Origin of the sequence: Roseivivax isoporae LMG 25204 (genome assembly GCF_000521865.1) — a bacterium.
Lineage (GTDB): Bacteria > Pseudomonadota > Alphaproteobacteria > Rhodobacterales > Rhodobacteraceae > Roseivivax > Roseivivax isoporae.
Map to the genome: position 1 here is coordinate 1 of NZ_JAME01000034.1, position 52,041 is coordinate 52,041.

53 protein-coding genes are annotated in these 52,041 nt (G+C 70.5%); 32 read left to right on the forward strand and 21 right to left on the reverse strand.

The window, feature by feature from the left end:
• Positions 1 to 160: 160 nt before the first annotated feature.
• The 4 genes from RISW2_RS18225 (at position 161) to aat (ending at position 3,161) form a co-directional block, all read left to right on the forward strand.
• Positions 161 to 487, forward strand: a complete 327-nt coding sequence (locus RISW2_RS18225) for a hypothetical protein (RefSeq protein ID WP_043773824.1) — start codon at positions 161 to 163, stop codon at positions 485 to 487.
• 187 nt (positions 488 to 674) lie between these two features.
• A complete protein-coding gene (accB, locus tag RISW2_RS18230) occupies positions 675 to 1,166 on the forward strand; it encodes an acetyl-CoA carboxylase biotin carboxyl carrier protein (RefSeq protein ID WP_043773827.1) in 492 nt (163 codons plus the stop codon).
• Between the two features lie 4 nt (positions 1,167 to 1,170).
• The gene (accC, locus tag RISW2_RS18235) at positions 1,171 to 2,523 is read left to right on the forward strand and encodes an acetyl-CoA carboxylase biotin carboxylase subunit (RefSeq protein ID WP_043773829.1); all 1,353 of its coding nucleotides are present in this window, start codon (positions 1,171 to 1,173) and stop codon (positions 2,521 to 2,523) included.
• A gap of 2 nt (positions 2,524 to 2,525) precedes the next feature.
• Positions 2,526 to 3,161, forward strand: coding sequence for a leucyl/phenylalanyl-tRNA--protein transferase (aat, locus tag RISW2_RS18240; RefSeq protein ID WP_043773831.1), 636 nt, complete (start codon positions 2,526 to 2,528; stop codon positions 3,159 to 3,161).
• On the opposite strand, the gene RISW2_RS18245 is transcribed toward aat, so the two are convergent.
• From RISW2_RS18245 to RISW2_RS18270, 6 genes are all read right to left on the reverse strand, one after another.
• The gene (locus RISW2_RS18245; protein WP_244437641.1) at positions 3,125 to 3,505 is read right to left on the reverse strand and encodes a DUF2155 domain-containing protein; all 381 of its coding nucleotides are present in this window, start codon (positions 3,503 to 3,505) and stop codon (positions 3,125 to 3,127) included. The two genes, aat and RISW2_RS18245, sit on opposite strands and share 37 nt — an antisense overlap.
• Complete coding sequence (locus RISW2_RS18250; protein ID WP_043773834.1) at positions 3,502 to 3,885, reverse strand: NADH:ubiquinone oxidoreductase subunit NDUFA12; 384 nt, start codon at positions 3,883 to 3,885, stop codon at positions 3,502 to 3,504. Before RISW2_RS18250 ends, RISW2_RS18245 begins: the two co-directional genes overlap by 4 nt.
• 73 nt (positions 3,886 to 3,958) lie before the next feature.
• On the reverse strand, positions 3,959 to 5,089 hold the full coding sequence (gene nagA / locus RISW2_RS18255) for an N-acetylglucosamine-6-phosphate deacetylase (protein ID WP_043773835.1): 1,131 nt from the start codon (positions 5,087 to 5,089) through the stop codon (positions 3,959 to 3,961).
• Positions 5,086 to 6,114, reverse strand: a complete 1,029-nt coding sequence (locus RISW2_RS18260; protein ID WP_043773837.1) for an SIS domain-containing protein — start codon at positions 6,112 to 6,114, stop codon at positions 5,086 to 5,088. The genes nagA and RISW2_RS18260 overlap by 4 nt, the downstream gene beginning before the upstream one ends.
• 19 nt (positions 6,115 to 6,133) lie before the next feature.
• The gene (locus RISW2_RS18265; RefSeq protein WP_043773839.1) at positions 6,134 to 6,883 is read right to left on the reverse strand and encodes a GntR family transcriptional regulator; all 750 of its coding nucleotides are present in this window, start codon (positions 6,881 to 6,883) and stop codon (positions 6,134 to 6,136) included.
• Positions 6,870 to 7,757, reverse strand: a complete 888-nt coding sequence (locus RISW2_RS18270) for a glucosamine kinase nucleotide-binding domain-containing protein (RefSeq protein ID WP_043773841.1) — start codon at positions 7,755 to 7,757, stop codon at positions 6,870 to 6,872. Before RISW2_RS18270 ends, RISW2_RS18265 begins: the two co-directional genes overlap by 14 nt.
• A gap of 190 nt (positions 7,758 to 7,947) precedes the next feature.
• Between RISW2_RS18270 and RISW2_RS18275 the strand changes: the two genes are divergently transcribed.
• The 6 genes from RISW2_RS18275 (at position 7,948) to RISW2_RS18300 (ending at position 14,234) form a co-directional block, all read left to right on the forward strand.
• Complete coding sequence (locus tag RISW2_RS18275) at positions 7,948 to 8,832, forward strand: N-acetylmuramic acid 6-phosphate etherase (RefSeq protein ID WP_084615461.1); 885 nt, start codon at positions 7,948 to 7,950, stop codon at positions 8,830 to 8,832.
• Between the two features lie 36 nt (positions 8,833 to 8,868).
• Positions 8,869 to 10,122 (forward strand): ABC transporter substrate-binding protein, encoded by a 1,254-nt coding sequence (locus RISW2_RS18280; protein ID WP_043773843.1) that lies wholly within the window; start codon positions 8,869 to 8,871, stop codon positions 10,120 to 10,122.
• Between the two features lie 330 nt (positions 10,123 to 10,452).
• Positions 10,453 to 11,361: a carbohydrate ABC transporter permease gene (locus RISW2_RS18285; RefSeq protein WP_043773844.1), complete on the forward strand. Its 909-nt coding sequence runs from the start codon at positions 10,453 to 10,455 to the stop codon at positions 11,359 to 11,361.
• A 10-nt stretch (positions 11,362 to 11,371) separates the two neighbouring features.
• A complete protein-coding gene (locus tag RISW2_RS18290; RefSeq protein WP_043773845.1) occupies positions 11,372 to 12,211 on the forward strand; it encodes a carbohydrate ABC transporter permease in 840 nt (279 codons plus the stop codon).
• Positions 12,208 to 13,242 carry a Gfo/Idh/MocA family protein gene (locus RISW2_RS18295; RefSeq protein ID WP_043773846.1) on the forward strand — a complete coding sequence of 345 codons (1,035 nt, stop codon included), beginning with the start codon at positions 12,208 to 12,210 and terminating at the stop codon, positions 13,240 to 13,242. Before RISW2_RS18290 ends, RISW2_RS18295 begins: the two co-directional genes overlap by 4 nt.
• Positions 13,239 to 14,234 carry an ABC transporter ATP-binding protein gene (locus RISW2_RS18300; RefSeq protein WP_043773847.1) on the forward strand — a complete coding sequence of 332 codons (996 nt, stop codon included), beginning with the start codon at positions 13,239 to 13,241 and terminating at the stop codon, positions 14,232 to 14,234. The genes RISW2_RS18295 and RISW2_RS18300 overlap by 4 nt, the downstream gene beginning before the upstream one ends.
• A gap of 73 nt (positions 14,235 to 14,307) precedes the next feature.
• Here RISW2_RS18300 and clpX read toward each other — a convergent pair whose 3' ends face one another.
• Complete coding sequence (clpX, locus tag RISW2_RS18305; RefSeq protein WP_043773850.1) at positions 14,308 to 15,573, reverse strand: ATP-dependent Clp protease ATP-binding subunit ClpX; 1,266 nt, start codon at positions 15,571 to 15,573, stop codon at positions 14,308 to 14,310.
• A 173-nt stretch (positions 15,574 to 15,746) separates the two neighbouring features.
• Positions 15,747 to 16,379: an ATP-dependent Clp protease proteolytic subunit gene (locus RISW2_RS18310; protein WP_043773852.1), complete on the reverse strand. Its 633-nt coding sequence runs from the start codon at positions 16,377 to 16,379 to the stop codon at positions 15,747 to 15,749.
• Between the two features lie 176 nt (positions 16,380 to 16,555).
• Here RISW2_RS18310 and RISW2_RS18315 point away from each other — a divergent pair, with 176 nt between their 5' ends.
• A complete protein-coding gene (locus RISW2_RS18315) occupies positions 16,556 to 17,767 on the forward strand; it encodes an FAD-binding domain-containing protein (protein WP_043773854.1) in 1,212 nt (403 codons plus the stop codon).
• 79 nt (positions 17,768 to 17,846) lie between these two features.
• Positions 17,847 to 19,019: an MFS transporter gene (locus RISW2_RS18320; protein WP_043773856.1), complete on the forward strand. Its 1,173-nt coding sequence runs from the start codon at positions 17,847 to 17,849 to the stop codon at positions 19,017 to 19,019.
• On the opposite strand, the gene RISW2_RS18325 is transcribed toward RISW2_RS18320, so the two are convergent.
• Positions 18,989 to 19,576, reverse strand: a complete 588-nt coding sequence (locus RISW2_RS18325) for a riboflavin synthase (RefSeq protein WP_043773932.1) — start codon at positions 19,574 to 19,576, stop codon at positions 18,989 to 18,991. The genes RISW2_RS18320 and RISW2_RS18325 overlap by 31 nt on opposite strands.
• A gap of 157 nt (positions 19,577 to 19,733) precedes the next feature.
• Between RISW2_RS18325 and RISW2_RS18330 the strand changes: the two genes are divergently transcribed.
• The 3 genes from RISW2_RS18330 (at position 19,734) to RISW2_RS18340 (ending at position 24,438) form a co-directional block, all read left to right on the forward strand.
• Positions 19,734 to 21,026, forward strand: coding sequence for a capsule biosynthesis protein (locus RISW2_RS18330; protein WP_043773858.1), 1,293 nt, complete (start codon positions 19,734 to 19,736; stop codon positions 21,024 to 21,026).
• 194 nt (positions 21,027 to 21,220) lie between these two features.
• Positions 21,221 to 22,372: a polysaccharide biosynthesis/export family protein gene (locus RISW2_RS18335; protein WP_043773859.1), complete on the forward strand. Its 1,152-nt coding sequence runs from the start codon at positions 21,221 to 21,223 to the stop codon at positions 22,370 to 22,372.
• Between the two features lie 5 nt (positions 22,373 to 22,377).
• Positions 22,378 to 24,438, forward strand: coding sequence for a capsular polysaccharide biosynthesis protein (locus tag RISW2_RS18340; RefSeq protein ID WP_043773861.1), 2,061 nt, complete (start codon positions 22,378 to 22,380; stop codon positions 24,436 to 24,438).
• Here RISW2_RS18340 and ribD read toward each other — a convergent pair.
• From ribD to RISW2_RS18355, 3 genes are all read right to left on the reverse strand, one after another.
• Positions 24,435 to 25,529, reverse strand: coding sequence for a bifunctional diaminohydroxyphosphoribosylaminopyrimidine deaminase/5-amino-6-(5-phosphoribosylamino)uracil reductase RibD (gene ribD / locus RISW2_RS18345; RefSeq protein ID WP_280113178.1), 1,095 nt, complete (start codon positions 25,527 to 25,529; stop codon positions 24,435 to 24,437). The two genes, RISW2_RS18340 and ribD, sit on opposite strands and share 4 nt — an antisense overlap.
• Positions 25,526 to 25,993, reverse strand: a complete 468-nt coding sequence (gene nrdR, locus RISW2_RS18350; RefSeq protein WP_043773866.1) for a transcriptional regulator NrdR — start codon at positions 25,991 to 25,993, stop codon at positions 25,526 to 25,528. Before nrdR ends, ribD begins: the two co-directional genes overlap by 4 nt.
• Positions 25,994 to 26,150: 157 nt before the next feature.
• A complete protein-coding gene (locus tag RISW2_RS18355) occupies positions 26,151 to 26,570 on the reverse strand; it encodes a secondary thiamine-phosphate synthase enzyme YjbQ (protein WP_043773869.1) in 420 nt (139 codons plus the stop codon).
• 162 nt (positions 26,571 to 26,732) lie between these two features.
• Here RISW2_RS18355 and yghX point away from each other — a divergent pair, with 162 nt between their 5' ends.
• Complete coding sequence (yghX, locus tag RISW2_RS18360; RefSeq protein WP_043773934.1) at positions 26,733 to 27,629, forward strand: YghX family hydrolase; 897 nt, start codon at positions 26,733 to 26,735, stop codon at positions 27,627 to 27,629.
• 12 nt (positions 27,630 to 27,641) lie between these two features.
• Here yghX and RISW2_RS18365 read toward each other — a convergent pair whose 3' ends face one another.
• Complete coding sequence (locus tag RISW2_RS18365) at positions 27,642 to 27,917, reverse strand: hypothetical protein (RefSeq protein ID WP_051492142.1); 276 nt, start codon at positions 27,915 to 27,917, stop codon at positions 27,642 to 27,644.
• 157 nt (positions 27,918 to 28,074) lie between these two features.
• Here RISW2_RS18365 and RISW2_RS18370 point away from each other — a divergent pair, with 157 nt between their 5' ends.
• Entirely contained in the window at positions 28,075 to 28,749 is a 675-nt protein-coding gene (locus tag RISW2_RS18370; protein ID WP_043773871.1) for an SDR family oxidoreductase, read from the forward strand.
• Positions 28,750 to 28,842: 93 nt separating this feature from the next.
• On the opposite strand, the gene RISW2_RS18375 is transcribed toward RISW2_RS18370, so the two are convergent.
• The 5 genes from RISW2_RS18375 to RISW2_RS18395 form a co-directional block, all read right to left on the reverse strand.
• Positions 28,843 to 29,130, reverse strand: coding sequence for an HlyU family transcriptional regulator (locus tag RISW2_RS18375; RefSeq protein ID WP_043773873.1), 288 nt, complete (start codon positions 29,128 to 29,130; stop codon positions 28,843 to 28,845).
• An 11-nt stretch (positions 29,131 to 29,141) separates the two neighbouring features.
• The gene (rpoD, locus tag RISW2_RS18380) at positions 29,142 to 31,121 is read right to left on the reverse strand and encodes an RNA polymerase sigma factor RpoD (protein WP_043773876.1); all 1,980 of its coding nucleotides are present in this window, start codon (positions 31,119 to 31,121) and stop codon (positions 29,142 to 29,144) included.
• A 131-nt stretch (positions 31,122 to 31,252) separates the two neighbouring features.
• Positions 31,253 to 33,223: a DNA primase gene (dnaG, locus tag RISW2_RS18385; protein ID WP_043773878.1), complete on the reverse strand. Its 1,971-nt coding sequence runs from the start codon at positions 33,221 to 33,223 to the stop codon at positions 31,253 to 31,255.
• Positions 33,224 to 33,374: 151 nt separating this feature from the next.
• On the reverse strand, positions 33,375 to 33,683 hold the full coding sequence (locus RISW2_RS18390; RefSeq protein WP_043773883.1) for a hypothetical protein: 309 nt from the start codon (positions 33,681 to 33,683) through the stop codon (positions 33,375 to 33,377).
• 133 nt (positions 33,684 to 33,816) lie between these two features.
• The gene (locus tag RISW2_RS18395) at positions 33,817 to 35,253 is read right to left on the reverse strand and encodes a Glu/Leu/Phe/Val family dehydrogenase (protein WP_043773889.1); all 1,437 of its coding nucleotides are present in this window, start codon (positions 35,251 to 35,253) and stop codon (positions 33,817 to 33,819) included.
• A 520-nt stretch (positions 35,254 to 35,773) separates the two neighbouring features.
• Here RISW2_RS18395 and RISW2_RS18400 point away from each other — a divergent pair.
• The 3 genes from RISW2_RS18400 to RISW2_RS18410 are packed head-to-tail and all read left to right on the forward strand — an operon-like array spanning position 35,774 to position 38,390.
• Positions 35,774 to 37,099, forward strand: a complete 1,326-nt coding sequence (locus tag RISW2_RS18400; RefSeq protein ID WP_244437642.1) for a pilus assembly protein TadG-related protein — start codon at positions 35,774 to 35,776, stop codon at positions 37,097 to 37,099.
• Positions 37,096 to 37,632: a TadE/TadG family type IV pilus assembly protein gene (locus RISW2_RS18405; protein WP_043773892.1), complete on the forward strand. Its 537-nt coding sequence runs from the start codon at positions 37,096 to 37,098 to the stop codon at positions 37,630 to 37,632. The genes RISW2_RS18400 and RISW2_RS18405 overlap by 4 nt, the downstream gene beginning before the upstream one ends.
• Positions 37,633 to 37,646: 14 nt before the next feature.
• On the forward strand, positions 37,647 to 38,390 hold the full coding sequence (locus RISW2_RS18410) for a TadE/TadG family type IV pilus assembly protein (RefSeq protein WP_043773894.1): 744 nt from the start codon (positions 37,647 to 37,649) through the stop codon (positions 38,388 to 38,390).
• A gap of 74 nt (positions 38,391 to 38,464) precedes the next feature.
• Here RISW2_RS18410 and RISW2_RS18415 read toward each other — a convergent pair whose 3' ends face one another.
• Entirely contained in the window at positions 38,465 to 38,968 is a 504-nt protein-coding gene (locus RISW2_RS18415; protein WP_043773896.1) for a hypothetical protein, read from the reverse strand.
• A gap of 146 nt (positions 38,969 to 39,114) precedes the next feature.
• Here RISW2_RS18415 and RISW2_RS18420 point away from each other — a divergent pair, with 146 nt between their 5' ends.
• From RISW2_RS18420 to RISW2_RS18430, 3 genes are read left to right on the forward strand one after another with little or no spacing between them, the layout of a single operon-like run.
• Positions 39,115 to 39,798 carry a haloacid dehalogenase type II gene (locus RISW2_RS18420; RefSeq protein WP_043773898.1) on the forward strand — a complete coding sequence of 228 codons (684 nt, stop codon included), beginning with the start codon at positions 39,115 to 39,117 and terminating at the stop codon, positions 39,796 to 39,798.
• Positions 39,798 to 40,619: an alpha/beta fold hydrolase gene (locus RISW2_RS18425; protein ID WP_043773901.1), complete on the forward strand. Its 822-nt coding sequence runs from the start codon at positions 39,798 to 39,800 to the stop codon at positions 40,617 to 40,619. The genes RISW2_RS18420 and RISW2_RS18425 overlap by 1 nt, the downstream gene beginning before the upstream one ends.
• Positions 40,620 to 40,629: 10 nt before the next feature.
• On the forward strand, positions 40,630 to 41,604 hold the full coding sequence (locus RISW2_RS18430) for a threonine ammonia-lyase (protein WP_043773903.1): 975 nt from the start codon (positions 40,630 to 40,632) through the stop codon (positions 41,602 to 41,604).
• Positions 41,605 to 41,611: 7 nt separating this feature from the next.
• Here RISW2_RS18430 and RISW2_RS18435 read toward each other — a convergent pair whose 3' ends face one another.
• Positions 41,612 to 41,983: a MerR family transcriptional regulator gene (locus tag RISW2_RS18435; protein ID WP_043773905.1), complete on the reverse strand. Its 372-nt coding sequence runs from the start codon at positions 41,981 to 41,983 to the stop codon at positions 41,612 to 41,614.
• Between the two features lie 142 nt (positions 41,984 to 42,125).
• Between RISW2_RS18435 and RISW2_RS18440 the strand changes: the two genes are divergently transcribed.
• The 9 genes from RISW2_RS18440 (at position 42,126) to RISW2_RS18480 (ending at position 51,556) form a co-directional block, all read left to right on the forward strand.
• Positions 42,126 to 42,551, forward strand: a complete 426-nt coding sequence (locus RISW2_RS18440; protein ID WP_043773906.1) for a PaaI family thioesterase — start codon at positions 42,126 to 42,128, stop codon at positions 42,549 to 42,551.
• Positions 42,548 to 43,057, forward strand: coding sequence for a PaaI family thioesterase (locus RISW2_RS18445; RefSeq protein ID WP_043773909.1), 510 nt, complete (start codon positions 42,548 to 42,550; stop codon positions 43,055 to 43,057). Before RISW2_RS18440 ends, RISW2_RS18445 begins: the two co-directional genes overlap by 4 nt.
• On the forward strand, positions 43,050 to 44,384 hold the full coding sequence (locus tag RISW2_RS18450; RefSeq protein WP_043773911.1) for an MATE family efflux transporter: 1,335 nt from the start codon (positions 43,050 to 43,052) through the stop codon (positions 44,382 to 44,384). The genes RISW2_RS18445 and RISW2_RS18450 overlap by 8 nt, the downstream gene beginning before the upstream one ends.
• Before the next feature lie 211 nt (positions 44,385 to 44,595).
• Positions 44,596 to 45,000, forward strand: coding sequence for a MerR family transcriptional regulator (locus RISW2_RS18455; protein ID WP_043773913.1), 405 nt, complete (start codon positions 44,596 to 44,598; stop codon positions 44,998 to 45,000).
• A gap of 39 nt (positions 45,001 to 45,039) precedes the next feature.
• A complete protein-coding gene (locus RISW2_RS18460; RefSeq protein ID WP_043773915.1) occupies positions 45,040 to 46,821 on the forward strand; it encodes an acyl-CoA dehydrogenase C-terminal domain-containing protein in 1,782 nt (593 codons plus the stop codon).
• A 60-nt stretch (positions 46,822 to 46,881) separates the two neighbouring features.
• Entirely contained in the window at positions 46,882 to 47,094 is a 213-nt protein-coding gene (locus RISW2_RS18465; RefSeq protein ID WP_043773917.1) for a hypothetical protein, read from the forward strand.
• A 369-nt stretch (positions 47,095 to 47,463) separates the two neighbouring features.
• Complete coding sequence (locus RISW2_RS18470; RefSeq protein ID WP_043773919.1) at positions 47,464 to 48,105, forward strand: glutathione S-transferase family protein; 642 nt, start codon at positions 47,464 to 47,466, stop codon at positions 48,103 to 48,105.
• A 15-nt stretch (positions 48,106 to 48,120) separates the two neighbouring features.
• On the forward strand, positions 48,121 to 49,332 hold the full coding sequence (locus tag RISW2_RS18475) for an acetyl-CoA C-acetyltransferase (protein ID WP_043773921.1): 1,212 nt from the start codon (positions 48,121 to 48,123) through the stop codon (positions 49,330 to 49,332).
• Positions 49,333 to 49,360: 28 nt separating this feature from the next.
• Positions 49,361 to 51,556: a 3-hydroxyacyl-CoA dehydrogenase NAD-binding domain-containing protein gene (locus RISW2_RS18480; RefSeq protein ID WP_043773924.1), complete on the forward strand. Its 2,196-nt coding sequence runs from the start codon at positions 49,361 to 49,363 to the stop codon at positions 51,554 to 51,556.
• A 99-nt stretch (positions 51,557 to 51,655) separates the two neighbouring features.
• On the opposite strand, the gene RISW2_RS18485 is transcribed toward RISW2_RS18480, so the two are convergent.
• Positions 51,656 to 52,041 (reverse strand): exodeoxyribonuclease VII large subunit (locus tag RISW2_RS18485; protein ID WP_043773926.1); only part of this gene is annotated, 386 nt, incomplete at its 5' end.

Here is a 52,041-nt window from a genome sequence, read left to right on the forward strand (position 1 = left end):
AAAACCGCATGAACAAGGGGTGATCGCCCCGGCGCCCGGCCCGTCACGGCCGGACGCCCGTGCACCGGGCGCGCGTTAACCATCGCGCCCGAATCCGCTCCGGGACCCCGCGCGCGACATGCTATCGTGAACGGGTCGATTCCAGCCATGGAGCCACGCGATGCAGATCACCCTGCCTGCGCATCCGGCTGCGCCGCTCGTCACGGGTCATCCGATGGGTCTGCCCGCAAGTCCCGGCGCACCGGACCCGCGACGTGTCGCCTCCGCCGCGCCGAGCCAGAATGGCGATCACGCCCCCGGCCGCCGCGCCGCGGCCGACGCGCACGCGGATCTCGAGCGCGCGCTCGAGAATCCGGACGACCATGTCGCCCCACCGTCGATCATGCAGCTGCGCATCGCCGCGCTGCGCGACACCTCCCCGACGCCGCGCGCGGACCTCGCTACCTCGGCCGCGGAAGGGTACGGACAGGCGATCCGCTCCGACTGAGACGCGATGCGCCCGACCGGCCGGGTCCGCGCCCCGCCCGGCCGGGCGCAGCCTCCCTTGTCATCCCCGCGCAAACGCGGCATGTCCGGTCTGGGCGCCGCGCTTTTCATGCGCCGGACCATCGCCTATAAGCCGCGAAACACGCGACACGCCCCGGAAGGAACGGGCCGACCTGGTCGAGGATGACATGGCAGACAAGACACACGATGGCGACGTGGCGTTCATTCGGGCGCTGGCCGAATTGCTGCGCGAGAACGACCTGACCGAACTGCAGGTCAAGCGCGAATACGCCGACAACGACAGCCTGAACGTCCGTGTCAGCCGGATGCAGCCGCAGGCGGCCCAGCCGGTGTCGGTGTCGGTGCCGCAGGCGGCCCCGCAGGCCGCGTCCGGCCACGCGGCCCCGGCCGCCGCGGCAGAGCCGAGCGACGATCCCGCGAGCCATCCGGGCGCGGTGACCTCGCCGATGGTCGGCACGGTCTACCTGCAGCCCGAACCGGGAGCCGGGGCGTTCATCAAGGTGGGCGCGCAGGTCGCCGAGGGCGACACGCTGCTGATCGTCGAGGCGATGAAGACCATGAACCACATCCCCGCCCCGCGCGCCGGGACGGTGACGCGCATCCTCGTCGACGACGGGACGCCGGTGGAATACGGCGCCCCGCTCGTGATCCTCGAGTGAGGCCATGTTCGACAAGCTCCTGATCGCCAACCGGGGCGAGATCGCCCTCCGCGTCATCCGCGCCTGCCGCGAGATGGGCATCGCCTCCGTCGCGGTGCACTCGACCGCCGACGCCGACGCCATGCACGTGCGCATGGCCGACGAGACCATCTGCATCGGCCCCGCCTCGTCGGCGCAGTCCTACCTGTCGATCCCGGCCATCATCTCGGCCTGCGAGGTGACGGGCGCGCAGGCGATCCACCCGGGCTACGGCTTCCTGTCCGAGAATGCGCGCTTCGTGCAGATCGTCGAGGATCACGGCCTGACCTTCATCGGCCCCTCCGCGGAGCATATCCGCGTCATGGGCGACAAGATCACCGCCAAGGAGACGATGAAGGCGCTGGGCGTGCCCTGCGTTCCAGGCTCCGAGGGCGGAGTACCCGACGTCGAGACCGCCAGGACGCTTGCGGGCGAGATGGGCTACCCGGTCATCGTCAAGGCCACCGCCGGCGGCGGCGGGCGCGGCATGAAGGTCGCGCACAGCGAGGACGCGCTCGAGCGCGCCTTCCAGACCGCGCGGTCAGAGGCCAAGGCGGCCTTCGGCAACGACGAGGTCTACATCGAGAAGTACCTCACGACCCCGCGCCACATCGAGATCCAGATCTTCGGCGACGGCAAGGGCGGCGCGGTGCATCTCGGGGAACGCGACTGCTCGCTGCAGCGCCGGCACCAGAAGGTGCTGGAAGAGGCGCCGGGCCCGGCGATCAACGCCGAGGAACGCGCGCGGATCGGCAAGATCTGCGCCGACGCGGTGGCCGAGATCGGCTATTCCGGCGCGGGCACGATCGAGTTCCTCTACGAGGACGGCGCGTTCTACTTCATCGAGATGAACACGCGCCTGCAGGTCGAGCACCCGGTGACCGAGGCGATCTTCGGCGTCGACCTCGTGCGAGAACAGATCCGCGTGGCGGCAGGCCTGCCCATGTCGTTCGGCCAGGACGACCTCAGGATCAACGGCCACGCCATCGAGGCGCGGATCAACGCCGAGAAGCTGCCGAGCTTCGCGCCCTCCCCGGGCCGGATCACGCAGTACCACGCGCCGGGCGGGCTCGGTGTCCGGATCGACAGCGCGCTCTACGACGGCTACCGGATCCCGCCCTATTACGACAGCCTGATCGGCAAGCTGATCGTGCACGGCCGCGACCGCGAGGAAGCGCTCGCGCGCATGAACCGCGCGCTGGGCGAGCTGATCGTGGACGGCGTGGACACGACGATCCCGCTCTTCCGCGCGCTGCTCGAGGAGCCCGACATCCGCGCGGGCGCCTACAACATCCACTGGCTCGAACACTGGCTGTCACGGGCGCTCGAGGCGGACTAGGCGTGAGCGTCTCGCCCGAGCTTCTCCTGCAGGCCTATCGGGTGGGCGTCTTTCCCATGGCGGAACACCGCGACGACCCGGAGATCTTCTGGGTCGACCCGCGGTTCCGCGGCATCATCCCGCTCGACGGATTCCACGTGTCGCGGAGCCTTGCCCGCCGGCTCAGGCGCGACGATTACCGCGTGACGCTGGACCGCGCCTTCCACGCGGTGATGCTGGGCTGTGCCGACCGCGCTGAGACCTGGATCAACGACGAGATCCTCGCGCTCTATGCCGCGCTGCACGAGTCGGGCGATGCCCATTCGCTGGAGGTCTGGCGCGGCGAGGATCTGGTGGGCGGCGTGTACGGCGTCGCGCTCGGCGCGGCCTTCTGCGGCGAGAGCATGTTCTCGCGCATGCGCGACGCGTCGAAGATCGCGCTCGCCTGGCTTGTGCACCACCTGCGCGATACGGGCTTCACGCTTTTCGACACGCAGTTCCTGACCCCGCACCTGGCCTCGCTCGGCGGGGTCGAGATCCCGCGGTCGGAATACCAGGCGCTGCTGCGGCGGGCGCTCGGGCAGCAGGCGCGCTTTGGTGCGACGCCCCTGCCCGCACACGGTCACGAGGTCGTGCAGCGCAGCACCCACACGTCGTAGCGCGGGTGGTCCATGGGGTTGAGGGCGGGCGCCGTGGCGATCATCCAGCCGCGAAAGACGGGGTCCGCCACGCCGGTCTCGCGCACCGTGAGGAAGGCGTAGGCGTCGCCGGCCGGGTCGTCCTGCGGATAGCGGCATTCGTTCACGGCAACCTCGATCCGGCCCACGCGCTCGGACCCGCGGGCGGGCACGCTCAGGTCGGTCACCCGGCCGGTGAGCTTGTCGAGGGCGCGCAGTTCGGCGCCAGCGCCGTTCGCCGTCGCTTCCTGCGAGGCGGCGGGGCCTGCGGCGCAGGAAAGGCAGAGCGCGAGGACCGCGCCGGCCCGTGCGGTCACGGGGCTCACTCGGGGCTCCATGCCTCGTAGTCGCTGCGCTCGGCGGGCTTCGACTGGCGGATCGAGCCTTTCGGCGCATAGGCGAGCGCGGTGCCCGTCAGGTTCTCGATGTGCGGCTTTTCCCATGCGCGGTGCCGCAGCGGGCGCTCGGTCGGGGGCTCCTTCCAGGTGTGGTGCAACCAGCCGTGCCAGTCCGCGTCCACGCGCGACGCCTCGGCCTCGCCGTTGAAGATCACCCAGCGCCGCTTGCCGTCCTTCGTCTGGTAGAAGGTGTTGCCCTGCGCGTCTTCGCCCACCTTCTGGCCGTTGCGCCAGGTGTGGATCATCGTGTTCAGCGTACCGCCGTTCCACCAGGTCACGGCTTGCAGGACGCGGTTGAGGATGCCCATGGACGACTCCTGTCTCGGTTGGACCCGTGTATGCCGCAGAGCGGCGGACGCGTCCAGTGCGCGCCCCGCCCTGTCACGCCGCCGCGATGGCAGGGCGCACCGCATCGATCCCCGGCGCGATCCGGATGGCGGTGTCGAGCCGCAGCGGGTGGTCGCGCCCGATCAGCGTGGCGGGCCGCGTCGTCGCCGCGCGCAGCGCCTCGGCGAGCGGCAGGCCCGCCTGCCCGACGCAGGTCCGGATCGCGGTCGTGAGGTCGAGGTCGGCGCCCGCGAGCGTGCCGTCGGCAAGGGTCAGCCGCCCGTCCGCGCGCGTGATCGGCCGGCCGTTCAGGGTGAACGCGGCGAGGTCGGTGCCGGCGGGCGCCATGGCGTCGCTCACCAAGAAGATGCCGCCCGGGCCCGTCTTCGCGTCCCACGCCGCGCGCAGGGTCGCGGGGTGGACGTGGATGCCGTCGGCGATCAGCCCCGCCGACAGCGCGCCCGATGCGAGCGCCGCGCCGACAAGGCCCGGCGCGCGGTTGCCGAGCTGGCTCATCGCGTTGAAGAGGTGCGTGACGGCGCGCGCCCCGGCCGCCGCGTGGGCCATGCAGGTTTCGTACGCCGCGTCGCTGTGCCCGAGCGAGACGACAACGCCGGCCCCGGCCAGCGTCGCCACCTGCGCGGGTGTCACGGATTCGGGGGCCACCGTCACCAGGAGCGCCGGCAGCCGCCCCGCCGCGTCGCAGAGCGCCGCGAGGTCGTCCCCGGTCATGGGCCGGATCAGGGCGGGATCGTGCGCGCCCTTGCGCGCCACCGACAGATGCGGCCCCTCGAGATGCAGCCCGGCGATGCCCGGCACGCCCTCATCCACCGCGCGGACGGCGGCGGCGATCGCCGCGCGCGTGATCTCGGGCGTGTCGGTGATGAGCGTCGGCAGGATCCCCGCGACCCCGAGCCCGCGATGGGCCTCGGCGATACGCCGCAGCGTCGCGGGTTCGGGCGCGTCGTTGAACATCACGCCGCCGCCGCCGTTCACCTGCAGGTCGATGTAGCCGGGCGACAGGATGTCGCCGCCGAGATCCAGCGCCACGCCCTCGTCCGGCAGGTCCGCTTCGGGCGCGAGCGCGGCGAGGCGGCCGTGCTCGAACCGCGCGGCCACCCCGTCCCTCAGGTCGGTGCCATCGAAGATGCGGCCGTTCCGCGCGGTCAGCAGGTCGGGGATCATACCGTCTCCGTCACCTTGTTGAGGTGGCGCGGCGTGTCGGGATCGATGCCGCGGCGGACCGCGACCGCCTCGACCATGCCGTAGAACGACACGATGACGGCGATCGGGTCGGTCAGCCAGTGGTCGGTGCGCACATGCGGCAGGCTCTGCGCCTGCACCACGCGGTCCGTCGTCGCGAAGACCCGCGCGCCCTTGGCCGCGAGCGCGTCGGCGGTGCCCGCGGCGCTGTCCTCGGCGGCGTCGGCGGCGGCGAAGACGATCACCGGGAAATCCCGCTCGACGATCGAGACCGGACCGTGCAGCACCTCGGCCGAGGAATAGCTTTCGGCGTGGATCAGGCACGTCTCCTTGAACTTGAGCGCCGCCTCGTTCGACATGGCCCAGGACGGCCCGCGCCCGAGGGTGAAGAGCGACCGCCCGTCGATCGCATCCGCCGCGGCCTGCCAGTCGCTGCGCGTCGCGGCCTCGAGATGTGCGGGCAGCGCGCGGATCGCGGCGACCAGATCCGCATCGCCCTTCATCTCGGCGAGGAACCAGAGGCCCGCCACCAGCGAGGTGACGAAGGTCTTGGTCGCCGCGACGCTGAGCTCGGGCCCCGCGTGGATCGGCAGCGTCGCCCCCGCGACGCGCGCCAGCCGCGAGGCGGGATCGTTGGTGATGGCGATGGTCAGCGCCCCCGAGGCCGCGAGCCCCTCGGTCATGCGCACGATGTCAGGGCTCTGCCCCGATTGCGACACCGCGAGGCAGAGCGCGCCGCGCGCCTCGAGATCGACCCCGTAGATCGACGCGACCGAGGGGCCGACCGACGCCATCGGGCGGCGCAGGATGAGCTCGCTCGCGTATTTGAGGTAGCTGCAGGCATGGTCGGACGACCCGCGCGCCACCGACATCAGGAACCGGGGATCGGCCTCGCGCGCGGCCGAGGCGGCGGCCGCGACGGCCGGGCCGCCCTCGGTCAGCAGGCGGTCGACGGCGGCGGGGATCTCGAGGATCTCCTGCCGCATCCTTGTAGGCTCGGTCGGCATCGGGGCGGTCCTTTCGGGGTCAGAGACGCAGTTCGGCGACGAAGTCGTAGGCATCGCCGCGGTAGAGCGAGCGGGTCAGTTCGGCCACGCGGCCGGAGGGCAGGAACGAGGTGCGCTCGATCCGGAGACCCGCCGCGCCTTCGGCCACGCCGAGAAGGTCGGCCTCGGGCGCAGCGACGTTGATGGCCGAGATCTTCTGGATCGCGCGCACGGGACGGTGCCCGGCGCGGTCGAGCACGGCGTAGAGCGAGGTCACGACCTCGATCGGGTTCGGCAGGATGTCGAGCGGCAGGGTGGCGCGTTCGAGCGCCATGGGCCGCCCGCCCGCCTCGCGCAGGCGGTGGATGCGGGCGACCTGGTCGCCATCGGCGAGCCCCAGGGCGGCCACCTCCTCCGGCGCCGCGAGGAACACGCCGCGTTCGAGCCAGCGCGACGTGGTTTCCATCCCGCGGCTCGCCATGTCCTCGGTGAACGAGGTCAGCCGCGACAGCGACTGCTCGACCCGCGTGACCGGGTCGCGCACGAAGGATCCCGAGCCCTGCCGCTGCTCCACCAGCCCGTCGCGGACGAGTTCCTGGATGGCGCGGCGCACCGTGACCCGCGAGAGGTCGGTGATTTCGGCGATCTCGCGTTCGGGCGGCAGCGAGGATTCGGGCGGCAGCAGGCCTGCCGCGATGCCTTCCTCGAGCCGGCGGCGCAGCTGCACGTAGCGCGGGCCGCCCCCCTCGCCGAGCCAGCCCTCGGGGCGCAGGAAGTCAGTCACGCTCATGGGCGATCTCCCGGGCGAAGTCGCGCGCGAGGGACAGCGCGCCGTCGAGCGGCTGGCCCTCCGGCGGCACGATGGCGGCCTCCATGTCGGCCGGCAGGAACGGCGCGAAATGGGGCCCGATGCCGCCGGTCAGGCAGAGCGCACGGCCGGGCGTCCACCCGAGCGTGGCAAGCGTCTCGGCGACGTGCCGGGCGCCCGCCTGCATGACGGCGCGGGCGAGCGCGTCGCCCTGCCCCGCGCGGTCGGTGACGCGGGGCGCGAGCGCGCCGAAGGCGGCAGGCGTCGCGGTGGCCGCGAAGGCCACGATGCCGGCGGTGCCGCCGAACTCCGACAGGAGCGCATCGGAGAGCGGCGACGGCGCGGCCAGCCCGTCGGCGCGGTCGAGCGCCCCGGCGAGCGCGCGCCGGCCGATCCACTGCGCCGACGCCTCGTCGCCGAGCACCGAGCCCCAGCCGCCGACGATGCGCATGCCGCCCCCCGCCTGCAGGGCAAAGAACGAGCCGGTGCCGCAATGGGCAAGCGCGCCGTCGCGCCGCCCGAGCACGCCGCGCAGCGCCGCGGGGCGGTCGTCGTCGATGCGCGCGTGAACGAGCGGCAGCGCGGCGCGCAGCGCCTCGGCGATGGCGGGCCCGGTGACGCCCGCAAGCCCGACGAAGGCCGGCAGCCGCACCAGGTCGTCCACGGCCCATCCGGCCGCCTGGCCGAGCGCGGCCAGTCCTTCCGCCACCTGCCGTACCGTGCCCGCGAGGTCGGTCGAGGCATTGGCAGACCCGGTCTCGACCACGTGGCGCCCGCGCCCGTCGTCGAGCGCCACCCGGCAGCGCGTGCCGCCGCCGTCGATGCCGATCACCGGGATATGTCGCGAGTCATCCATGACAATACCTTTACAATACCTCTTGTCACTCAGGAAGCACAAAAACAGACCAAATGGATGGAATCTCCGCCATTGGTCCACATGACCCTCGAAATTCTGCGGGTTCTGAGCGAAACACGCCGCGGAGAAACTTCAGGATGGACAAATGGTATCTAAAAGGTATTGTGGCTGAAAGCAGAGGGGGAATCACGTGGACAGGACGACGGAACGGCTGCACCCGGACGCCGCGAATCTCGACCGCCGGCCGCCCCGCGAGGCGGCGGCGCTCCTGGCCGAGGGGCAGATCGCCGCCGCGACGGCGCTGCGCGGCGCGCTCGACGCCTTCCCGCCGGCCGCCGCCGCCATGGCCGCGACGATCCGCGCGGGCGGCGTCCTGCACTACGTGGCGGCCGGATCGTCCGGGCTGATGGCCGCGGCCGACGCGCAGGAACTGGGCGGCACGTTCTCGATCCCCGCCGCGCAGCTGCGCATCCACATGGCGGGCGGACTGCCCCGGGGCGTCGAGATGCCGGGCGGCACCGAGGACGACACCGGGGGGCTCGCCGACGCGCTCGCCACGCTCGGCCCAGAGGACACCGTGATCGCCGTGTCGGCCAGCGGGACCACGCCCTACACGCTCGCCGCCGCCGACATCGCCCGCGCCCGCGGCGCCACGATCATCGCCATCGCCAACAACCCGGGCGCACCGCTCCTCGCCGGCGCGGACCACGCGATCCTGCTCGAGACGCCGCCCGAGGTCCTGTCGGGATCGACCCGCATGGGCGCGGGCACGGCGCAGAAGATCGCCCTCAACATGCTGTCCACGCTGATGGCGCTCGATCTCGGTCACGTGCACGACGGCATGATGGTCAACCTGCGCGCCGACAACACCAAGCTGCGCGCCCGCGCCGCCGGCATCGTGGCACGCGTGGCCGCGGTGGACGAGGCCGCCGCGCGCCGCGCGCTCGAGGCCACCCGCGGCGAGGTGAAGGCCGCGGTGCTCGTCGCCGCGCGGGGACTGGCCCCGGCCGAGGCGCGCGCGGCACTCGACGCGGCGGACGGACACCTGCGCGCGGCGCTCGCGCGCCCCCGCTGACCACACGACGACAACCACCAAAGGGGAGGAAACCCGATGACACGACGGACCCTGAAACTGGCGCTCCTGAGCACCGCGCTCGTCGCCACGGGCGCGCAGGCGCAGGACGTGACGCTGACCATCGAAAGCTGGCGCAACGACGACCTCGCGCTCTGGCAGGACCAGATCATCCCCGCCTTCGAGGCCGAGCATCCCGGGATCAAGCTGCGCTTCTCGCCCTCCGCGCCCCCGGAATACAACGCCGTCCTGAACTCCAAGCTCGACGCGGGCTCGGCCGGCGACCTCATCACCTGCCGGCCCTTCGACGCCTCGCTCGCGCTCTACGAGGCCGGGCACCTGACCGACCTCTCCGACCTCGACGCGATGGACAACTTCTCGGACGTGGCGAAATCCGCATGGCAGACAGATGACGGGTCGGCCACGTTCTGCGTGCCGATGGCGAGCGTGATCCACGGCTTCATCTACAACAAGGAAGCGTTCGCGGAGCTCGGCCTCGAGGTGCCTGAGACGGAGGAGGAGTTCTTCGCGGTGCTCGAGGCGTTCAAGGAGGACGGCACCTACATCCCGATGGCCATGGGCACCAACGACCAGTGGGAAGCCGCGACCATGGGCTACAACAACATCGGCCCGACCTACTGGAAGGGCGAGGAAGGCCGCCAGGCGCTGATCGCGGGCGAGCAGAAGCTGACCGATCCGCAATGGACCGCGCCCTTCGCAACGCTTGCGCGCTGGGCGGAGTACCTCGGCGACGGCTACGAGGCGCAGACCTATCCCGACAGCCAGAACCTGTTCACGCTGGGCCGTGCGGCCATCTATCCCGCCGGATCGTGGGAGATCGCGGGCTTCAACACGCAGGCGATCTTCGAGATGGGCGCGTTCAAGCCGCCGGTGCAGGCCGAGGGCGACACCTGCTACATCTCGGACCACACCGACATCGGCATCGGGATGAACGCCGCCACCGAGCACCCCGAGGCCGCGCGCGCCTTCCTCGCATGGGTGGCGAGCCCGGAATTTGCCGAGATCTTCGGCAACGCCCTGCCCGGCTTCTTCCCGCTCTCGGACACGCCGGTGACGCTCGAGGATCCGCTGGCGCAGGAGTTCGCAAGCTGGCGCGAGGAATGCGAGTCGACCATCCGCTCGACCTACCAGATCCTGTCGCGCGGCACGCCGAACCTCGAGAACGAGACCTGGGGCGCGTCGGTCGCGGCCATCAAGGGCACCTCGACCCCCGAGGAGCTGGGCCAGGAGCTGCAGGACGGCCTCGCGAGCTGGTACGAACCCCAGCAATGACCCCGGACGGGCGGCGCGCGCCGCGGCTCGCGCGCGCCGCCCGCCCTTCATGCCGGATGTCTCCGGCGGGGACCTGATCCGACCGACAACGCGGGGGCCTTCCGCCCCGTTCCCTGCCGCGCCCGCCCGGCGCGACGCGTGGCGCGTCCTTGGTCCGCGACCTTCCCCGCCGAAGGCGGCGCACCCCTCAACCGGAGCGGCGTTCATGATTTCTCATCCAAGACTGCGCCTCGATCGCACTACGGTACTGGCGGGCAAGCCAAGGACCGGGGCCCACGCCGGCTCTCGCCCGCGGACCCCTGGACGCGGCCGTGCCGGAGGGATCGGCCAATGACCCGCATCCGCTGGCACATCGTGGTGTTCCTGGCGCCCGCCGTGATCGTCTACACGGCCGTCATGGTTTTTCCGCTCTTCAACACGTTGCGGCTCGCGCTCTACGCGCGAGCCGAGGAAGGCCGCGTGTTCGTCGGGCTCGACAACTTCCGCACGCTGTTCTTCGATCCCGTCTGGGCCGACCAGTTCTGGAACGCGCTCGGCAACAACTTCTGGTTCTTCCTGGTGCACATGCTGGTGCAGAACCCCATCGGCATCGCGCTCGCGGCGCTTCTCAGCCATCCGCGCCTGCGCTTCGCCGCGCTCTACCGCTCGGCGATCTTCATCCCGACGATCCTGAGCTTCGTGATCGTGGGCTTCGCGTGGAAGCTCATCCTGTCGCCGATCTGGGGCATCGCGCCGTCCATGCTGGACGCGGTCGGCCTGAAGGCGCTCTTCGCGCCGTGGCTCGGACGCGAGGAATACGCCCTGACGACGCTCGCGCTGATCTCGGTCTGGCAGTTCGTCGGCATCCCGATGATGCTGATCTATGCCGCGCTCCTGTCGATTCCCGACGAGATCCTCGAGGCCGGAGAGGTCGACGGCATCACCGGCCTGGCCGCCTTCTGGAAGATCAAGCTCCCGCTGATCCTGCCCTCGATCGGGATCATCTCGATCCTGACCTTCGTGGGCAACTTCAACGCCTTCGACCTGATCTACGCGGCGCAGGGCGCTCTGGCGGGGCCGGATTTCTCGACCGACATCCTCGGCACCTTCATGTACCGCACCTTCTTCGGCTTCCAGCTGCAGCTCGGCGATCCGCACATGGGGTCGGCCATCGCGGGGGCCATGTTCGCGATCATCCTCGTGGGCGTCTGCCTCTACCTCTTCGGCATCCAGTCCCGGATGCGCCGCTACCAGCTGTGAGGACCCGGCCATGAGCTCCGCCCGCCGCAACCCGCTGAATGCCGCCGCCATGCACGGCGCGCTGATCCTCTACACGCTGATCGCGCTGTTCCCGGTCTTCGTGATCCTCATCAACAGCTTCAAGGAACGGCGCGCGATCTTCCGCGAACCGCTGGCGCTGCCCGACGGCGAGAGCTTCTCGCTCATCGGCTACCAGACGGTGCTGAAGCAGGGCGATTTCCTGCTCTACTTCCAGAACTCGATGATCGTGACCGTGGGATCGCTGTTCTTCATCCTGCTCTTCGGGGCGATGGCAGCCTACGCGCTGTCGGAATACCGCTTCCGCGGCAGCCTGCTCATGGGGCTCTACCTGGCGCTCGGGATCATGATCCCGATCCGCATCGGCACGGTCGCGATCCTCGAGATGATGGTGGCGACGGGGCTCGTGAACACGCTCTGGGCGCTGATCCTCGTCTACACCGCGCAGGGCCTGCCGCTCGCCGTGTTCATCCTGTCGGAGTTCATGCGCCAGGTGTCGGACGACCTGAAGAATGCGGGCCGCATCGACGGGCTGTCGGAATACACGATCTTCTTCCGGCTGGTGCTGCCGCTGGTGCGCCCCGCCATGGCGACGGTCGCGGTCTTCAACATGATCCCGATCTGGAACGACCTCTGGTTCCCGCTGATCCTCGCCCCCTCGGAAGAGACGAAGACGCTGACGCTCGGCAGCCAGGTGTTCATCGGCCAGTTCGTCACCGACTGGAACGCGGTCCTGTCGGCGCTCAGCATGGCGATCCTGCCGGTCCTCGTGCTCTACGTCATCTTCTCGCGCCAGCTCATCCGCGGGATCACGTCGGGAGCGGTGAAATGACCCGGGTGCTTATCGCCGGCCTCGGCACCATGGGGCAAAGCCACGCGCTGGCCCACCACGTCCACCCGGACGCCGAGATCGTGGGGCTCGTCAACCGCTCGGCGGTCGACCTGCCGGAGGCGCTGTCGGACTATCCGCTCTACGACGATTTCGGCGCGGCGCTAGAGGCGACGGCGCCCGACCTCGTGGTGGTCGCCACCTATTCCGACAGCCATGCCGACTATGCCTGCGCGGCGATGGAACGCGGCGCGCACGTCTTCGTCGAGAAGCCGCTCGCCACGAACGTCGCCGATGCCGCGCGCGTGGTCGAGACGGCGCGCGCCACGGGCCGCAAGCTGGTCGTGGGCTACATCCTGCGCCATCACCCGAGCTGGCAGCGCCTCATCGCCGAGGCCCGCGCGCTGGGCGGTCCCTACGTGTTCCGGCTGAACCTCAACCAGCAATCGTCGGGCGCGGAATGGGAGACGCACAAGGCGCTCATGCGCACGACCTCACCCATTGTCGATTGCGGCGTGCACTATGTGGACGTGATGTGCCAGATCACCGATGCCGAGCCGCTGCGCGTGCACGGCATCGGGCTCAGGCTCTCGGACGAGATCGCGCCCGACATGTACAATTACGGGCAATTCCAGGTCGTCTTTTCGGACGGGTCGGTCGGCTGGTACGAGGCCGGCTGGGGTCCGATGATGTCCGAGACCGCGTTCTTCGTGAAGGACGTGGTCAGCCCGAACGGCGCGGTGTCGATCTCGGACGGGAACAAGGGCGCGTCGGCCGATGTCGACGGCCACACCCGGGTGGGCGCGCTGAAGGTGCACCGCCCGGACGGCGACACCGACATCGCCCTGCCCGACGAACCCGGCCACCAGGCGCTCTGCGACGCCGAGCAGGCCTATGTCCTGCGCGCCATCGCCGAGGACATCGACCTGTCCCGCCACATGACCGACGCGGTGCAATCGCTCGCCATCTGCCTTGCGGCGGACCAAAGCATCCGCACCGGCGCCCCCGTATCGCTCAAGGAGACCTCCGCATGACCGCCCTGACGCTCGCCTCCGTGAACAAGAGCTTCGGCAAGACACATGTGCTCAAGGACATCGACCTCGAGGTGCAGGACGGCGAGTTCGTCGTCTTCGTGGGCCCCTCGGGCTGCGGCAAGTCCACGCTGCTGCGGGTCATCGCGGGGCTCGAGGACGCGAGTTCGGGCGACATCGTGATCGGCGGCGCGCGGGTGAACGAGACGCCGCCGTCGAAGCGCGGCATCGCCATGGTGTTCCAGTCCTACGCGCTCTACCCGCACCTGAACGTGCGCGGCAACATGGCGCTGGCGCTGCGGCAGGAGGGGCGGCCCAAGGCCGAGATCGCCCAGCGGATCGACCGCGCCGCGGGCATGCTGAACCTCAAGGCCTATCTCGACCGCTACCCGTCGGAACTGTCGGGCGGCCAGCGCCAGCGGGTGGCGATCGGGCGCGCCATCGTGCGCGAGCCCAAGCTCTTCCTTTTCGACGAGCCCTTGTCGAACCTCGACGCGGCGCTCCGGATGAACACGCGGCTCGAGATCGCCAACCTGCACCGGCAGCTCGGGGCGTCGATGGTCTATGTCACCCACGACCAGACCGAGGCGATGACCCTCGCCGACAAGATCGTGGTGCTGCGCGACGGGCGCGTGGAGCAGATCGGCAGCCCGATGGCGCTCTACAACGACCCCGCGAACCGTTTCGTCGCGGGCTTCCTCGGTGCGCCCTCCATGAACTTCTTCCCCGAGGATCTCGTGGCGGGCGGCACGCACCGGACGCTCGGCGTGCGGCCCGAGGACCTGTTCCTGTCGGAGGACGGCGCGCTCGCCGCGCGGGTACGCCACGTGGAGCAGCTTGGCGGTGACACCAACGTGATCGCGGACGTGAGCGGGCACCAGATCACCGCGCGGCTGTTCGGCCAGCACGCGATCGACCCGGGCCAGGAGGTGCGCTTCGGCTTCGAGCCGCGCAGGGTCTACCGCTTCGACGCCGAGGGCGCTCGCCTGCACTGACGCCCCCTCCGAAACGCGAAAGGGGCGCGGTCCTCGACCACGCCCCTTCGGACGTTCCTGCAGGCGCTGCGGATCAGCCCGCGGTCGCCGGTTCCTTCTTCTGGTCGGCGTAGATCATCAGCGGCTTGGCGTCGGAGGTCACGGCCTCCTCGTTCACCACCACCTCGACCACGTCGTCCATGCCCGGCAGCTCGAACATGGTGTCGAGCAGGATGTCCTCGAGGATCGACCGCAGGCCGCGCGCGCCGGTCTTGCGCGCGATCGCGCGCTTGGCGATCGCGGTCAGCGCGTCGTCGGTGAAGGTCAGCGTCGTGTCCTCGAGCTCGAACAGGCGCTGGTACTGCTTGACCAGCGCGTTCTTCGGCTGGGTCAGGATGGTGACCAGCGCGTCCTCGTCGAGATCCTCGAGCGTCGCCAGAACCGGCAGACGGCCGACGAATTCCGGGATGAGGCCGAACTTCAGCAGGTCCTCGGGCTCGAGGTCCTTGAAGATCTCGCCCACGCCGCGGTCGTCGATGTTGCGCACGTCGGCCCCGAAGCCCATGGCGGACCCCTTGCCGCGCGCCGCGATGATCCGGTCGAGGCCCGCGAAGGCGCCGCCGCAGATGAACAGGATGTTCGTCGTGTCCACCTGCAGGAATTCCTGCTGCGGATGCTTGCGCCCGCCCTGCGGCGGCACCGACGCGACGGTGCCCTCCATCAGCTTCAGCAGCGCCTGCTGCACGCCCTCGCCCGACACGTCGCGCGTGATCGACGGGTTCTCGGACTTGCGGGTGATCTTGTCGACCTCGTCGATGTAGACGATGCCGCGCTGCGCCCGCTCGACGTTGTACTCGGACGATTGCAGGAGCTTGAGGATGATGTTCTCGACATCCTCGCCCACATACCCCGCCTCGGTCAGGGTGGTCGCGTCGGCCATGGTGAACGGCACATCGAGGATGCGCGCCAGCGTCTGCGCGAGCAGCGTCTTGCCGCACCCCGTGGGACCGATCAGCAGGATGTTCGACTTGGACAGCTCGATGTCCGAGGATTTCTGCGAGTGGTTCAGCCGCTTGTAGTGGTTGTGCACCGCGACCGACAGCACGCGCTTGGCCGTGATCTGGCCGATCACGTAATCGTCGAGCACCTTGCAGATTTCCTGCGGCGTCGGGACGCCGTCGTGGCTTTTCAGCCCCGAGCCCTTCGTTTCCTCGCGGATGATGTCCATGCACAGCTCGACGCACTCGTCGCAGATGAACACCGTCGGGCCGGCGATCAGCTTACGAACCTCGTGCTGGCTCTTGCCGCAGAAGCTGCAATAGAGCGTGTTCTTGCTGTCGCCGCCTGAGTTCGTCGCCATATCAAACCTTTCCCGGCCCTCGCGTCGACCGGCCTTCGTCTTGCGCTCACCCTGCGCTTCCCGCGTGCGGCCGTCCTGGCGACCGCCTGTCGGGAAACCTTAGGACAGGCCATGCCCCGTCACAATCGCAAATTATGTCACCGGAGCGTACGCTCCGGGCCGTTGCCTAACCGTTAGGAGGTCTTGGACTCCGCCGCCTTGCGGTCCTCGACGATCTCGTCGATCAGGCCCCATTCCTTGGCGTCCTCGGGCGACATGAAATGGTCACGCTCGAGCGCCTGTTCAACCTTCTTGAGCGTCTGGCCGGTGTGACGCACGTAGATCTCGTTCAGGCGACGCTTGAGCTTCAGCGTCTCCTCGGCGTGGATCATGATGTCCGTCGCCTGGCCCTGGTAGCCGCCCGAGGGCTGGTGCACCATGATCCGGCTGTTGGGCAGCGAGAAGCGCATGCCCGGCGCGCCGGCGGTCAGCAGCAGCGAGCCCATGGACGCCGCCTGCCCGATCACGAGCGTCGAGACCTTGGGCCGGATGTACTGCATCGTGTCGTAGATCGACAGGCCCGAGGTCACCACGCCGCCCGGCGAGTTGATGTACATCGAGATGTCCTTGGACGGGTTCTCGGCCTCGAGGTGCAGCAGCTGCGCGACGATCAGGCTCGACATGCCGTCGTGCACCGGGCCCGACACGAAGATGATCCGCTCCTTCAGGAGGCGCGAGAAGATGTCGTAGGCGCGCTCGCCCCGGCTGGTCTGCTCGACCACCATAGGAACAAGGGTGTTCATGTAGGTTTCATACGGATCGTGCATCTGCGGCCTGCCTGCTCTGTCTCGGGAATGTCTGTCCGTCTCGCGTCGATGGAGTCTTAGTGACCGCCCCGCACGGGTGCAAGGGGCGCACCCCAGATCACGCACCGCGCGCCCGCCGTTGAAGCCGCGCAACGCCCCGCTACAATCGCCCCGAACGACGAGGGGAGAGGACGGGAATGCAGGCGCTCGAGACGTTTCCACCCGACCGCGACAGCGCGTGCGCGCGGCTCGAGGCGTGGATCCCGCAGGCCGGCCGGCACTACGCGACGCGGCGCAACCACGACACCGGCCCGGGCACCCGGGACGGCGTGTCGCAGCTCTCGCCCTACCTGCGCCACCGCATCCTGACCGAGGAGGAGGTGCTGGCGGCGGTACTCGCCCGCCATTCCCGCGCCGGCGCGCAGAAGTTCATCGACGAGATGTTCTGGCGCACGTACTTCAAGGGCTTCCTCGAGATGCGCCCGACGCTCTGGGGCGCCTACTGGGGCGAGCTGGCCCTGGCCTGGGACCAGGTCCAGACCGAGGCGGGCCTGCGCGCGCGGTGGGAGGCCGCCTGCAGGGGAGAGACGGGCATCGACTGCTTCGACGCCTGGGCGCACGCACTGGTCGAGACCGGCTACCTGCACAACCACGCGCGGATGTGGTTCGCCTCGATCTGGTTGTTCACGCTGAAGCTGCCGCTGGCGCTCGGCGCGGATTTCTTCCTGCGCCATCTCTGCGACGGGGACCCGGCGTCGAACACGCTGTCCTGGCGCTGGGTGGGCGGCCTGCACACCCCCGGCAAGACCTATCTCGCGCGGGTGTCCAACATCTCGAAATACACCGAGGGCCGGTTCCGCCCGCTGCACCAGCTCGCGTCCGAGGCGCCGGCGGTCCAGGGCGCGCCCAACCCCGAACGGATGGCTGCGCCCGGGAGCGACCGGCTCGACCCCGCGCGCCGGTCGGTGCTGCTCCTGCACGAGGACGACCTCAGCCCGGGCTGGATGTTCGACGCGGGCCTCGCCCCCCTCGCAAGCGCGACGCTCGACGCCACGCGCCGGCTGTCGATCCTCGAGCCCGCGCCCCATGTGGGCGCGTTCAAGCGGGCGGCGCTGTCGGACTGCGTGGCACGCGCTGCATCGCGGCTCGGCCAGGTGACCGAGGGCCTGAAGGACGCCGAATCCATCGTCGCCTGGGCCCGCGCGGCGGGGGCCGAGCAGATCGTCACCTCGCACCCGCCCGTGGGGCCGGTCGCCGACCTCCTCAAGGGCGTGACCGGCCTGCCGGTGGTGCGGCTCCTGCGCCCGTTCGACGCGCGGGCCTGGCCGCACGCCACGGCGGGCTTCTTCAAGTTCAAGGACCGCATCCCCGCGCTCCTCGGAGAGATGTCGGGCATCCGCGCCGCCTGACGGGCCGCGGGGCGGCCGGGGCTTTCCCCGGCCCGCGCCGGGTGGCATGAGGGACCGCAAGCCACGCGGAGCCCGTCCCATGCACGCGACCCTCACCGTCCTGGCCCTCTGGGCCGCCGGCCTCGGCGCCGCGGCGCAGTTCGCGAAGCTTGCCGTGGGATTCGAGGCGCTTGGCGCCGCCTACCCCGAGGCGGGCGCGGCCCTCGGGCTCGCGGTCTCGTCCCTGAGCGTGATGGGCCTGATCTTCGGGCTCTCGGGCGGCGTCGCGGTGGCGCGGCTCGGCGCGCGGCGGGCCTTGGTGACGGGCCTGCTCCTCGGGGCGGCGATGTCGGCGCTGCAGGCGCTGTCGCCGGCGCTGCCGCTCTTCCTCGCCACGCGGGTGGTCGAGGGCGCCTCGCACATCGCCATCGCCATCGCCGCGCCGACCATGATGGCCGAGCTCGCGGGCGCGCGCCTGCGCCCCGCCGCGATGACGCTCTGGAGCACGTTCTTCGGCGTGGCCTTCGCGCTCGCGGCGCTCGGGGGACCCGCGCTCATCGCCCGCTACGGCCTGCCCGGCCTCTTCGGGCTGCACGCGGCCTACATGGCCGCGATGGCGGGAGTCCTGGCGGCGCTCCTGCCCGCGATCCCCCGCGCGCCCGCGGCCGCGACCGGCTCCGGTCAGGGCTGGATCGGCCAGCACGTGGCGCTCTACCGCGCGCCGCACCTGTCGGCACCGGCGCTCGGCTGGCTGTTCTACACGCTGACCTTCGTCGCGCTCCTGACGCTCCTGCCGCGGGTGATGGGCCCCGAGATGCCACGCTGGCTGCCCGCGGCGCTGCCGCTCGCCTCGATCGGCGCAGCTCTGACGGTCGGCACGCTCCTGCTCTCGACGCTGTCCGCAGTCAGCGTGGTGATGGTGAGCTTCGCGCTCTCGGCCGCGGCCGCCCTCGCCTGGATCGTGACCGGCGGGGCCCCGCCCGTGGCGCTCGCGCTCTTCCTCTGCCTCGGGCTGGTGCAGGCGGCGAGCTTCGCCGCGGTGCCGGAACTCGCGCGGAGCCCGGCGGAGCGCGCGCTCTCGAACGGCGCCGTGGCGCAGATGGGCAATCTCGGGAACCTGGCGGGAACGCCGCTCATGCTGGCGGCACTCGGTGCGGGCGGCGGCACCGCGGCACTGGGCCTCGTGCTCGCCGCCTATCTCGCGGGCCTCGCGGTCCATGCCGCGCTGGCCCGCGTGCGGGCTCAGCCCATCTCGGACAGGCGCGCGACGTAGCGGGCGAGCGTGTCGATCTCGAGGTTGACGAGGTCGCCCTCCTCGACCGCGCCCCAGGTGGTGACCTGCTTGGTGTGCGGGATGAAGTTGATGCCGAAGGTCGTGCCGTCGACCTCGTTCACCGTCAGCGACGTGCCGTTCAGCGCCACCGACCCCTTGGGCGCGATGAACCGCGCCAGCGCCTCGGGCGCGCGCAGCGTCACGCGGGTGCTGTCGCCCTCGTCGCGGATGCCCACGACCTCGGCGGTGCCGTCCACGTGGCCCGACACGATGTGCCCGCCCAGCTCGTCGCCCACCTTCAGGGCGCGCTCGAGATTCACTCGGTAGCCCACGCTCCACGCGCCGAGATTGCTCTTCGACACGGTCTCGGCGCTGATCTCGACGTCGAACCAGTCGGCGCCGGTGCGCACCACGGTCAGGCAGACTCCGTCGCAGGCGATCGACGCGCCCAGATCGACCGTGCGGGTGTCGTAGGCGGTCTGGATGCGCGCGCGCAGGTCGCCCCGCTGCTCCAGCTCGCGGATCTCTCCCACGTCGGTCACAATTCCGGTAAACATGTTCTGCAGCCCTTTCCGCATCCTGAACCGGTGCCGGCCCGCGGCTCGTCCCGGCCGGTCCGAAGGCCCTGCATCGGACCGCCGCGCCGGGCCTTAATTTGGTCGAACTCCGCCGCTAGGCTGCCCCCTCGGACGCCACGGGAGATAGACGGGTCGCATGGGCAAGGCAACCGGAGAGAGACGGGTTTTTCTGTTCCTCCAGGGACCGCACGGCCCGTTCTTCAACCGCCTTGGCGCCATGCTGCGCAAGACCGGCGCCGAGGTCTGGCGCGTGGGCTTCAACGCCGGCGACCGCGCCTTCTGGTTCCATCCGCAAAGCTACATTCCCTATCACGGACCTGCCGAAGACTGGCCCGCGGCGCTCGAGGAGCTGCTCGAGACGCGGGGCGTCACCGATCTGGTGCTCTACGGCGACACCCGGCCCGTGCACGGCGCGGCGGTCGAGGCCGCCCGCGCCCGCGGCCTCCGGGTGCACGTCTTCGAGGAAGGCTACATGCGGCCCTACTGGGTCACCTACGAGCGCGGCGGCGCGAACGGGCATTCGCGGCTCATGCACATGTCCGTGACCGAGATGCAGGAGGCGCTGCGGCTCTCCGACATGGAGGCGCCGCTGCCGCCCGGCCACTGGGGCGACATGCGCCACCACATCTTCTACGGCGCGCTCTACCATTTCTTCGTGCTGTTCCGGAACGGCGCCTATCGCAACTTCCGGCCGCACCGGTCGCTGAGCGTGCTCGACGAGTTCCGCCTCTACCTCAAGCGGCTCCTCCTCATGCCGGCGACGGCCCTCGAGCGCATGGCCGCGACGCTGCGCATCCGCCTCGGCGGCTTTCCCTACCACCTCGTGCTCCTGCAGCTCGAACACGACGCGAGCTTCCAGAAGCATTCGCCCTTCGCGCGGATCGCCGATTTCCTCGAGGTGGTGATCGAGGGCTTCGCCAGCGGCGCCCCCGGGCACCACCACCTCGTCGTCAAGGCGCATCCGCTCGAGGATGGCCGCGCCCCCGTGCGCCGCACGATCCGCGCGCTCGCCCGCGCCCACGGCGTGGCCGACCGCGTGCATTTCGTCCGCGGCGGCAAGCTCGCGCAGCTTCTGAACGACGCGCGCACCGCGGTCACGGTGAACTCGACCGCCGGGCAGCAGGTGCTCTGGCGCGGCATCCCGCTCCGCGTCTTCGGCCAGGCGGTCTACGCCAAGCCGGAATTCGTCTCGACCCAGGCCCTGCCCGAGTTCTTCGCCGAACCCGCGCGCCCCGACAACCGCGCCTACAAGGACTACCGCCGCTACCTGCTCGAGACGAGCCAGCTTCCCGGCGGCTTCTACTCGGCGCGCGGCCGCCGGCAGCTCCTGCGGCAGGTCGTGGACATGATGCTCGCCGCCGACGATCCCTACGACGCGCTGCGCCGCGGCACCGCCGCGCCGCGCCAGCAGCTGCGCGTGGTGACCTGAGCCGCCCCCTCCGCAGGGTCAAAGCGAATACCGACACTCCTTTGCCGATCGCGGGTCGAATCGCGGCGCGCCGGCAACACTCGGGGCCGGGCGCCGTGGCGCAAGACGCGCCGAACCTTCCGCGCGAGCCTTTTCTTGGTAGAGTGTCGAAAAAAGCACCGAGGCAGACAAGAACAGGTCGAGGAGACCGAGCAGTGAAACGTTCCCCCTCCAAATGGACGCGGGGCATCGCGCTTCTGGTCGCGACGTCCCTTCTGGCGTCCTGCGGCCTGCCGCGCGTGGGCCCCAACAAGCGCGAGATCTATGCAGGTTCGGTGCAGCGGCAGGGCGACGCCTTCATCGTGTCGGTGAACGACCGCGTGACCCGAGCCACCGCGGTGGTGCCGGCGCTCGGATTCAGCGACGCCTTCATCAATGCGGGCCAGGTCGGCTCGGACACGATCAGCCCCGGCGACTCGCTGGGCCTGACGATCTGGGAAAACGTGGATGACGGCCTGCTCGCCGGCGAGGGCGTGAACGCCACCGTGCTCGAGGAGGTGCAGGTCGACGGCGCGGGCTTCATCTTCGTGCCCTATGCCGGGCGCATCCGCGCCGCGGGCAACTCGACCGAGGCGGTGCGCCGCATCATCACCGAACGCCTGGGCGACCAGACCCCCGATCCGCAGGTGCAGGTGCGCCGTCTCGCGGGCGACGGGCAGACCGTGTCCGTGGTGGGCGCGGTGTCGGGCCAAGGCGTCTACCCGATCGAGCGGCCGACGCGCACGCTCGCCTCCATGCTCGCCAATGCGGGCGGGCTCGCCATCGAGCCCGAGATCGCGCAGATCAAGGTGCAGCGCGGCGGCCAGACCGGCACGATCTGGTTCCAGGACCTCTACGAGAACCCGCATTACGACATCGCGCTCCGCGGCGGCGACAAGATCCTCGTCGAGGAGGACACGCGGTCCTTCACGGCGCTCGGCGCAACCGGCACGCAGGCGCGGGTGCCGTTTGAGAGCCAGACGATCTCGGCCGTCGAGGCGATCGCGCAGGTGGGCGGGCTCGTTCCGACCGCCTCGGATCCCACGGGCGTCTTCGTCTTCCGCAACGAACCCGCCGACATCGCCAACCAGGTGCTCGGGCGGAGCGACCTCGTCGGCGCGCAGCGGCTCGTCTACGTGCTGGACCTGACGCGGCCGAACGGGCTCTTCCATGCCCGAGACTTCGTGATCCGCGACCAGGATCTCGTCTACATCACCGAGGCGCCGTTCACCCAGTTCTCGAAGGTGATCTCCTCGGTGACGGGCACGCTCGGCACCGTGTCGACGCTGGCGACGACAGCCAACACCGTGTCCGGCAGCGGAAGCTGACCACCTTGGTCCGGCCTTGGGGTGCGGACGGCGCCGGGGAGGACCCTCCCCGGCGTCTTCGCGTCTTCACCGCGCGCCTTGCGACCGATCCGCGGCTGAAGCGCATCCTCGCACATGACGGCTGGCAGGTCGCGCCGGGCTGGCCACGCGCCGGGGACGCGGTGGGCGTGTGGGGCGCCTCGCCCCATGCCTGGCGCGGCCTCGCCGTCGCGCGGCGCACGGGCGCGCCGGTCGTGCGCATCGAGGACGCGTGGCTGCGCTCGCTCCGTCCGGGCCGCGCGGGCGAGCCGCCGCTCGGGCTGCTCGTCGACCGCACGGGCGTGCATTTCGACGCGCGCAAGCCCTCGGACCTCGAGACGCTGCTGGCGACGCATCCCCTCGACGACGCGGCGCTCCTCGACCGGGCGCGGGGAGCCATGGCGTGGATGCGCCGGGCGCACCTGTCGAAGTACAGCGCGACCGATCCGGACCTGCCCTGCCCCGCGCCGGGCTACGTGCTGGTGATCGACCAGACCCGCGGCGACGCCTCTGTCTCGGCCTCGCTGACCGCGCCCGAGGCCGCCCGCGCGCGGTTCCGCGAGATGCTGTTCATGGCCCGGGACGAGCATCCCGGCGCCCGCATCGTGATCAAGACCCACCCCGAGACGCGGGACGGTCACCGGCCCGGCCACTTCACGCCGGAGGACCTGTCGGATCGCGTGAGCTTCTGCACCGATCCCGTGTCGCCCTGGGCGCTGCTCGAAGGCGCCGCGGCGGTCTACACGCTGTCGTCGCAGATGGGGTTCGAGGCGATCCTCGCGGGCCACAAGCCGCGCGTCTTCGGCACGCCGTTCTACGCGGGCTGGGGGCTCAGCACCGACGAGGACGTGCTGCCGCGCCGGGGCCGCGCGCTCACCCGGGCGCAGCTCTTTGCCGCGGCGGTCCTGCTCTACCCGGTCTGGCATGATCCCTACCGGAACCGGCGCGCCGCGCTCGAGGACGTGCTTGGCGCGCTCGACGCGCAGGTGCGGGCCTGGCGCGAGGACCGCGCGGGCTGGGTCGCGCGCGGCATGCGGCTCTGGAAGCGGCGGCCGCTGCAGCGCTTCTACGGCAGCGGCCGCGGCGTCGTCTTCGAGGACGACCCCGCCCGCGCGGCCGCGCGGGCCGCACGCGACGGACGGCGCCTGATGGTCTGGGCCGGGCGCGCGGAGCCGGGCGAGACGGCGGTGCGGGTCGAGGACGGGTTCCTGCGCTCGCGCGGGCTCGGCGCCGAGCTGGTGCCGCCGCTGTCGCTCGCGGCCGACGACATGGGTATCTACTACGACCCGCGCACGCCCTCGCGGCTGGAGCGGCTGATCGCGGAGGCGGCGGACCTGCCCGACGACCGGCGCCAACGGGCGCGCCGCCTGATCCGGACCCTCGTCGCCTCGGGCGTGTCGAAGTACAACCTCGCCGGCGCCGTGCCGGACCTGCCCGAGGGGCGGCGCATCCTCGTGCCCGGCCAGGTCGAGGACGACGCCTCGATCCTCTGCGGTACCGATGCCGTGGCGACGAATGCCGCGCTGCTCGCCCGCGTGCGCGACGAGAACCCGCATGCCGTGATCGTGTGGAAACCGCATCCCGACGTGATCGCAGGTCTGCGGCAGGGCCATGTGGCCGACCCGCTGCGCTGGGCCGACGTGGAGGTCGGCACCTGTGACATGGCCGCGCTCCTGAAGGAGATCGACGAGGTCTGGACCATGACCTCGCTGACCGGGTTCGAGGCGCTCCTGCGCGGGCGGCGGGTGGTCGCGCTCGGCGCGCCGTTCTACGCGGGCTGGGGCCTGACACGGGATCTCGGGACGGTGCCCGCACGCCGGCTGGGCGGACGACGGCCGGATCTCGAGGCGCTCGTCCACGCCGCGCTCGTCGACTACCCGCGCTACCGCGACCCGGTGACCGGCCTGCCCTGCCCCGTCGAGGTCGCGGCCGAACGCCTCGCGCGGGGCGAGGTCGCCCATCCTGGAATCGCGAACCGCGCGCTGTCGAAACTGCAAGGCCTCTTGGCGAGCCGCGCGCATCTCTGGCGCGGACGCCGCCCCGGCTAGCGGCGCACCCAGCGGTGCAGCACGTCGCCGCCCGCGGGCCGCGTGTCCACGAGCCGGAAGCGCGGCGCGGCGTCGAGCCGGTCGAGCCCTAGCGCACCGATCGCCGGCTGCCCCTCGGCGCCGATCGCGAGCCCTGCGGTGAAGCCCACCAGTTCGTCCACGAGGTCGGCCGCAAGCAGCGTCGCGGCAAGCGTGCCGCCACCCTCGCAGAAGACGCGCGTCAGGCCCGCGCCCCCGAGGGCCGCCAGCAGCGCGGCCGGATCGAGCTGCCGCCCCTGCAGCGGGCACGGGATCAGCCGCGCGCCGAGCCCCTCCCACGCGCGGCGCGTCTCGGGATGGGCCTCGGGCCCGTGCACCATCCAGACCGGGACGTCGCGCGCGGTGCGCGCGAGCCGGCCCATGAGCGGCACGTCGAGGAGCCGCGAGGCGACGATGCGCACCGGCTGCATCACCGCGCCGCGGCCCCGCACGGTCAGGTCGGGATCGTCCGCGCGCGCCGTGCCCGCCCCCACCATCACCGCGTCGTGGCTCGCCCGCAGGCCGTGCACGACCGCGCGCGCGGCGGGCCCGGTGATCCAGCGGCTCTCGCCGGTCGCGGTGGCGATGCGCCCGTCGAAGCTCGTGGCGAGCTTGAGCGTGACCCGCGGGCGGCCGGTCTCGATCCGCATGAAGAAGCCCGCATGATCGCGGGCGGCCTCATCGGCGCCGATGCCGGTGACCACCTCGAGCCCCGCGGCCCGCAACCGGGCAAAGCCGCGCCCCGACACCCGCGCGTCGGTGTCCTGCATGGGGGCCACGACCCGCGCGATGCCCGCCGCGATCAGCGCATCGGCACAGGGCGGCGTGCGGCCGTGATGCGCGCAGGGTTCGAGGGAGACGTAGGCCGTGGCGCCCCGCGCCGCGGCGCCCGCGCGTTCGAGCGCCAGCGCCTCGGCGTGCGGACGTCCGCCCGGCTGGGTCCAGCCGCGGCCGACCACGTGGCCGTCGCGCACGATCACGCAACCCACGGCCGGATTGGGCCAGGTGCGCCCCGCGCCCCGTCGGCCCAGGCGCAGCGCGTGGGCCATGTGGCGCTGGTCGTCGGCGCTCACTTCTCGGCGGCGGCGTCGGGACGCAGTTCGCTGACGAACCGGTCGAAATCGTCGGCGGCCTGGAAGTTCTTGTAGACGCTCGCGAACCGCACGTAGGCGACGGTGTCGATCCGGGCCAGCGCCTCCATCACGATCTCGCCGATCTGCTTGGACGGGATGTCGGTCTCGCCCATGGATTCGAGGCGCCGCACGATCCCCGAGATCATCTGGTCGATTCGCTCGGGATCCACCGGGCGTTTCTGCATGGCGATGCGGATCGAGCGCTCGAGCTTGTCGCGGTCGAAATCCTCGCGCCGGCCGTTCGACTTGATGACGACGAGGTCCCGGAGCTGCACGCGTTCATAGGTGGTGAAGCGGCCGCCGCAGGCCGGGCAGAACCGCCGGCGGCGGATCGACACGTGGTCCTCCGCGGGTCGCGAATCCTTCACCTGCGTGTCGATGTTTCCGCAAAACGGGCAGCGCATCTGGCCTGTCTCCCCCTCGTCTGGTCGTGGCCGCGGACCGCGCGTCCTGACGGCGATGGGGTGCCGCCCCATTTATCCACAGCCACTATAGGGGGTCTGCCAGAAATTGGGTAGGGGTCAAATCCTGTCGCAAGATGCGGGGCATGCGGAGAAAAGGTCAGGCAGCGAGGTGCGCCACCACCTCGCGCCGGTGCCGCGCGTCACGATGTTCGAAGAGGTAGATGCCCTGCCAGGTGCCGAGCGCCATGCGCCCGCCCGTCACCGGGATCGACAGCGACACCGGCAGGAGCGCGGCCTTGATGTGGCCCGGCATGTCGTCCGGCCCCTCGTAGGTGTGGGTGAGGTAGGACATGGACGGATCCGTGGTCGGCGGCACCAGCCGGCCGAGCCATGCGAGGAGATCCGCGCGCACCTCGGGATCGGCGTTCTCCTGGATCAGGAGGCTCGCCGAGGTGTGGCGCAGGAACAGCGTCAGGAGGCCCTCGCCCGTGCCTGACCCGCGGACCCAGCCCGCGATCTCGCCGGTGATCTCGGTCAGCCCCTGCCCGCGGGTCTCGAACGTGAAGGTGGTCTGCATGGCGTGCTCCTTTCCCCCGACCGAAACGCGGTGACGCGCCCGGGTCAAGCGCGACGCATCACAGCTGCGCCATCACGCCGGACCGTCACGCCGCGCGTGCTACCCTTCGCCAGGGCGCGCGGCGGGCGCGCCACCGGGAAAAGGGAGCGACAGATGAACGACATGACCCCCAAGCGGCGCATGACCGCGGCGGATTTCCATCCCGAGCTGCTCGAGCTCTACGACTTCTACGCCCATGGCCACATCTCCAAGCGGCAGTTCCTCGAACGTGCCGGCAAGTTCGCGGTGGGCACCGTCACCGCGGCGGCGCTTCTCGACATGCTGCTGCCGAACTACGCGCTGGCGGAACAGGTGTCGTTCAACGATCCCGACATCGTGCCCGAATACATCACCTATCCCTCGCCCGACGGGCATGGCGAGGTGCGCGGCTACCTCGTGATGCCGGCGAACGCCTCGGGACCGCTGCCCGGCGTCGTCGTGGTGCACGAGAACCGCGGGCTCAATCCCTACATCGAGGACGTGGCGCGCCGGCTGGCCAAGGACGGGTTCGTGGCGCTTGCGCCCGACGGCCTGACGAGCGTTGGAGGCTATCCGGGCAACGACGCCGAGGGCCGCGCGCTGCAGCAGAGCGTCGATCCGGAGAAGCTGATGAACGACTTCTTCGCCGCCTACGAGTTCCTGAGCGGACACGCGGCGACGACGGGCCGCATCGGCTGCACCGGGTTCTGCTATGGTGGCGGCGTGTGCAACGCGATGGCGGTGGCCTATCCCGAGCTCGGCGCGTCGGTGCCGTTCTATGGACGGCAGGCGGCGGCGGAGGACGTGCCGAATATCGAGGCGCCGCTCCTCCTGCACTACGCAGAGCTCGACGAGCGGATCAACGAGGGCTGGCCGGCCTATGAGGCGGCGCTGCAGGAGCACGGTAAGGCCTACACCGCCCACATCTATCCCGGCGTGAACCACGGCTTCCACAACGACTCGACCCCGCGCTACGACGAGGACGCGGCGACGCTCGCGTGGGACCGCACGATCGCGTTCTTCCGCGAGCACCTCGGCTGAGAAGCGGGCCGGTCAGGCGTCGCTGACGGCCACGCACTGGACCTGCGGCAGATCGGACGCCCGGTCGAAGAAGAGCGGCGAGCCATTGTCGGCAACGGCAGGGGTCGCCGCCACCTGCGCGAGCGTCTCGCGGCATTCGGCCAGTTCATGGGGCGCCACCTCGATTGTGACGATGCCGGGCTCGGCGGGACCAAGGACATCGGTCGCGGCGAGCGATGCGGCGGCGGCGCAGATCAGTGCGGCAGAGGCCAGTGCGACGCGGCGCAGGGAGGAAGTTTTCTGTGTCATGTCAACATGCAAACTGCGGGAGCGGCAAAAAGGTTTCCCGCATTGTTGCAAAGCCGCGTGAACGATCCGTTGACGGCACCGCGATTTCCCCTGCAACCGCGCGCGCTCGCGGGGCGTTGGGCGCAGACCATCGAAACGATCAGGGGAAGGAAACCAAATGTCCCGAACACTCTTCATCACCGGCGCGTCCTCCGGCATCGGCGCGGCGACAGCCCGCGCGGCGGTCGAGGCCGGCTGGAAGGTCGGGCTCTTCGCGCGATCCGAGGACAAGCTCTCGGCGCTCGTGGACGAGCTGGGCAGCGACAACGCCGTGGCGATCCCGGGCGACGCGTCGGATTACAATGCGCAGGCCAAGGCGGTGGCGAACCTCGCCGAGGTCTGGGGCGGCATCGATGCGGCCTTCGCGAACGCGGGCACCGGCCTGTCCGCGGCAGGCACCGAAGCCGGCGACCCCGAGGAATGGGAGCGCATGATCCGCCTCAACGTCATGGGCGTCCTCTGGACCGCCAAGGCCGCCATGCCGCACCTGCGCGAACGCAAGGGGCACCTCGTGCTCACCGGCTCGGCCGCCGGGCGCACGCATATCAAGGGTTCGGTCTATTCCGCGTCCAAGTGGTTCGTGCACGGCTACGGCGGCAACCTCGCCGAGGAGATGCGGGAATGGGGCGGGCGCTGCACCGTCGTCGCGCCCGGCATGGTCGACACGCCGTTCTTCGAGGAGGCCAAGCCCGACAAGCTGCAGCCCGAGGACATCGCGCGGTCGGTCGTCTTCGCGCTCGAGGCCGACCCGCGGTCGAACGTGCAGGAAATCTTCGTGATGCCGACGCGCTGAACGTCGGTACCGCGCGCGCCGGGACACCCAGCGCACCTCGCGCGCCGCATGAAGCGGCGCGCGCAATCGCCTGACAGGATTGGGGAACGGCCGTCAGCCGAAGATGCCGTCGCCCTGCTCGTCGATCATCTGGCGCGCCTTGCGCACCGATGCCTCGACGGCCTGGTCGCGGTCGTCTAGCGTGTCCGCGCGGATCAGGCGGTGCACCTTTGCCTCGCCGTCCACCACGCGCTCGATCCGGGCCGCGATCCGCCAGCGACTGCCCTCGGGCATCGGGTCCGGGTGGATGGCGTAGCCCTTGTGATCCACGGGCTCCGCCTCGGTCGCAGCGGCATGCGAGGCCCCGCCGCCCTTGCCGAAGAGGCGTCCGAACAGCGACATGGCACGCTCTCCTACTGGTCGAGGAACGACCGCAGCTTGCGCGACCGCGAGGGATGCTTGAGCTTGCGCAGCGCCTTGGCCTCGATCTGGCGGATCCGCTCGCGCGTCACGCTGAACTGCTGACCCACCTCCTCGAGCGTGTGGTCGGTGTTCATGCCGATACCGAAGCGCATGCGCAGGACACGCTCCTCGCGCGGCGTGAGCGAGGACAGGACCCGCGTGGTCGTCTCCTTGAGGTTTTCCTGGATCGCGCTGTCGAGCGGCAGGATCGCGTTCTTGTCCTCGATGAAGTCGCCGAGCTGGCTGTCCTCCTCGTCGCCGATGGGCGTCTCGAGGCTGATCGGCTCCTTGGCGATCTTCATCACCTTGCGGACCTTCTCGAGCGGCATCTGCAGCTTCTCGGCCAGCTCCTCCGGCGTCGGCTCGCGGCCGATCTCGTGCAGCATCTGCCGGCCCGTGCGCACCAGCTTGTTGATCGTCTCGATCATGTGCACCGGGATTCGGATCGTCCGCGCCTGGTCGGCGATCGAGCGGGTGATCGCCTGCCGGATCCACCACGTCGCGTAGGTCGAGAACTTGTAGCCGCGGCGGTACTCGAACTTGTCCACGGCCTTCATCAGGCCGATGTTGCCCTCCTGGATCAGGTCGAGGAACTGCAGGCCGCGGTTCGTGTACTTCTTGGCGATCGAGATCACGAGGCGCAGGTTCGCCTCGACCATCTCCTTCTTGGCCTGCCGGGCCTCCTTCTCGCCCTTCTGGACCTGGGCCACGATGCGGCGGAACTCGCTGATGTCGAGGCCCACGTACTGGCCGACCTGCGCCATGTCTGCCCGCAGCTCCTCGACCTTGTCGGACGAGCGTTCGATGAACATCTGCCAGCCACGGCCGGACTTCTCGGCCATGCGCTCCATCCAGTTCGGATCGAGCTCGTGGCCGCGGTACTCGTCGACGAATTCGCGCCGGTTGATGCGGGCCTGGTCGGCGAGCTTCACCATCGCGCTGTCGATGGACATGATGCGCTTGTTGATGCCGTAGAGCTGGTCGATCAGCGCCTCGATGCGGTTGGTGTGCAGGTGCAGCCCGTTCACCAGTTCGACGATCTCGCCGCGCAGCTTCTGGTAGCGCGCCTCGTCCGCGTCCGAGAACGACCCGTCCTCGTTCAGCGTGGCCGAGATGCGGCTGTCCTGCATGGCCGCGAGTTCCTCGTAGTCGCGTGCCACCCGGTCGAGGGTCTCGAGCACCCGCGGCTTGAGCGCGGTCTCCATCGCGGCGAGCGACATGTTCGCCTGCTCGTCATCCTCGTCGTCGTCCTCGCGGCGGATCGGGTTGCCGTCGGCATCGTATTCCGGCTGCTCGGACTTCTGGGTCGGCGCCTCGGAGGTGTCGACGACCGGCTCGTCGAGTTCCGCCTCGTCGCCCATCTGGGTGCCGAAGGTCGTCTCGAGGTCGATCACGTCGCGCAGGAGGATGTCCTCGGACAGAAGTTCCTCGCGCCAGATCGTGATGGCCTGGAAGGTCAACGGGCTCTCGCAAAGCCCGAGGATCATGGTGTTGCGGCCGGCCTCGATGCGCTTGGCGATGGCGATCTCGCCCTCGCGGCTCAGCAGTTCGACCGACCCCATCTCGCGCAGGTACATGCGCACCGGGTCGTCGGTGCGGTCGAGCTTCTCCTGCCCGCCGGAGGACAGCGCGACGTCGCGGTTCGACGACGCCTGAACGAGGTCGGTCGACCCTTTCTGGTCGTCGTCCTCGGCCTCCTCGTCTTCCTCGGTGACCTGGATGCCCATCTCCGACAGCATGGACATGACGTCCTCGATCTGGTCGGAGGACACCTGGTCGGGCGGCAGGACCTGGTTCAGCTGGTCGTAGGTGATGTAGCCGCGCTCGCGGGCCTCGGCGATCATCTTCTTGACCGCCGCCTGGCTCATGTCGAGCGAGACCTCGTCTTCCTGCACCTCGGGCTTGGCGTCGTCGTTGTCCTTGGCTGCCATGCGATGCTCCTCTGAAGCGCGGTGCCGGTCGCGGCGATTCGATTAGCGCGAATCAATAGCGCGCTGGAACGATTCGGACACCCGGCCTTCCCGATTCTTTTTACTTGCGTTGCCGATTCGAATCGCCTGGCCTAGCGGCGCGGCTTCTCGAACCGGATTGTCTCCATCAGCGCGGCGAACGATTCCCGTTCTCCGCGATCAATTCGTGCGCCGTTCGCGCCAGTATCGTACTGCCTGTCGTCCTCCCGCGCGGCCCGCAGGGCCCGCGTCCGCGCCTCCGCGGCTTCGCGCAGACGCCATGTCACAGCCTCGTCCCCAAGGGCGTCGATGTCCTCGACCGCCTCCGCGATCTCGGCCTCGAGCCCCCGCGCCGCGGCAAGCTTCGCGAGCTCCTCGGCGATGGTGAGGCGCGCGAGTTCGGCATCGCCGGCGTTGCGGATGCAGGGCGTCACCGCCACATGGCGCGCCGAGAGCAGCGTTTCAAGGGCCTCCGCGCCAATCGCCGCCTCCGCGGCATGTCGGATCGCCTCGGCGCCGAGGCCCTCGGCCGCGGCCGACAGCAGGGCGTCGCGCAGCGCGGCATGCACCGGGTCGCGGCACGGCATCGCGTCGAGCGCGCCCTCGAAACGCTCGACCACGGCGGGCGTCGTCAGGCAGGTGGCGAGGATCACCGCCTCGCGCAGGCGGATCTCGCCCGCCTCGTCCGAGCCGAGGAGCGACGCCTTGGTCTGGGGCGCGGGCGGCTGCGGCACCGCCGCCCCGTTCCGCCAGGCGCGCCCGCCAGCCGTGCCGCCCGCCGCCTGTCCCCCGCGTCCGCGGCCGCGGAAGAGCGCCCAGCGCAGGTCCTTCAGCGCCTCGTCGTAGTGGTGGCGCAGATTCGGGTCGCGAATCGCCCCGGTCACCCCGCGCAGGCGGCGGTCGAGCGCCGCGCGCCGCTCGGGGCTGTCGAAGACCCGGGCCTCGGTCTCGCGCCGCCACAGCAGCTGCACCATGGGCAGCGCCGCGTCGAGGACCGCCTGCACCGCCGCCGGCCCCTCGCCCCGGATGAGGTCGTCGGGATCCTTGCCCTCGGGCATGAGCGCGAAGCGCAGCGAACGCCCCGCCTCCATCAGCGGCAGGGCGAGGTCGATCACCCGGTAGGCCGCGCGCAGGCCAGCCGCGTCGCCGTCGAGCGCGACCACCGGCTCCTCGGCGATGCGCCACAAAAGATCGAGCTGCCGGTCGGTGACCGCGGTGCCGAGCGGCGCCACCGCCGCCGGGAATCCGCCCTCGGACAGCGCGATCACGTCCATGTAGCCCTCCGCCACGATCAGCGGCGCGCCCCGCCCCGCCGCCTCACGCGCGGGGCCCACGTTGTAGAGGTTCATGCCCTTGTCGAAGAGCGGCGTCTCGGGCGAGTTGAGATACTTGGCCTTGTCCGCCGGATCCATGGCGCGGGCCCCGAAGGCCACCGCGCGCCCCCGCCCGTCGCGGATCGGGAACATGATGCGGTTGCGGAACACGTCGTAGGGCCGCCCGCCCCGGTCCGAGGCGCGGGCGAGCCCGGCCTCGAGGATCAGCTCGGCCGGGACGCCCTTGCCGGTCAGGTGGTCCCAAAGCGTCTGCCACCCGGCGGGCGCGAACCCGATCTCGAACCGGTCGAGCGCGTCCTGCGTCAGCTTCCGCCCCTCGAGATAGCGCCGGGCATCCGCCGCCGCGCCGGTCTGCAACTGCAGGCGGTAGAACTTCACCGCCTGCTCCATCACCTCGACGAGCTGCGTGCGGCGGTCGGCCTTTTCCTGCGCGCGGGGATCGCGGGCGGGCATCTGCATGCCCGCGGACGCGGCCAGCATCTCGACCGCCTCCATGAACCCGAGGTTCTCGCTCTCGCGCACGAAGGAAATCAGGTCGCCCTTCGCGTGGCAGCCGAAGCAGTAGTAGAAGCCCTTGCGGTCATCGACGTGGAACGACGCGCTCTTTTCCTGGTGGAACGGGCACGGGGCCCACATGTCGCCCTTGGCCTGGTTCGACTTCCGGCGGTCCCACGACACCTTGCGGCCGACCACGTCGGACAGCCGCGTTCGCTGACGCAGTTCATCCATGAAACCAGGGGGCAGACTCATGGCGCGAAATATGAGGCCGCCGCGCGCCGGAGTCGAGACGTCGCGGGCGCTCCGCGCGGCTCACCTCGCGGCCGGACGCCTGCGGCGCGCAGCGGGCCCGCTTGGTCATGCAAAAGCATCGCGGCGGGCGCCACCGCCCGCCGCGACAGCATCACTGGGCGAGGCAGGCTTCGGTCCAGCTCGCGCCCACGCTCTCGTCGAGCTTGTCCTCGGGCAGGGTGTAGACCCATTCCACGACTGCCGGCACGACCGAGGCGTATTTCGCCTCCTCGCCGCTCAGCGCGCCCTGCACGCTCGAGGTCGTGGTCGGGGCGTCGCGCCCCTCCGCGCGGCTTTCGACCACGCGCATCACCATGTCGGCCTGCACGGCGCATTCCGCCTGCTTGTCCTGCGCCGGTGCCATCGTCGCGCCGAGCGCGCCTGCCGCCACAAGGGCGGCCGTCGCGATCCGTCGTCTCATGTCGTCTCTCCCGTACTCGCATGCGCGTCCCGCGCTTGCGCGGAACGCGACCCTTGATCGACATCTAATGCCGCCGCCGCGGCATCGCCACTCACCGCACGGTGACCGGCGGGGTTCCGCCCCCGGATGCGCCTCAGAGCCCCTTGGCGCGGTAGCTCGCGGCGACCTTCTGGATGGCCACCACGTAGGCGGCGGTGCGCAGGTCGGTCACCTCTTCGCGGTTGTGCCAGACCTCGCGCATGGACTGGTAGGCGATCCGCATGGTGTCGTCGAGGCCCGAGCGCACCAGCTCCAGCTCGTCCGCGCCGCGCAGGTACTTCGCCTTGAAGTCCGGCGAGATCGACCACGCCTCGCCGAGGTAGTGGTCGAGCCGTTCCAGCTCGTCCACGATCAGCTGGTGGCGCGCCTCCTCCTGCCGGCGCTGCATCCGGCCGAAGCGGATGTGCGACAGGTTCTTGACCCACTCGAAATACGACACGGTCACGCCGCCGGCATTGGCGTACATGTCGGGAATGATGACCGTCCCCTTGGTACGCAGGATGTCGTCGGCGCCCGCCGTGATCGGACCGTTCGCCGCCTCGACGACGAGCGGCGCCTTGATGCGGTGCGCGTTGCCGAGGTTGATGACGCCCTCGAGCGCCGCCGGGATCAGGATGTCGCACTCGTGCTCGAGCACGGCGCGCCCGGTCTCGGTGTAGTCGGCGTTCGGGCAGCCCGCGACACCGCCCGTCTCGGCCAGGTGCGCATGCACCTTCTCCACGTCGAGCCCGTTCGGGTCCATCACCGCGCCGTCGCGCTCGATGATCGCCACGATCTTGCAGCCGTCCTCCTGGCTGAGGAACTTGGCGGCGTGGTAGCCCACGTTGCCGAGGCCCTGCACGATCACCTTCTTGCCGTCGAGCCGTCCGGAAAGGCCGGTCTTGGCCACGTCCTCGGGGTGGCGGAAGAACTCGCGCAGCGCGTACTGCACGCCGCGGCCGGTCGCCTCGACCCGGCCCGCGATGCCGCCCGCGTTCAGCGGCTTGCCGGTCACGCAGGCGCGCGCGTTGATGTCGGTGGTGTGCATCCTCGCGTACTGGTCGGCGATCCACGCCATCTCGCGCTCGCCGGTGCCCATGTCGGGCGCGGGCACGTTCTGGCTCGGATTGATGAGGTCGCGCTTGATCAGCTCGTAGGCGAAACGGCGGGTGATCTGCTCGAGCTCGTGCGGCTCCCAGGCGCGCGGATCGCAGCGCAGGCCGCCCTTCGAGCCGCCGAACGGGGCCTCGACCAGGGCACACTTGTAGGTCATGAGCGCCGCCAGCGCCTCGACCTCGTCCTGGTGCACGGCGAGCGAGTAGCGGATGCCGCCCTTGACCGGTTCCATGTGCTCGGAATGGACCGACCGGTAGCCGGTGAAGGTGTGGATCGCGCCGCGCAGGCGCACGCCGAAGCGCACCGTGTAGGTGGCATTGCAGACGCGGATCTTCTCCTCGAGCCCCGGCGAGAGGTCGAGCAGCTTCACCGCCCTGTTGAACATCAGATCGACGCTTTCGCGGAAGCTCGGCTCGTTGAGCGGTATCTCGGCCATGACCTCTCCTTCCTAGCGGACCCCCGCCGCGGCGGCCGGTCCCGGTCCTCGTCCCTCGGCCCGCGCGCCCCGGTCGGGGGCGGCGGTCACGGGACCGACCCTAGCGCAGGTCACACGTCGCTGCAGTGACAATCTCGCCCGGCGCGAGTCGCACGGGACGGGGCGCAGGGGGCCCGCATGCCGCCGCTGTCGCGCCCTGCCCGACAGAGCGGCCGCCGCACCCGGCTTTGTCGCTCTGGCGGAAATTGTGGCGGCAGGATTCACCGGCACGCGCCCAAATTCCGCCCCGTTGGTCGGGCACTACGTTCGATCAGTCAAAGACGCCACAGCTCCGTTTTTCCCGGCGTCTTAACCATAAAGAGTCAGTGTGTGTCCCCGCGTCGCGGCGCGGGGGGAAAGGTACAGCATGAGAGAGCACGAGCCTTCGGCCCGGCGCGCCCCAGGGGCGACCGGCGTCCGTGCGGTGCTGGGACGTCTGCGGACCGGGACCTGCGGTTTCATCGGGGACGAGGACGGCGCGATGTCGTGGGTCGCGATCGCCGCGTCCGTGGTTCTCATCGCCTTCGGCGGCATCGGGATCGACCTGATGCACACGGAGGTCAAGCGCAACAAGATCCAGAACACCCTCGACCGCGCGGTGCTCGCCGCGGCGGACCTCGAGCAGATCATCGAACCCGAGGTGGTCGTGCGCGACTACTTCGAGAAGATGTCGATGCCGGACGCGCTGACCGACGTCACCGTCGACCAGGGCATCAACTTCAAGCAGGTCAGCGGGACGGCGTCCATGACGATGCCGTCGAACTTCACCGAACTGCTGGGCGTGACCTCGCTCCGCGCCGAGGGGTCCGCGACCGCCGAGGAGCGCATCGCGAACGTCGAGATCTCCATGGTCCTCGACATCTCGGGGTCCATGAAGGACAACAACAAGATGGCGAACCTCCGCACCGCGGCGGAGACGTTCATCGACACCGTCCTCGTGCCCGAGAACGACGGCCTCGTCTCGGTGTCGATCGTGCCCTATTCCGAACACGTCAACGCCGGCCCCGCCATCACCGGCCAGCTCAACGTGAACTGGCGCCACGGCTATTCCTACTGCCTCGAATTCCCGGATTCGGCGTTCGGCTCGACCGAGCTCGACACGCGGCTGACCTACCAGCAGGTGCAGCACTTCCAGTGGAACTTCTTCGGCCAGAACACGCTGCGCGACACCATCTGCCCGCGCTACCAGTACGAGCAGATCCAGGCGTTCAGCCAGGACCCCGCCGACCTCAAGGCGCAGATCAACAGCCTGCAGCCGCGCGCCGGGACGTCGATCTTCCTCGGGATGAAGTGGGGCGCGGCGCTGCTCGACCCCTCGACCCGGGGCATCGTGAGCGCGCTCGCCTCGGACGGCGATGCCGACGCGGCCTTCGTCGGGCGGCCCGCCAACTACAACGATGTCAACACGCTCAAGACCGTGGTGCTGATGACCGACGGCCAGCACGACCGGTCCTACCGGCTGTCGGACTGGGCCTACGACACGCAGTCCGAGGTCGCGCACTGGGCCAGCTACAACCTCTGGTACTACCTGCAGCGCAGTGTGAACTCGTATTACTGGAACTCGTTCTACTACCAGAAATACAACGCGACGCTCGGGGACAGCCTGCTCGGCAACATCTGCGACGCGGCGAAGGAGAACGGGATCGTCATCTGGTCGATCGGCTTCGAGGTCACCGACCATGGTGCCGACGTGATGAAGCGCTGCGCGTCCTCGCCGGCCCACTTCTACCGGGTCGAGGGCATCGAGATCGAGAACGCCTTCTACTCCATCGCCCGCGCCATCAACCAGCTGAGGCTCACCCAATGATCCGCTGCGTCACATCCGCGTTCCGGCGGTTCCGGGACGACGAGGACGGCTCGATGGTCGTTCCCTTCGCCCTCTGGCTGCCGGTGTTCACCGCGCTCATGATCTCGGGCATCGAGCTCGGCGCCGTCTCTGCCCGCTCGACGGCGCTCGAACGGGCGCTCGACCAGACGGTGCGCGACATCCGACTCGGCACCGGCACGGTCTACGACCACGATTCGATCAAGGCCGCGATCTGCGACCGCGCCGAGATCCTGCCCGACTGCAGCCAGACCCTGCGGCTCGAGATGGTGCGGCTCAACATCCGCGACTGGTCGGACCCGGACCCTGTCATCCAGTGCATCGACACCGCGGAAGAGGTGCAGCCCGTCGTCTCGTTCGAATACGGCCGGGAGAACGAGCTGATGATGCTGCGCGCCTGCTTCAAGTACCAGCCGATCTCGCCCGCGACGGGCCTCGGCTCGGCGCTGTCCACGGACGCCGCCGGCTACAGCGTGCTCGTCGCCAAGGCGGCGTTCGTCCAGGAACCGATCTGAGGAGCATGAGAGCGATGAGGAAGACATCCCTGCCGCCCCGCCTCGCGCGCTTCGGTCGCGACGAGGACGGATACATCACCACCGAGGCGATGATCGTGCTGCCGGTCCTCCTGTGGCTGCTCGGCGCCGTGTGGGTCTGGTTCGACGTCAGCCGCGAGCAGTCGATCGACCAGAAGGTGAACTACACCATCGGCGACATGATCTCGCGCGAGACCGATCCGATCGACGACGCGTATATCGACAACACCTACCGGCTCGCGCTCGAGATGATCGGCAAGCCGGCCAGCAAGGTCGACCTGCGCATCACGGTCGTCCAGTTCCTGTCGAACCGCAACGGCGGCAACGCCCGCTACGAGGTCGTGTGGTCCGAGGCGCGCGGCGCGTTCCAGCCGTTGTCCGGCACCATCGATCCCGAGGTGATGCCGCTGCCGCTGATGGCGCGCAACGACGAGGTGATCCTCGTGCAGACCTGGTCCGACCACGAGCCGGTGTTCAAGGCGGGACTCTCGCCCTTCGACATCCGCACCTATTCGTTCACGCGGCCCCGCTTCGCCCCGCAGATCCTGTTCGAGGGAGCCGACGGCACCTCGGGCAGCAACCAGAACAACGGCTGGGGCAACGGCGACCAGGACGCGCCCGGCAATTCGCTGTGCAACAACAACGCCGAGAACTACGACGAGGGCCAATCCTCGCAGAGCTGCCAGGACAACGTCGACGGCGGCGCCAATGTCGAGCCGGGCAATTCCGGCGGCGCCTGACGGGCCAGCGCAGGATCAGGGAAACGGGCCGCACGGCGCAAGCCGGCGCGGCCCGTGCCGTTCTGCGGGCCGCGTCAGTCCCTCTCGGCGATCAGGAGCGCGATGGCGTCCGCCATGGGACGCGACTGCGAGCCGGGCGTCACCCCGCCGATGGCCACCCGCCGCCCGAGCCGCCACCAGAGGCCCGGCCGCCACGCCCGCCGGCCGGGGGCCGAGAGCGTCAGCAGGAACCCGTTCGACGGCTTTATCGCGAACATCGAGCGGTCGACCCGGACGACCTCGTCGAGGCGCGCGATGATGTCGCCGTCCCGCTCTCGCAGCTCGCGCGGCGTCAGCTCCAGCACGCCGCGCGTGGCACCCTCCATCCGTGCGGCGGCCCAGAGCACGAGCCCGCCCGCGGCCAGGAAGACGACCCGCCAGCCCGCCGCCATGGGGGTGCCGGCCGCGAGCGCCAGCAACATGCCCCCGAGCGTCAGCAGTGCGCCGACCCCGAGCCAGCGCCGTGCCGCCGAGGCCGACAGCGTGGCGATCACCGTGTCCCCGTCCGGGCCCTCCCGCCCGTGCGCGCCGTCCTGCATCCCTGCCTCCCGCCTCTCTGCCGTGACCCTGCCGTAGCGCGCTTCGGCCGCGGGGGGAACAGCGCGCGACGCCCGCATCGCGGCTTTTCCTCGGCCGCGCCGCGTGCCAGTGTCGACCCGGTCACCCCACGCCGGAACGGACATCCATGGCCATCACCACCTGCGTCTTCGACGCCTACGGAACGCTCTTCGACGTGGCCGCGGCCGCGCGCCGCGCCGCCGCCGAACCGGGCCGCGAGGCCCTTGCCGCCACCTGGCCGGCACTCGCCGCGGACTGGCGCGACCGGCAGCTGCAATACACGTGGCTGCGCGCCGTGACCGGCGAGCACACGACGTTCTGGACCGTGACCATGGACGCGCTCGACTGGGCGATGGAACGGCACCACCTCGACGGCGACGCGGAGCTGCGCGAGCGCCTGCTCGCGCTCTACTGGCAGCTCGACGCCTATCCCGAGGTGCCGGACATGCTCGCGGCCCTGCGCGCGGCCGGCAAGGCCACCGCCATCCTGTCGAACGGCAATCCCGAGATGCTCGACGGCGCGGTCCGCGCCGCGGGGATCGGCGAGGCGCTCGACGCGGTCCTGTCGGTCGAAAGCGTCGGCATCTTCAAGCCTGCCCGCGCGGTCTACGACCTCGTGGGCCAGCGCTTCGGCTGCACGCCCTCCGAGGTGCTCTTCGTGTCCTCGAACGGCTGGGATGCCGCCGCGGCGGCGGGCTACGGCTTCGTCACGGTCTGGGCCAACCGGGCGGGCCAGCCGGTCGAACGCCTGCCGCACCGTCCCGCCCATGTGCTGGCCGACCTCTCGACCCTGCCGGAGCTTGCCGCCTGATGCCGCACTTCACCGCGTCCGACGGAACCCGCCTGCATTACGCGGACGAGGGCGAGGGCCTGCCGCTTCTCTGCCTGGCCGGGCTCACGCGCGACCACCACGATTTCGACTACGCCATGCCGCACCTCGCGGGCCTGCGTCTGATCCGCCCCGATTACCGCGGTCGCGGGCAGTCCGACTGGGCCGACCCGGCGACCTACACCATCCCTGTCGAGGCGCGCGACGCGGTCGTACTGCTCGACCATCTGGGCCTCGCGCAGGCCGCGATCCTCGGCACCTCGCGCGGGGGGCTCATCGCGATGATGCTCGCCGCAACCGCTCGCGACCGGCTCATGGGCGTGGCACTGAACGACATCGGCCCCGAGATCGCCGAGGACGGGCTCGAGGTGATCCGCGGCTATCTCGGCCGGAACCCGGTCTGGAAGACCTACGAGGAGGCCGCGGCCGCGCGCCCCTCGGTCATGGCGGGCTTTGACAACGTGCCGCCCGAACGATGGGCGGCCGAGGTGCGCACGCTCTACCGCGAGGGGCCCGAAGGGCTGACCATCCCCTACGACCCGCGGCTGCGCGACGCCGTCCTGGGCGCGGGCGCGCAGCCCGCGGCCGACCTCTGGCCGCTCTTCGACGCGCTGAAGGGCCTGCCGCTCTGCGCGATCCGCGGCGCGAACTCGAACCTTCTGTCGGCGGCCACCTTCGCCGAGATGCGGGCCCGCCGCCCGGACATGATCGCCGCCGTGGTCCCCGACCGCGGCCATATCCCCTTCCTCGACGAGCCCGAGGCGGTCGACGCGCTCGACCGCTGGCTCGCGATGCTGCGCTGAGGCTTTCCCCTTGGACATCGACCGCATCCGCGCCGCCGCCGCGCGCCTGAACGGAACGCTGCGCGCCACGCCGCTCCTGTCCTCGCCCTTCCTCGACGAGATCGCGGGCCGGCGCGTGCTGGTGAAACCGGAATGCCTGCAGCATACGGGCAGCTTCAAGTATCGCGGGGCGAGCGCGGCTCTGAGCGCGCTCGCGCCCGAGATGCGCGCGCGCGGCGTGCTGGCCTATTCGTCCGGGAACCACGCCCAGGGCGTCGCGCTCGCCGCACGCGAGGCCGGCGTGCCCGCGGTGATCGTGATGCCGCGCGACGCGCCCGAGGTGAAGATCGAGAACACCCGCGGGCTCGGCGCCGAGGTCATCCTCTACGACCGCGCGACCGACGACCGCGACGCGATCGGCGCCGAGCTCGCGACGTCGCGCGCGCTGACGCTCGTGCGCCCGTTCGACGACCCCGAGGTGATCGCGGGCCAGGGCACCACCGGGCTCGAGATCGCCGCCGAGGCGCGCGCGCTCGGGATCGACGAGGCCGAGGTGATCGTCTGCTGCGGCGGCGGCGGGCTCGCAGCGGGCATCGCGCTCGCGCTCGAGGCCGACGCGCCGCGCTACCGGGTGCGCACGGCCGAGCCCACGGCCTTCGACGACGTGCGCCGCTCGCTCGCGGCCGGGCGCATCACGGGCCACGGCGCGACCGGCACGGGCCTCTGCGACGCGATCCTGACGCCGCAGCCGGGTGACCTGACTTTCCCGGTGCTGCAGCGGCTCGCGGGTCCGGGGCTCGCGGTGGACGACGACGAGGTGTTGCGCGCGATGGCGGTGGCCTGGGACCGGCTCAAGGTGGTGGCGGAACCCGGCGGCGCGGTGGCGCTCGCCGCGGCGCTCTTCCGAGCCGACGAGATCGCGGCCGAGACGGTGATCGTGACGATCTCGGGCGGCAATGTCGATCCGGGCGTCTTCGCCCGCGCGCTCGACTTCGCCGGAAGCTGAGCGCGGCCTAGCCGCCCAGTTCGGCCGCCGTCTCGTCGCGCAGCGCCCGCAGTTCGTCCATGGCGCGGTCCAGCTGGCGGCGCTGCTCGTCGAGCTCGGCCAGCTGGCGGTCGGCCAGCGCCACCCACGCGCGCATCTGCGCCTCGGTGCCTTCCTTCTCGTAGATCAGCAGCCATTGCCGGATGTCCTCGAGCTGGAACCCGAAGCGGCGGCCGCGCAGGATCAGCGTCATGCGCGCGACCTCGCGCGGGCCGTAATACCGCGCGCGGCCCTCGCGCTCTGGCTGCAGAAGCTCGATGTACTCGTAATACCGCAAGGTCCGCGGCGTCACGTCGAACTTCGCGCACATCTCCTTGAAGCTGAGGCGGTTTTCCTGCATCGCACTTCCCGCGTGTGACTGCGCGAGGAATAGGCGTTCCCGTCCGCGGGGGCAACCGTCCTGAGCGGAGCACCGCCGCTCCTTGCCCTCGCGCGGCCCCCGTGCACATAAAGGCCCGACCCGAGCGCCACAGGTTTCACCCATGACTGCCGACAAGGCCCGCATCGCCCGCCAGTTCATCGACGCGATCCCGCATGCGCGGGCGCTCGACATGAAGATCACCGAGATCGGCGACGGATTCGCGCGCATCGAGATGCCCTACGCACCCCACCTCGTCGGCGATCCGCAGACCGGCGTGATCCATGGCGGCGCGGTCTCGGCACTCATGGACACCTGCGGCGGCGCGGCGGTGATGTCGCATCCCGCGAGCCCCGCGGCGACCGCGACGATCGACCTGCGGATCGAGTACATGCGCGGTGCGACACCCGGCCAGACCATCGTCGCCGAGGCGACCTGCCACCACATCACGCGCGCCGTGGCCTTCGTGCGCGCGGTCGCCATGGACGACGACCGCGACCGCCCGGTCGCCACCGCAACCGGCGCCTTCACCGTCGAGCAGACGTCATGACCCGCCGTCCGCCCGAACCCGTGCAGGTGGTCAAGCAGCGGCGCGACGCGGCGCTGACGGCGCTCGCCGACCGCGTGCCCTACATCGCCTTCCTCGGCATCCGCTTCGACCGGCGGGGCGACGAGCTGACCGCCCTCCTGCCCTTCCGAGACGAGCTCATCGGCAACCCGTTCCTGCCCGCGATCCACGGCGGGGTGACCGCCGCCTTCCTCGAGGTCACGGCGATCATCTCGCTGTCCTACGTGTGGCTCTGGGAGGACGTGGAATCGGGCGCGCTGAAACTCGAGGACCTCGAGGCCGGCACGCTGCCCCGCCTGCCCAAGACCATCGACTTCACCGTGGACTACCTGCGCTCGGGCCTGCCGCGCGACGCCTATGCCCGCGCCCGCGTCACCCGGTCGGGCCGGCGCTATGCCAGCGTGCAGGCCGAGGCGTGGCAGGACAACCGCGACCGCCCGATGGCGCAGGCGACGGCGCATTTCCTGATGCCGCGGCCCGATGGCTGAGACCGCCGCACCACTGGCCGCGCCGCGCGACGTCACGCACCGCCGCGTGCTGGCGATCGCGCTGCCGATCGTGCTGTCGAACGCCACGGTGCCGATCCTCGGCGCCGTCGACACCGGCGTCGTCGGCCAGATCGGCGAGGCCGCGCCCATCGGCGCCGTCGGCGTCGGCGCGGTCATGATCACCGCGATCTACTGGATCTTCTCCTTCCTGCGGATGGGCACGACGGGCCTCGCCGCGCAGGCCGGCGGCGAGGGCAACCGCGCCGAGGTGGCGGCGATCCTGACCCGCGTGCTGATGATCGGCCTCGCGGCGGGCGTGGCGCTCATCGTGCTGAAGCCCCTGATCTTCGCCCTTGCCTTCCGCGTCTCGCCCGCATCGGCCGAGGTCGAGACGCTGGCGCGGTCCTACATGTCGATCCGCATCTGGTCGGCGCCCGCGGCGATCGCGATCTTCGGCCTTCTCGGCTGGCTCATCGCGCAGGAACGCACCGGCGCGGTCCTGGCGCTGCAGGTCTGGATGAACGGCGTCAACATCGTGCTCGACCTCTGGTTCGTCCTCGGGCTCGGCTGGGGCGTGGAGGGCGTGGCGGTCGCCACCTTCATCGCGGAATGGTCGGGCCTCGCGGTCGGCCTCTGGCTCTGCCGGACGGCGTTCCGCGTGCCGGCCTGGCGCGACTGGCCGCGGGTCTTCGACCGGGTGAAACTCGTGCGCATGGCGCAGGTCAACGGCGACATCCTCGTGCGGTCGCTGCTGCTGCAGTCGATCTTCCTGTCCTTCCTGCTGTTCGCGTCGGATTTCGGCGACGTGACCCTCGCCGCGACGCAGGTGCTGGTGCAGTTCCTGCAGATCACCGCCTACGCGCTCGACGGCTTCGCCTTCGCCGCAGAGGCGATGGTGGGCCAGGCGCTGGGGGCGCGGGCGGTGGCGACGCTCCGCCGCGCCTCGGTGCTCTCGAGCCTCTGGGCCGGGGTCGTCTGCGTGCTGCTTGCGGCGTTCTTCTGGTTCGCCGGGCCCTGGATGATCGACCTCATGGCCGACGTGCCCCCGGTACAGGAGGCCGCGCGCCAGTACCTGCCCTGGGTCGCGGCGGCGCCGGTGCTGGGCCTCGCCGCCTGGATGCTCGACGGCATCTTCATCGGCGCGACGCGCACCGCCGACATGCGCAACATGATGGCCGTGGCGACCGCCGCCTATTTCGCGGCCCTCCTCGTCCTCGTGCCCGCCTTCGGCATGCACGGTCTCTGGGCGGCGATGCTCCTGAGCTTCGTCTTCCGCGCCGCGACTCTCGCCGTGCGCTATCCCGCGCTCGAGCGCGCGGCCGCCTGACGCGGGCCCGGTCAGGGCGCCCCGAAACGGCCACAATCGCCTGACGCCACGGAAAGAAAATTGCCCCCGCGGGCGGTCTTCGGCGATGATCTTACGTCAGCGAAAAAGTGACGTGACGTTGAACTTACGTCAACGTCATCAGCCATTGTAAGACGTGCCGGAGTTCATCATCTCGTCGCCGTTCAACCCGACGAGACAAAGGCCCGACACGATGACCGACGACGCGACCATGACGATCCGCCAGATGTGCGACGCCTTCGAGGTGACGCCGCGGACGCTTCGTTTCTACGAGTCGAAGGAACTGCTGTTTCCGATCCGCGAAGGCCAGAAGCGCCTTTTCACCAAGCGCGACCGCGCCCGCCTCAAGCTGATCCTGCGCGGCAAGCGCTTCGGCTTCAGCCTCGAGGAAATCCGCCAGCTGCTCGACCTCTACGACGTGGGCGACGCGCAGGCGACGCAGCTGTCGCGCACCTACGAGATCGCCCGTCAGCGCCTCGGCGAGATGATCGCCCAGCGCGACGAGCTGAACGACGCCATCGCCGAGCTCGAGGAGCAGATGCGGTGGGGCGAGAAGATGCTGTCCTCGCTCTCCGAGCCGAAGAAGGCCGCAGAGTGACCTGAACCGACGACCGCAGACCCCGGAGGAGACACCCACATGCCGATCTACCGCGCGCCGACCAAGGACATGGGCTTCGTGCTGCACGAGGTCCTGAAGGTGCACGAGCAGGACATTCCCGGCTACGAGGAGATGGACGCCGACACGACCGGCGCCATCCTGGACGAGGCCGCGAAGCTCGCCGAGAACGTCCTGGCGCCGCTCAACCCCGTGGGCGACACCGAGGGCTGCGTGCTCGAGAACGGCGTGGTGCGGACGCCCAAGGGGTTCCGCGAGGCGTTCGACCAGATGCGCGAGGGTGGCTGGACCGCCCTCGACTGCGATCCCGACTATGGCGGCCAGGGCCTGCCCTACGTGATCGCCACCGCGGTGGGCGAACAGTTCTCGGCGGCGAACATGGCGTTCAACATGTATCCGGGCCTGACCCACGGCGCCTACTCGGCGATCCACACCCACGGCACCGACGCCCAGAAGGCGACCTACCTGCCGAACATGGTGACCTGCGCCTGGACCGGCACCATGAACCTGACCGAACCCCATTGCGGCACCGATCTCGGGCTCATGCGCACCAAGGCCGAACCGCAGGAGGACGGCAGCTACCGCATCACCGGGCAAAAGATCTTCATCTCGGCGGGCGACCACGACATGTCCGACAACGTCATCCACCTCGTGCTCGCCAAGATCCCCGGCGGGCCCGACGGCATCAAGGGCGTGTCGCTCTTCATCGTGCCCAAGTTCCTGGTGAACGAGGACGGCAGCCTCGGCGACCGCAACGGCGTCTCGGTGGGCAAGATCGAGGAGAAGATGGGCATCCACGGCAACTCCACCTGCGTCATGAACTACGACGGCGCGACGGGGTACCTGCTGGGCGAGGCCCACAAGGGCATGCGCGCGATGTTCACCATGATGAACGAGGCGCGGCTCGGCGTGGGGCTGCAGGGCTACGCGCAGGCCGAGGTGGCGTTCCAGAACGCGCTCGACTACGCCCGCGACCGGCTGCAGGGCCGGGACGTGACCGGCGCCAAGAACCCCGACGGCCCGGCCGATCCGCTGATCGTGCATCCCGACATCCGCCGCAACCTCATGGACCAGAAGAGCTTCGTCGAGGGCGCGCGCGCCTTCGTCTTCTGGGGCGCACAGATGATCGACCGCGCGCACCGCAACGAGGACGCCGCTGCCGAGGGGCTGATCTCGCTGCTCACCCCGGTCATCAAGGGCTTCCTCACCGACAAGGGCTTCGAGTTCGCCACCCAGGCGCAGCAGGTCTATGGCGGTCACGGCTACATCGAGGAATGGGGCATGTCGCAATTCGCCCGCGACGCCCGGATCGCGATGATCTACGAGGGCGCGAACGGCGTGCAGGCGCTCGACCTCGTGGGCCGCAAGCTCGCCCAGGACGGCGGCAAGCACGTCATGGCCTTCTTCGACATGGTCAAGTCCTTCGTGGCCGACCACAAAGGCCGCGACGAGAGCCTCGACCGCGACTTCCTCGAGCCGCTCAAGGCCGCGTCGAAGGACCTGCAGGCGGCCGGCATGTTCTTCATGCAGAACGGCATGAAGAACCCGAACGCGGCGCTCGCGGGCTCCTACGACTTCATGCACCTCTTCGGGCATGTCTGCCTCGGGCTCATGTGGGCACGGATGGCGGTCGCGGCCCGCGCGGCGCTCGACGCCGGCGCGAGCGACAAGGACTTCTACGCCGCCAAGCTCGCCACCGGGCGCTACTACATGGCGCGCCAGCTGCCCGCGACGGGCATGCACCTCAAGCGCATCGAGAGCGGTGCGGCGCCGGTGATGGAACTGGACGCGGCGCATTTCTGAGACGAGTGTGGCCCCGCGGCGGCCCGACGCCGCGGGACCCCGATCGACAGGAGCGAGCCGATGCCCAAGCGCTTCCGCCTGACCCGCCGCTTTCCCGTGGCCATGACGGAGGACGCGCACCGCAGGCTGCGCCGGTTCGCCCAGGAGGCGGGGCTCGACGAGGGCGAGGCGCTGTCCTTCCTCTTCGAGCATTTCGACAGCGTGACCGACCACGAGGCGCTCACGCACCGGCTGCGGCTCTTCAATGCCGGGCTCGACGCACGCAAGCGGTAGGGAGGCCGCGACGATGAACCCAACCGGACGCCCCCTCCGGACGCCGCGCCGGGCCGTGGTGTCGGGCCGCCTCGGGCGGGGATATTTTCACCAAGAAGAAGACGGACCGTTCATCGGACCCTCAAGCGACAGCGCGGGCAGCAGCCGGTCCACCCCGCCGACCGGCCCGACCGCTCGGCGGAACGCAGGCGGATCGGCGGGGCTTCTCCTTGGGCGGTCATCGGCTTCCCAGCCTGTACCGCGACCGCAGCCTAGCGCCGTTAACCTTAACGGCCGGTTAGCCGGGCCGCGTCGCCGCTTCTTCTTGGCAGAAATATCCCCGCCGGAGGCATCCGCACGCTCCGCCCGTGACAGCGAAAGGGACATCGCATGACGATCAAGCTGCACTGCTTCGGCGAATCCGGACATTCCTACAAGGCGGCGCTCGCGCTCGAGCTTTCCGGGCTCGACTGGGAGCCCGTCCTCGTCGACTTCTTCGCCGGCGCGACACGAGAGGCCGCCTACCGCGAGGGCGTGAACGCCATGGGCGAGGCGCCGGTGCTCGAGGACGGCGACACGCGGCTCACCCAGTCGGCGGTGATCCAGGGCTATGTCAGCGACCGGACCGGCCGGTTCGGCGGCGCCGACGCGGCCGAGGCGCGCGAGATCCTGCGCTGGCAGTTCTGGGACAATCACAAGCTGTCCTCGCAGGCAGGCATGCTGCGGTTCCTGATGAACTTCCTGCCCGAGGACAAGCGCCCGGCCGAGGTCATCGACTTCACGGCGAACCGGTTGCGCAGCGCCTACCAGGTGCTCGACGCGCATCTCGCTGGGCGCGACTGGATCGTGGGGGACGGCGTCACCAATGCGGACCTCACCTGCTGCGGCTATCTCTTCTATCCCGAGCCCTTCGGCTTCGCGCGGGCCGAGTGGCCCGCGATCGACGCCTGGCTCGACCGCCTGTCCGGCCTGCCGGGCTGGAAACATCCCTACGACCTGATGCCGCGCGCCTACCGCGCGTCGCAAGACTGACCAAGGAGGCCACCGATGACCGATGCCTACATCTACGACGCCATCCGCACCCCGCGCGGCAAGGGCCGCGCCGACGGCGCGCTGCACGAGGTCACCGCGGCGCGGCTCTCGGCCGAGGTGCTGAACGGGCTCAAGGCGCGCAACGGGCTCGAGGGCCCCGTGGTCGAGGACGTGATCTGGGGCAATGCCACGCAGGTGGCCGAGCAGGGCGGCTGCCTCGCGCGGACGGCTGTGCTGGCCTCGGATCTCGACGAGGCCATCCCGGGCCTCTCGATCAACCGCTTCTGCGCGAGCGGGATGGAGGCCGTGAACCTCGCCGCGAACCAGGTGCGCGGCGGCGCGGGCGGCGCCTACATCGCGGGCGGCGTCGAGATGATGAGCCGCGTGCCCATGGGTTCGGACGGCGCCGCGATCGCGGTCGACCCCTCGATCGCCATGCGCAGCTATTTCGTGCCGCAGGGCATCTCGGCGGACATCATCGCCACCGAATACGGCATCACCCGCGACGAGGCCGACGCCTTCGCCGTCGAGAGCCAGAAGCGAGCGGCGGCGGCCTGGGAGGCCGGCCGCTTCGCCAGGTCGATCCACGTGGTGCGCGACGTGAACGGCCTGCCGATCCTCGAGCGCGACGAGTACATGCGCCCCGGCACCGACATGCAGGCGCTGGGTGCGCTCAAGCCCTCGTTCAAGGACATGGGCGAGACCATGCCGGGCTTCGACAAGGTGGCGCTGCTCAAGTATCCGCATCTCGAGCGGATCGAGCACATCCACCATGCCGGCAACTCGTCGGGCATCGTGGACGGCGCCGCGGGCGTGCTCGTGGCCTCGAAGGACTGGGGCGAGGCGCACGGGCTGAAGCCGCGCGCGCGCATCCGCGCCACCGCGAAGATCGGCACCGATCCCACGATCATGCTGACGGGCCCGGTCCCGGTCACCGAGAAGATCCTGCGCGAGAGCGGCATGGCGGTCGGCGACATCGACCTCTTCGAGGTGAACGAGGCGTTCTCGTCGGTGGTGCTGCGCTTCATGCAGGCCTTCGACGTCGACCACGGCAGGCTGAACGTGAACGGCGGCGCCATCGCCATGGGCCACCCGCTCGGCGCGAGCGGCGCCATCATCATCGGCACGCTCCTCGACGAGATGGAGCGGTCGGACCGGGAGACCGGGCTCGCCACGCTCTGCGTCGCCTCGGGCATGGGCGCCGCGACGATCCTCGAGCGGGTGTGAGCGGGCAGACAGGAACGGGAGAGCGACAATGACCGACTTCACCATGGAAAAGGGCGCCGACGGCGTCGCGCTCATCACCTGGGACTGCCCGGGCAAGAGCATGAACGTGCTGTCGATGGAGGCCGCGCGCCACCTCGACACGCTGATCGACGACGCGCTCGGCGACGACGCCGTGAAGGGCATCGTCATCACCAGCGGCAAGGACAGCTTCGCCGCGGGCATGGACCTCAACGCCATCGCGGCCATGCGCGACGGCGCGGGCGACGACCCGGCGGGCGCGCTCTTCGAGGGCGTGATGGGCCTGCACCGCGCCCTGCGCAAGATCGAGCGCGCCGGCATGGACCCGAAGACCCTGAAGGGCGGAAAGCCGGTCGCGGCCGCCCTGCCCGGCACCGCGCTCGGCATCGGGCTCGAACTGCCGCTCGCCTGCCACCGCATCTTCGTCACGCCCGATCCCAAGGCCAAGATCGGCCTGCCCGAGATCATGGTCGGGATCTTCCCCGGCGGCGGCGGCACCACGCGCCTCGTGCGCAAGATGGGCGCCATGGCCGCCTCGCCCTTCCTGCTCGAGGGCAAGCTCTCGGACCCGATCCGGGCGCAGAAGGCAGGGCTCGTGGACGAGGTCGCGGCCGACCCGGTCGCGGCGGCGCGGGCCTGGGTGCTCGCGGCGACCGACGCGGACATCGTCAAGCCCTGGGACCAGAAGGGCTACAAGATGCCGGGCGGCGCGCCCTACCACCCGGCGGGCTTCATGACCTATGTCGGCGCCTCGGCGATGGTGAACGGCAAGACGCAGGGCGTCTATCCGGCGGCCAAGGCGCTGCTCTCGGCGGTCTACGAGGGCGCGCTCGTGCCCTTCGACACGGCGCTGAGGATCGAGGCGCGCTGGTTCACGCACGTGCTGATGAACCCGTCCTCGTCGGCGATGATCCGGTCGCTCTTCATCAACAAGGCCGCGCTCGAGAAGGGCGCGGTCCGGCCCGACGTGGCCGACGAGCGGGTCACCCGGGTCGGCATCCTCGGCGCGGGCATGATGGGGGCGGGCATCGCGCTCGTCTCGGCGCAGGCCGGGATCGAGGTGGTGCTGCTCGACCGCGACAGGGAGGCGGCCGAGAAGGGCCGGACCTATACCGAGGCCTACATGGACCAGGGCATCGCCAAGAAGAAGGCGACGCCCGAGAAGAAGGAGCAGGTCCTCGGCCGCATCACCCCCACCGACACCGTCGAGGATCTGAGGGGCTGCGACCTGATCGTCGAGGCGGTCTTCGAGGACCCGACGGTCAAGGCCGAGATGACGCGGAAGGTCGAGGCGGTGATCGGCGAGGACGCGATCTTCGCCACCAACACCTCGACCCTGCCGATCACCGAGCTCGCCAAGGCGAGCGTGCGGCCCGGGCAGTTCATCGGCATCCACTTCTTCTCACCGGTGGAGAAGATGGCGCTCGTCGAGATCATCCGGGGCCGCGAGACCGGCGACCGGGCGGTGGCCAAGGCGCTCGACTTCGTGCGCCAGATCCGCAAGACGCCGATCGTCGTGAACGACGCGCGGTTCTTCTACGCCAACCGCTGCATCATCCCCTACATCAACGAGGGGATCCGGATGCTGGCCGAGGGCGTGGCGCCCGCGCTGATCGAGAACGCGGCCAAGCAGGTCGGCATGCCGCTCGGGCCGCTGCAGCTCGTCGACGAGACCTCGATCGACCTCGGTGCCAAGATCGCGCGGGCGACCAAGGCCGCCATGGGCGATGCCTATCCCGACGGCGCCGTGGATCCGGTGATCTTCTGGATGGAGGGCGAGGGCCGGCTCGGCCGCAAGGCGAAGGCCGGGTTCTACGCCTACGACGAGAAGGGCAAGCGGCAGGGCCTCTGGCAGGGGCTCGCCGCGAAGTTCCCGGTGGCGGACGACCAGCCCGCGGTGACCGAGGTGCAGGAGCGGCTGCTCTTCGTGCAGGCGCTCGAGGCGGTGCGCGCGCTCGAGGAGGGCGTGCTCATGGACATCCGCGAGGGCGACGTGGGCGCGATCCTCGGCTGGGGCTTCGCGCCCTGGTCCGGCGGGCCGCTCTCCTGGCTCGACATCGTCGGCGCGCCCTACGCGGCCGAGCGCTGCGACGCGCTGGCCGCGGCGCACGGCGACCGCTTCGCCTGCCCCGCGCTCCTGCGGGATCTGGCCGAGAAGGGGCAGAGCTTCTATGGGCGTTTCGCGCCGGCCGACGCGGCGGCCTGACCGGCCCGTGGGGATGCGAGGGCGCTGCCCTCGCGCTCCCGGGATATTTCGGCCAAGAAGAAGACGGGAGGGGTCGCCTGCGGGCGGCCCCTTCGCGTGTCAGAAGAGCGAGCCCTGCTCGGGCTTGCGCGCGCGCGGCGCGGGCTTCGGCGCGGTGCCACCGAGGCGCAGGCGGCCGTCGCGGAACTGGATCTCGAGCCCGGACGCGGCGGCGGCGGCAGCGCGGGTGGTGACCACCTGCCCGTCGCCGCGCACCACCGCGAAGCCGCGCTCGAGCGTCGCCTCGTATCCGAGCGAGACGCGGATCCGCTCGAGCGCGTCGAGCGTGCTGCGCCGCGCGGCGGTGCCGTCGCGGAAGCAGGCGTCGAGCCGGCGCCCCAGATCCGAGAGCCGCTCGCCGCGCCGCGCGAGGCGGTCGGCGAGCGGGCCCGGCGCGATCCGGTCCGAGAGCCGCGCGAGGCGGTCGCGGCGCGCCTCCGCGAGCC

Excerpts from the sequence above, each read along its gene's own strand:
- RISW2_RS18465 (WP_043773917.1), top strand. The coding sequence starts at position 46,882 with ATGCCCAAGCGCTTCCGCCTGACCCGCCGCTTTCCCGTGGCCATGACG.
- RISW2_RS18260 (WP_043773837.1), bottom strand. The coding sequence starts at position 6,114 with ATGCCGACCGAGCCTACAAGGATGCGGCAGGAGATCCTCGAGATCCCC.
- RISW2_RS18355 (WP_043773869.1), bottom strand. The coding sequence starts at position 26,570 with ATGCAGACCACCTTCACGTTCGAGACCCGCGGGCAGGGGCTGACCGAG.
- clpX (WP_043773850.1), bottom strand. The coding sequence starts at position 15,573 with ATGGCGACGAACTCAGGCGGCGACAGCAAGAACACGCTCTATTGCAGC.
- RISW2_RS18410 (WP_043773894.1), top strand. The coding sequence starts at position 37,647 with ATGAGGAAGACATCCCTGCCGCCCCGCCTCGCGCGCTTCGGTCGCGAC.
- RISW2_RS18295 (WP_043773846.1), top strand. The coding sequence starts at position 12,208 with ATGACCCGGGTGCTTATCGCCGGCCTCGGCACCATGGGGCAAAGCCAC.
- RISW2_RS18290 (WP_043773845.1), top strand. The coding sequence starts at position 11,372 with ATGAGCTCCGCCCGCCGCAACCCGCTGAATGCCGCCGCCATGCACGGC.
- RISW2_RS18415 (WP_043773896.1), bottom strand. The coding sequence starts at position 38,968 with ATGCAGGACGGCGCGCACGGGCGGGAGGGCCCGGACGGGGACACGGTG.
- RISW2_RS18280 (WP_043773843.1), top strand. The coding sequence starts at position 8,869 with ATGACACGACGGACCCTGAAACTGGCGCTCCTGAGCACCGCGCTCGTC.
- RISW2_RS18325 (WP_043773932.1), bottom strand. The coding sequence starts at position 19,576 with ATGTTTACCGGAATTGTGACCGACGTGGGAGAGATCCGCGAGCTGGAG.
- RISW2_RS18470 (WP_043773919.1), top strand. The coding sequence starts at position 47,464 with ATGACGATCAAGCTGCACTGCTTCGGCGAATCCGGACATTCCTACAAG.
- RISW2_RS18330 (WP_043773858.1), top strand. The coding sequence starts at position 19,734 with ATGGGCAAGGCAACCGGAGAGAGACGGGTTTTTCTGTTCCTCCAGGGA.
- RISW2_RS18265 (WP_043773839.1), bottom strand. The coding sequence starts at position 6,883 with ATGAGCGTGACTGACTTCCTGCGCCCCGAGGGCTGGCTCGGCGAGGGG.
- RISW2_RS18310 (WP_043773852.1), bottom strand. The coding sequence starts at position 16,379 with ATGCACGATCCGTATGAAACCTACATGAACACCCTTGTTCCTATGGTG.
- RISW2_RS18460 (WP_043773915.1), top strand. The coding sequence starts at position 45,040 with ATGCCGATCTACCGCGCGCCGACCAAGGACATGGGCTTCGTGCTGCAC.
- RISW2_RS18285 (WP_043773844.1), top strand. The coding sequence starts at position 10,453 with ATGACCCGCATCCGCTGGCACATCGTGGTGTTCCTGGCGCCCGCCGTG.
- RISW2_RS18455 (WP_043773913.1), top strand. The coding sequence starts at position 44,596 with ATGACCGACGACGCGACCATGACGATCCGCCAGATGTGCGACGCCTTC.
- RISW2_RS18440 (WP_043773906.1), top strand. The coding sequence starts at position 42,126 with ATGACTGCCGACAAGGCCCGCATCGCCCGCCAGTTCATCGACGCGATC.
- RISW2_RS18475 (WP_043773921.1), top strand. The coding sequence starts at position 48,121 with ATGACCGATGCCTACATCTACGACGCCATCCGCACCCCGCGCGGCAAG.
- dnaG (WP_043773878.1), bottom strand. The coding sequence starts at position 33,223 with ATGAGTCTGCCCCCTGGTTTCATGGATGAACTGCGTCAGCGAACGCGG.
- RISW2_RS18270 (WP_043773841.1), bottom strand. The coding sequence starts at position 7,757 with ATGGATGACTCGCGACATATCCCGGTGATCGGCATCGACGGCGGCGGC.
- accB (WP_043773827.1), top strand. The coding sequence starts at position 675 with ATGGCAGACAAGACACACGATGGCGACGTGGCGTTCATTCGGGCGCTG.
- nagA (WP_043773835.1), bottom strand. The coding sequence starts at position 5,089 with ATGATCCCCGACCTGCTGACCGCGCGGAACGGCCGCATCTTCGATGGC.
- RISW2_RS18450 (WP_043773911.1), top strand. The coding sequence starts at position 43,050 with ATGGCTGAGACCGCCGCACCACTGGCCGCGCCGCGCGACGTCACGCAC.
- RISW2_RS18435 (WP_043773905.1), bottom strand. The coding sequence starts at position 41,983 with ATGCAGGAAAACCGCCTCAGCTTCAAGGAGATGTGCGCGAAGTTCGAC.
- RISW2_RS18300 (WP_043773847.1), top strand. The coding sequence starts at position 13,239 with ATGACCGCCCTGACGCTCGCCTCCGTGAACAAGAGCTTCGGCAAGACA.
- RISW2_RS18315 (WP_043773854.1), top strand. The coding sequence starts at position 16,556 with ATGCAGGCGCTCGAGACGTTTCCACCCGACCGCGACAGCGCGTGCGCG.
- RISW2_RS18390 (WP_043773883.1), bottom strand. The coding sequence starts at position 33,683 with ATGAGACGACGGATCGCGACGGCCGCCCTTGTGGCGGCAGGCGCGCTC.
- RISW2_RS18445 (WP_043773909.1), top strand. The coding sequence starts at position 42,548 with ATGACCCGCCGTCCGCCCGAACCCGTGCAGGTGGTCAAGCAGCGGCGC.
- rpoD (WP_043773876.1), bottom strand. The coding sequence starts at position 31,121 with ATGGCAGCCAAGGACAACGACGACGCCAAGCCCGAGGTGCAGGAAGAC.
- RISW2_RS18375 (WP_043773873.1), bottom strand. The coding sequence starts at position 29,130 with ATGTCGCTGTTCGGACGCCTCTTCGGCAAGGGCGGCGGGGCCTCGCAT.
- RISW2_RS18250 (WP_043773834.1), bottom strand. The coding sequence starts at position 3,885 with ATGGGCATCCTCAACCGCGTCCTGCAAGCCGTGACCTGGTGGAACGGC.
- yghX (WP_043773934.1), top strand. The coding sequence starts at position 26,733 with ATGACCCCCAAGCGGCGCATGACCGCGGCGGATTTCCATCCCGAGCTG.
- nrdR (WP_043773866.1), bottom strand. The coding sequence starts at position 25,993 with ATGCGCTGCCCGTTTTGCGGAAACATCGACACGCAGGTGAAGGATTCG.
- accC (WP_043773829.1), top strand. The coding sequence starts at position 1,171 with ATGTTCGACAAGCTCCTGATCGCCAACCGGGGCGAGATCGCCCTCCGC.
- RISW2_RS18400 (WP_244437642.1), top strand. The coding sequence starts at position 35,774 with ATGTCGTGGGTCGCGATCGCCGCGTCCGTGGTTCTCATCGCCTTCGGC.
- RISW2_RS18405 (WP_043773892.1), top strand. The coding sequence starts at position 37,096 with ATGATCCGCTGCGTCACATCCGCGTTCCGGCGGTTCCGGGACGACGAG.
- RISW2_RS18480 (WP_043773924.1), top strand. The coding sequence starts at position 49,361 with ATGACCGACTTCACCATGGAAAAGGGCGCCGACGGCGTCGCGCTCATC.
- RISW2_RS18320 (WP_043773856.1), top strand. The coding sequence starts at position 17,847 with ATGCACGCGACCCTCACCGTCCTGGCCCTCTGGGCCGCCGGCCTCGGC.
- RISW2_RS18225 (WP_043773824.1), top strand. The coding sequence starts at position 161 with ATGCAGATCACCCTGCCTGCGCATCCGGCTGCGCCGCTCGTCACGGGT.
- RISW2_RS18365 (WP_051492142.1), bottom strand. The coding sequence starts at position 27,917 with ATGACACAGAAAACTTCCTCCCTGCGCCGCGTCGCACTGGCCTCTGCC.
- RISW2_RS18420 (WP_043773898.1), top strand. The coding sequence starts at position 39,115 with ATGGCCATCACCACCTGCGTCTTCGACGCCTACGGAACGCTCTTCGAC.
- RISW2_RS18370 (WP_043773871.1), top strand. The coding sequence starts at position 28,075 with ATGTCCCGAACACTCTTCATCACCGGCGCGTCCTCCGGCATCGGCGCG.
- RISW2_RS18425 (WP_043773901.1), top strand. The coding sequence starts at position 39,798 with ATGCCGCACTTCACCGCGTCCGACGGAACCCGCCTGCATTACGCGGAC.
- RISW2_RS18395 (WP_043773889.1), bottom strand. The coding sequence starts at position 35,253 with ATGGCCGAGATACCGCTCAACGAGCCGAGCTTCCGCGAAAGCGTCGAT.